The organism is Achromobacter sp. GW823-FHT04E03 (assembly GCF_058796095.1).
The window spans coordinates 335,679-391,663 of sequence record NZ_JBXAIJ010000001.1; the positions used below are offsets into that span (position 1 = coordinate 335,679).

General features: G+C 67.1%; 51 protein-coding genes (2 of these 51 cut by a window edge). 26 read left to right on the plus strand and 25 right to left on the minus strand.

Translation table 11 applies throughout. From position 1 onward, the window contains the following. The 7 genes from AC1RHV_RS01585 to AC1RHV_RS01615 form a co-directional block, all read left to right on the plus strand. Positions 1–282 carry the 3' portion of an IclR family transcriptional regulator gene (locus tag AC1RHV_RS01585; RefSeq protein WP_054456762.1) on the plus strand. The gene continues 465 nt to the left of window position 1, outside the view, so the window shows 282 of its 747 coding nt (coding positions 466–747); its start codon lies off the left edge, out of view; its stop codon occupies positions 280–282. Between the two features lie 74 nt (positions 283–356). Further along, entirely contained in the window at positions 357–1,100 is a 744-nt protein-coding gene (locus AC1RHV_RS01590) for a transporter substrate-binding domain-containing protein (protein WP_119451092.1), read from the plus strand. Continuing rightward, positions 1,097–1,765: an amino acid ABC transporter permease gene (locus AC1RHV_RS01595; RefSeq protein ID WP_013393489.1), complete on the plus strand. Its 669-nt coding sequence runs from the start codon at positions 1,097–1,099 to the stop codon at positions 1,763–1,765. The genes AC1RHV_RS01590 and AC1RHV_RS01595 overlap by 4 nt, the downstream gene beginning before the upstream one ends. Before the next feature lie 47 nt (positions 1,766–1,812). Further along, a complete protein-coding gene (locus AC1RHV_RS01600; protein ID WP_175162966.1) occupies positions 1,813–2,571 on the plus strand; it encodes an amino acid ABC transporter ATP-binding protein in 759 nt (252 codons plus the stop codon). Beyond that, positions 2,568–3,515 carry a formimidoylglutamase gene (gene hutG / locus AC1RHV_RS01605; protein ID WP_054456765.1) on the plus strand — a complete coding sequence of 316 codons (948 nt, stop codon included), beginning with the start codon at positions 2,568–2,570 and terminating at the stop codon, positions 3,513–3,515. Before AC1RHV_RS01600 ends, hutG begins: the two co-directional genes overlap by 4 nt. Positions 3,516–3,812: 297 nt before the next feature. Further along, complete coding sequence (locus tag AC1RHV_RS01610) at positions 3,813–5,102, plus strand: Glu/Leu/Phe/Val family dehydrogenase (RefSeq protein ID WP_054456766.1); 1,290 nt, start codon at positions 3,813–3,815, stop codon at positions 5,100–5,102. A 351-nt stretch (positions 5,103–5,453) separates the two neighbouring features. Further along, positions 5,454–6,563, plus strand: a complete 1,110-nt coding sequence (locus AC1RHV_RS01615; RefSeq protein ID WP_492299626.1) for a porin — start codon at positions 5,454–5,456, stop codon at positions 6,561–6,563. A gap of 197 nt (positions 6,564–6,760) precedes the next feature. On the opposite strand, the gene AC1RHV_RS01620 is transcribed toward AC1RHV_RS01615, so the two are convergent. The 6 genes from AC1RHV_RS01620 to AC1RHV_RS01645 form a co-directional block, all read right to left on the minus strand. Further along, positions 6,761–7,579 carry an RsiV family protein gene (locus AC1RHV_RS01620; RefSeq protein WP_054456768.1) on the minus strand — a complete coding sequence of 273 codons (819 nt, stop codon included), beginning with the start codon at positions 7,577–7,579 and terminating at the stop codon, positions 6,761–6,763. Positions 7,580–7,613: 34 nt separating this feature from the next. Continuing rightward, positions 7,614–8,390, minus strand: coding sequence for a lipoate--protein ligase family protein (locus AC1RHV_RS01625; protein ID WP_054456769.1), 777 nt, complete (start codon positions 8,388–8,390; stop codon positions 7,614–7,616). Beyond that, positions 8,387–8,662: a lipoate-protein ligase small subunit gene (gene lplB, locus AC1RHV_RS01630; RefSeq protein WP_013393496.1), complete on the minus strand. Its 276-nt coding sequence runs from the start codon at positions 8,660–8,662 to the stop codon at positions 8,387–8,389. Before lplB ends, AC1RHV_RS01625 begins: the two co-directional genes overlap by 4 nt. Before the next feature lie 30 nt (positions 8,663–8,692). Beyond that, positions 8,693–9,157 (minus strand): GNAT family N-acetyltransferase, encoded by a 465-nt coding sequence (locus AC1RHV_RS01635; RefSeq protein ID WP_054456770.1) that lies wholly within the window; start codon positions 9,155–9,157, stop codon positions 8,693–8,695. Positions 9,158–9,167: 10 nt separating this feature from the next. Further along, positions 9,168–9,869: a glutathione binding-like protein gene (locus AC1RHV_RS01640; protein ID WP_492299627.1), complete on the minus strand. Its 702-nt coding sequence runs from the start codon at positions 9,867–9,869 to the stop codon at positions 9,168–9,170. 138 nt (positions 9,870–10,007) lie between these two features. Continuing rightward, positions 10,008–10,913, minus strand: coding sequence for a DMT family transporter (locus tag AC1RHV_RS01645; RefSeq protein WP_054456772.1), 906 nt, complete (start codon positions 10,911–10,913; stop codon positions 10,008–10,010). A gap of 121 nt (positions 10,914–11,034) precedes the next feature. Between AC1RHV_RS01645 and AC1RHV_RS01650 the strand changes: the two genes are divergently transcribed. Further along, positions 11,035–11,502: an Lrp/AsnC family transcriptional regulator gene (locus tag AC1RHV_RS01650; RefSeq protein WP_054456773.1), complete on the plus strand. Its 468-nt coding sequence runs from the start codon at positions 11,035–11,037 to the stop codon at positions 11,500–11,502. An 8-nt stretch (positions 11,503–11,510) separates the two neighbouring features. On the opposite strand, the gene AC1RHV_RS01655 is transcribed toward AC1RHV_RS01650, so the two are convergent. Next, on the minus strand, positions 11,511–12,002 hold the full coding sequence (locus tag AC1RHV_RS01655) for a glutathione peroxidase (protein WP_059380299.1): 492 nt from the start codon (positions 12,000–12,002) through the stop codon (positions 11,511–11,513). A gap of 9 nt (positions 12,003–12,011) precedes the next feature. Continuing rightward, a complete protein-coding gene (locus tag AC1RHV_RS01660; protein ID WP_054456775.1) occupies positions 12,012–13,217 on the minus strand; it encodes an MFS transporter in 1,206 nt (401 codons plus the stop codon). 264 nt (positions 13,218–13,481) lie between these two features. Between AC1RHV_RS01660 and AC1RHV_RS01665 the strand changes: the two genes are divergently transcribed. Next, positions 13,482–13,817, plus strand: coding sequence for a tetratricopeptide repeat protein (locus tag AC1RHV_RS01665; protein ID WP_082401201.1), 336 nt, complete (start codon positions 13,482–13,484; stop codon positions 13,815–13,817). Here the strand turns inward: AC1RHV_RS01665 and AC1RHV_RS01670 are convergent. Together AC1RHV_RS01670 and phrB are read right to left on the minus strand one after the other, a co-directional pair. Next, positions 13,777–14,736, minus strand: coding sequence for a methyl-accepting chemotaxis protein (locus AC1RHV_RS01670; protein WP_119451096.1), 960 nt, complete (start codon positions 14,734–14,736; stop codon positions 13,777–13,779). The two genes, AC1RHV_RS01665 and AC1RHV_RS01670, sit on opposite strands and share 41 nt — an antisense overlap. Before the next feature lie 123 nt (positions 14,737–14,859). Next, positions 14,860–16,278, minus strand: coding sequence for a deoxyribodipyrimidine photo-lyase (gene phrB, locus AC1RHV_RS01675; protein WP_492299628.1), 1,419 nt, complete (start codon positions 16,276–16,278; stop codon positions 14,860–14,862). A 281-nt stretch (positions 16,279–16,559) separates the two neighbouring features. On the opposite strand from phrB, the gene AC1RHV_RS01680 reads away from it, so the two are divergent. Both AC1RHV_RS01680 and AC1RHV_RS01685 read left to right on the plus strand, forming a co-directional pair. Beyond that, positions 16,560–18,008 (plus strand): CoA transferase, encoded by a 1,449-nt coding sequence (locus AC1RHV_RS01680; RefSeq protein ID WP_175163773.1) that lies wholly within the window; start codon positions 16,560–16,562, stop codon positions 18,006–18,008. Positions 18,009–18,556: 548 nt separating this feature from the next. Beyond that, entirely contained in the window at positions 18,557–23,278 is a 4,722-nt protein-coding gene (locus AC1RHV_RS01685; protein ID WP_492299629.1) for an Ig-like domain-containing protein, read from the plus strand. Positions 23,279–23,364: 86 nt separating this feature from the next. Here the strand turns inward: AC1RHV_RS01685 and AC1RHV_RS01690 are convergent, their stop codons facing one another. The 6 genes from AC1RHV_RS01690 to AC1RHV_RS01715 form a co-directional block, all read right to left on the minus strand. Beyond that, the gene (locus AC1RHV_RS01690; RefSeq protein ID WP_119451100.1) at positions 23,365–23,901 is read right to left on the minus strand and encodes a peroxiredoxin; all 537 of its coding nucleotides are present in this window, start codon (positions 23,899–23,901) and stop codon (positions 23,365–23,367) included. 98 nt (positions 23,902–23,999) lie between these two features. Then, entirely contained in the window at positions 24,000–25,397 is a 1,398-nt protein-coding gene (locus AC1RHV_RS01695; RefSeq protein WP_492299630.1) for an adenylate cyclase, read from the minus strand. A gap of 30 nt (positions 25,398–25,427) precedes the next feature. Next, on the minus strand, positions 25,428–25,592 hold the full coding sequence (locus tag AC1RHV_RS01700) for a hypothetical protein (protein ID WP_175180823.1): 165 nt from the start codon (positions 25,590–25,592) through the stop codon (positions 25,428–25,430). Between the two features lie 231 nt (positions 25,593–25,823). Continuing rightward, complete coding sequence (locus AC1RHV_RS01705) at positions 25,824–26,231, minus strand: DoxX family protein (RefSeq protein ID WP_054456781.1); 408 nt, start codon at positions 26,229–26,231, stop codon at positions 25,824–25,826. Positions 26,232–26,398: 167 nt separating this feature from the next. Further along, on the minus strand, positions 26,399–27,787 hold the full coding sequence (gene dbpA / locus AC1RHV_RS01710; RefSeq protein WP_119451102.1) for an ATP-dependent RNA helicase DbpA: 1,389 nt from the start codon (positions 27,785–27,787) through the stop codon (positions 26,399–26,401). A 179-nt stretch (positions 27,788–27,966) separates the two neighbouring features. Next, positions 27,967–28,725, minus strand: a complete 759-nt coding sequence (locus AC1RHV_RS01715) for an IclR family transcriptional regulator (RefSeq protein ID WP_054456783.1) — start codon at positions 28,723–28,725, stop codon at positions 27,967–27,969. Between the two features lie 160 nt (positions 28,726–28,885). Between AC1RHV_RS01715 and xsc the strand changes: the two genes are divergently transcribed. The 12 genes from xsc (at position 28,886) to AC1RHV_RS01775 (ending at position 42,892) form a co-directional block, all read left to right on the plus strand. Further along, positions 28,886–30,697: a sulfoacetaldehyde acetyltransferase gene (gene xsc / locus AC1RHV_RS01720; protein WP_054456784.1), complete on the plus strand. Its 1,812-nt coding sequence runs from the start codon at positions 28,886–28,888 to the stop codon at positions 30,695–30,697. A gap of 87 nt (positions 30,698–30,784) precedes the next feature. Then, complete coding sequence (locus AC1RHV_RS01725) at positions 30,785–31,705, plus strand: bifunctional enoyl-CoA hydratase/phosphate acetyltransferase (RefSeq protein ID WP_175180824.1); 921 nt, start codon at positions 30,785–30,787, stop codon at positions 31,703–31,705. Between the two features lie 133 nt (positions 31,706–31,838). Continuing rightward, positions 31,839–33,416, plus strand: coding sequence for an ABC transporter substrate-binding protein (locus AC1RHV_RS01730; RefSeq protein WP_054456786.1), 1,578 nt, complete (start codon positions 31,839–31,841; stop codon positions 33,414–33,416). A 12-nt stretch (positions 33,417–33,428) separates the two neighbouring features. After that, positions 33,429–34,397 (plus strand): ABC transporter permease, encoded by a 969-nt coding sequence (locus AC1RHV_RS01735; RefSeq protein WP_054456787.1) that lies wholly within the window; start codon positions 33,429–33,431, stop codon positions 34,395–34,397. Then, positions 34,394–35,296, plus strand: a complete 903-nt coding sequence (locus AC1RHV_RS01740; protein WP_125470795.1) for an ABC transporter permease — start codon at positions 34,394–34,396, stop codon at positions 35,294–35,296. Before AC1RHV_RS01735 ends, AC1RHV_RS01740 begins: the two co-directional genes overlap by 4 nt. Beyond that, the gene (locus tag AC1RHV_RS01745) at positions 35,293–36,294 is read left to right on the plus strand and encodes an ABC transporter ATP-binding protein (RefSeq protein ID WP_492299631.1); all 1,002 of its coding nucleotides are present in this window, start codon (positions 35,293–35,295) and stop codon (positions 36,292–36,294) included. Before AC1RHV_RS01740 ends, AC1RHV_RS01745 begins: the two co-directional genes overlap by 4 nt. After that, positions 36,291–37,313 carry an ABC transporter ATP-binding protein gene (locus AC1RHV_RS01750; RefSeq protein WP_054456790.1) on the plus strand — a complete coding sequence of 341 codons (1,023 nt, stop codon included), beginning with the start codon at positions 36,291–36,293 and terminating at the stop codon, positions 37,311–37,313. The genes AC1RHV_RS01745 and AC1RHV_RS01750 overlap by 4 nt, the downstream gene beginning before the upstream one ends. Before the next feature lie 28 nt (positions 37,314–37,341). After that, entirely contained in the window at positions 37,342–38,997 is a 1,656-nt protein-coding gene (locus tag AC1RHV_RS01755; protein ID WP_192354208.1) for an amidohydrolase, read from the plus strand. A 1-nt stretch (position 38,998) separates the two neighbouring features. Continuing rightward, complete coding sequence (locus AC1RHV_RS01760; RefSeq protein ID WP_306651005.1) at positions 38,999–39,970, plus strand: CobW family GTP-binding protein; 972 nt, start codon at positions 38,999–39,001, stop codon at positions 39,968–39,970. A 150-nt stretch (positions 39,971–40,120) separates the two neighbouring features. Beyond that, positions 40,121–40,861 (plus strand): SDR family oxidoreductase, encoded by a 741-nt coding sequence (locus tag AC1RHV_RS01765; RefSeq protein ID WP_313388779.1) that lies wholly within the window; start codon positions 40,121–40,123, stop codon positions 40,859–40,861. Positions 40,862–41,050: 189 nt separating this feature from the next. Continuing rightward, the gene (locus AC1RHV_RS01770) at positions 41,051–41,443 is read left to right on the plus strand and encodes a nuclear transport factor 2 family protein (protein ID WP_119451107.1); all 393 of its coding nucleotides are present in this window, start codon (positions 41,051–41,053) and stop codon (positions 41,441–41,443) included. A gap of 45 nt (positions 41,444–41,488) precedes the next feature. Continuing rightward, positions 41,489–42,892 carry an NAD(P)/FAD-dependent oxidoreductase gene (locus AC1RHV_RS01775; protein ID WP_199728321.1) on the plus strand — a complete coding sequence of 468 codons (1,404 nt, stop codon included), beginning with the start codon at positions 41,489–41,491 and terminating at the stop codon, positions 42,890–42,892. Here the strand turns inward: AC1RHV_RS01775 and pdxR are convergent. The 7 genes from pdxR to AC1RHV_RS01810 form a co-directional block, all read right to left on the minus strand. Further along, the gene (pdxR, locus tag AC1RHV_RS01780; protein WP_054456795.1) at positions 42,872–44,449 is read right to left on the minus strand and encodes a MocR-like pyridoxine biosynthesis transcription factor PdxR; all 1,578 of its coding nucleotides are present in this window, start codon (positions 44,447–44,449) and stop codon (positions 42,872–42,874) included. The genes AC1RHV_RS01775 and pdxR overlap by 21 nt on opposite strands. Positions 44,450–44,556: 107 nt before the next feature. Beyond that, positions 44,557–45,384, minus strand: coding sequence for an ABC transporter permease subunit (locus AC1RHV_RS01785; RefSeq protein WP_054456796.1), 828 nt, complete (start codon positions 45,382–45,384; stop codon positions 44,557–44,559). Then, a complete protein-coding gene (locus tag AC1RHV_RS01790) occupies positions 45,377–46,210 on the minus strand; it encodes a taurine ABC transporter ATP-binding protein (protein ID WP_492299632.1) in 834 nt (277 codons plus the stop codon). The genes AC1RHV_RS01785 and AC1RHV_RS01790 overlap by 8 nt, the downstream gene beginning before the upstream one ends. A 91-nt stretch (positions 46,211–46,301) precedes the next feature. Further along, a complete protein-coding gene (gene tauA, locus AC1RHV_RS01795) occupies positions 46,302–47,330 on the minus strand; it encodes a taurine ABC transporter substrate-binding protein (RefSeq protein ID WP_119451109.1) in 1,029 nt (342 codons plus the stop codon). Positions 47,331–47,559: 229 nt separating this feature from the next. Beyond that, a complete protein-coding gene (folE, locus tag AC1RHV_RS01800; protein ID WP_119451110.1) occupies positions 47,560–48,105 on the minus strand; it encodes a GTP cyclohydrolase I FolE in 546 nt (181 codons plus the stop codon). Between the two features lie 123 nt (positions 48,106–48,228). Beyond that, a complete protein-coding gene (locus AC1RHV_RS01805; protein ID WP_054456800.1) occupies positions 48,229–48,885 on the minus strand; it encodes a response regulator in 657 nt (218 codons plus the stop codon). Next, positions 48,882–50,300 carry a cache domain-containing protein gene (locus AC1RHV_RS01810; protein ID WP_346547148.1) on the minus strand — a complete coding sequence of 473 codons (1,419 nt, stop codon included), beginning with the start codon at positions 50,298–50,300 and terminating at the stop codon, positions 48,882–48,884. Before AC1RHV_RS01810 ends, AC1RHV_RS01805 begins: the two co-directional genes overlap by 4 nt. Positions 50,301–50,615: 315 nt before the next feature. Between AC1RHV_RS01810 and AC1RHV_RS01815 the strand changes: the two genes are divergently transcribed. Continuing rightward, on the plus strand, positions 50,616–52,697 hold the full coding sequence (locus AC1RHV_RS01815) for a carbon starvation CstA family protein (RefSeq protein WP_054456802.1): 2,082 nt from the start codon (positions 50,616–50,618) through the stop codon (positions 52,695–52,697). Positions 52,698–52,717: 20 nt separating this feature from the next. Then, entirely contained in the window at positions 52,718–52,930 is a 213-nt protein-coding gene (locus AC1RHV_RS01820) for a YbdD/YjiX family protein (RefSeq protein ID WP_013393534.1), read from the plus strand. Between the two features lie 55 nt (positions 52,931–52,985). Here AC1RHV_RS01820 and AC1RHV_RS01825 read toward each other — a convergent pair whose 3' ends face one another. After that, a complete protein-coding gene (locus AC1RHV_RS01825) occupies positions 52,986–54,161 on the minus strand; it encodes an MFS transporter (RefSeq protein WP_492299633.1) in 1,176 nt (391 codons plus the stop codon). Positions 54,162–54,353: 192 nt separating this feature from the next. Here AC1RHV_RS01825 and AC1RHV_RS01830 point away from each other — a divergent pair, with 192 nt between their 5' ends. Continuing rightward, positions 54,354–54,905, plus strand: coding sequence for a Dps family protein (locus AC1RHV_RS01830; protein ID WP_013393536.1), 552 nt, complete (start codon positions 54,354–54,356; stop codon positions 54,903–54,905). A gap of 58 nt (positions 54,906–54,963) precedes the next feature. Here the strand turns inward: AC1RHV_RS01830 and AC1RHV_RS01835 are convergent, their stop codons facing one another. Further along, a protein-coding gene (locus AC1RHV_RS01835) for a TonB-dependent siderophore receptor (protein ID WP_492300776.1) crosses the window boundary here: on the minus strand, positions 54,964–55,985 show its end. 1,183 nt of this gene lie beyond the right edge of the window; only the last 1,022 of its 2,205 coding nucleotides appear in the window; its start codon lies beyond the right edge, outside the window; the stop codon is at positions 54,964–54,966.

Consider the following 55,985-nt stretch of genomic DNA (forward strand, 5'->3'; position numbering starts at 1 on the left):
CAGGCCGCGTTGGCGTATCTGGCGGCCGAGGCCGATGTGGACGCCGGCCGGCTGGGCCACGAACTGGAAGCCATCCGCACCCAGGGCTATGCCGTCACCGACAGCGAAGTCGATGCCGGCGTCTGGGGCGTCAGCGTCCCCATTTTTCAACGCGCCAACCAGGCCGTGGCTTCGATCACGCTGATGGCGCCGTCGACCCGGGCCGCCCAGCGGCCCGAGGCATTGACCGAAATGACCGTGGCCGCGGCCCGGCGCATCTCGGCGAAGCTGCAAGCTCATTAAGACCGCCTTCTTCCATTCCACGCCGTACCCGTAGACACCCGACTGCCGTATCCATATTCCATAGAGGACCCACCATGACCACTCGCCGCACACTGCTGACCGCCGCCCTGACGCTGGGCCTCGCCTGGAGCGCCGCCCCGGCGTTTGCCCAGGACACCATCCGCGCCGTCACCGACGCGACCTTCCCGCCGATGGAGTTCGTCAAGGACGGCAAGCGCACCGGCTTCGACATCGAACTGGTGGAAGCCCTGGCCGGCGCCATGGGCAAGAAGGTCGAATGGATCGACATCGACTTCAAGGGCCTGATTCCCGCGCTGCAGGCCGGCCGCGCCGACATTGCCGTGTCCGCCATCTACATCACGCCCGAACGCGCCAAGGTGGTGGACTTCACCGATCCGTACTACGCGGGCGGCCTGGTCGTGATGACCAAGAAGGACGGCCCGGTCAAGACCCTGAAGGACCTGGACGGCCGCAAGGTGTCGGTGCAGGTGGGCACCAAGTCGGTCAACTACCTGAAGGAACACTACCCGGCGGTGCAGCGCGTGGAAGTCGAGAAGAACCAGGAGATGTTCAACCTGGTGCAGATCGGACGCGCCGAAGCCGCCGTGACCGGCAAGCCTGCCGCCAAGCTGTTCGCCCAGAGCACGCCGGACCTGACGGTGCTGAACGACCAGATCACCACCGAGGACTACGGCATCGCCGTGCCCAAGAACAAGCCGGAGCTGACCCGTGAGCTGAACGCCGCGCTGCAGAAGCTCAAGGCCGACGGCAGCTACCAGGCCATCGTCAACAAGTGGTTCGAGGCCCCCGCGAAATGAACCTGGATTTTTCTCCCGTCTTTGCCGACTTCGGCGCGCTGATCAATGGCGCCGTGGTCACCGTCGAGGTGACCGCGGGCGCCTTGCTGCTGGCCTGCGTCATCGGCCTGCTGGTGGGCGTGGGACGCCTGAACCCCAAGCGCTACGTCATCTACAACCTGTGCAGCGTTTATTTGCTGCTGTTCCGCGGCACGCCCTTGCTGGTGCAGCTGTTCATCTGGTTCTTCGGCCTGCCGCATTTCGGCATCACCCTGCCGGCGTTCGCCTGCGGCGTGCTGGGCCTGGGCATGTACTCGGGCGCCTACGTGTCCGAAATCGTGCGCGGCGCGATCCAGTCGGTGGACCGCGGCCAGACCGAGGCGGCGCGCTCGCTGGGCATGTCGTCCGGCCAGGCCATGCGCATCATCGTGCTGCCGCAGGCCGTGGTGCGCATGATCCCGCCGCTGGGCAATGAATTCATCGCGCTGATCAAGAACTCGGCCCTGGTGTCGCTCTTGACGATCCATGACCTGATGCATGAAGGCCAGAAGATCATCAGCGTGTCCTATCGCTCGCTGGAAACCTATCTGGTGGTGGCGCTGATTTATCTGATCCTGACCACGGCCACCATGCTGGTGCTGCGCAAGGTTGAACACCGCCTGCGCGCGGGAGGGATGGTGCAATGAACTCCGCAATGAACTCCGCTACGACCCGGGCCGCGGACCCGCAAGAAATGATCCGCATCCGCGGCCTGCGCAAGTCCTACGGCGACCACGAGGTCTTGCGCGGCATCGACTTCGACGTGCTGCCGTCCCAGGTGGTGGTGGTGATCGGGCCCAGCGGCTCGGGCAAGAGCACCTTGCTGCGCTGCTGCAACGGCCTGGAAGTGGCGCAGACCGGCACCATCGACATCTGCGGCCAGACCCTGCTGGACCACGGCGAGCTGTTGCCCGAGGCCGAGCTGAACCAGCTGCGCATGCAGGTGGGCATGGTGTTCCAGGGCTTCAACCTGTTCCCGCACCTGTCGGTGCTGGACAACGTGACGGTCGGTCCGCGCAAGCTGCGCGGCATGGGCCGCGAAGAAGCCCACGCGCTGGCGGCGGACCTGCTGGACAAGGTCGGCCTGGGCCAGAAGATGTCGGCCATGCCGGCCAGCCTGTCCGGCGGGCAGAAGCAGCGCGTGGCCATCGCCCGCGCGTTGGCCATGCAGCCCAAGGTCATGCTGTTCGACGAGCCGACCTCGGCGCTGGATCCGGAGCTGGTGGGCGAAGTGCTGCAGGTCATGAAGCTGCTGGCCAAGGAAGGCATGACCATGATGGTGGTCACGCACGAAATGGGCTTCGCCCGTGACGTGGCCGACGTGGTGGCGGTGATGGACGGCGGCGTAATCCTGGAATCCGGTTCGCCCGACGTGATCTTCACGCAGCCGCGCGAGCCGCGCACCCGCGAGTTCCTGCAGGCGGTGCTGAACGCGGGGCAGGGGGCGGCATGAGCGTGGCGCAATTCGACCCAAGTCTCTGGAAGGCCCGCGACGACAGCGCCGAACAGGGCGACACGCGCCGCCTGGCGCATATCGTCGAAGCGGCCAGTGGCCAAGCCCGCAAGGGCGAGGCGGTGCTGCTGGGCTTTGCCTGCGATGCCGGCGTGGCCCGCAACCAGGGCCGCATCGGCGCGGCCGAAGGCCCGTCGGCCATCCGCAAGTTCCTGGCGGGCCTGCCGGCCCACGGCCTCACGCGTTTGCTGGACGCGGGCGACGTGGCCTGCGAGGGCGACCGGCTGGAGGACGCGCAGGAGCAACTCGGCCTGCGCGTGGCGGAACTGATGGAGCAGGGCGCACGCCCGCTGGTGCTGGGCGGCGGCCATGAGATCGCCTGGGGCAGCTTCCAGGGCCTGGCGCGCTGGCTGGACGCCCGCGGCGACACGGAACCCGTGCTGGTGCTGAACCTGGACGCGCACTTCGACCTGCGTACCGGGCGGCCCGGCAGTTCCGGCACGCCCTTCGACCAGATCTCGCGCTATTGCGAGGAACGCGGCCGGGCCCTGCAATACGCCTGCCTGGGCGTATCGCGGCTGGCCAATACGCCGGCGCTGTACGCACGCGCCGCCGAAGTCGGCGCGGTCTGGGTCGAGGACCGCGACATGCAGGAGCGCCATCTGGCCGCGCGCCTGGCCAACGTCGACGCCTTGCTGGCCCGGGCCCGGCACGTCTACCTGACCATAGACCTGGACGTGCTGCCCGCGGCGGTCATGCCCGGGGTGTCGGCGCCGGCGCCCTATGGGGTGCCGCTGGCGGTGATCGAGGAAATCGTGCTGCGGGTCAAGGCCAGCGGCAAGCTGCGCCTGGCCGACATGGCGGAGTTCAACCCGCGGTTTGACGTGGACGGCCACGGCGCGCGGGCGGCTGCCCGCCTGGCCTGGCAGTTGTTGAACGATTGAGCGGACCGGCGTCTCATCCTTCGGATGGGGGCAGGACCATACGGGGCGGTTTCCTGGGAGGAAACCGCCCCGTTTTTCGTCCTCCTTATGGCGGGCGGCAGGGCTTGCAGCTTATGGCTGGCAGGCTGGACGCTGCCGATTTGGCGGCTTAGGATAAGGGCAGCATCAGGCTTGGGTTTGCGGCCCGTTCAACCGCCGCAACAGTTATATGCCCCCAATTAAAATATTTTCGTTTTAAATGGGGACGCTATAGCTTTCGTGGATAAAATGGCGCAACTTTGTCAGGAGAGCCAGCTCATGTCTCAAACTCCCACCCACGCATTGCCGTCTTATCTGAACGCCGAGGACCTCGGCCCCTGGGGCAACTATCTGCAACAAGTCGACCGGGTCACCCCGTATCTTGGTTCGCTGGCGCGTTGGGTCGAGACCCTGAAGCGCCCGAAGCGTTCCCTGATCGTCGATGTGCCGATCGAACTCGACAACGGCAGCATTGCCCACTTCGAGGGCTACCGCGTCCAGCACAACACCTCGCGCGGCCCCGGCAAGGGCGGCGTGCGTTTCCACCAGGACGTCACGCTCTCCGAAGTGATGGCGCTGGCAGCCTGGATGTCGATCAAGAACGCTGCGGTGAACCTGCCCTACGGTGGCGCCAAGGGCGGCGTGCGCGTCGATCCGCGCAAGCTGTCGGCCTCCGAACTCGAGCGCATGACGCGCCGCTACACCTCGGAAATCGGCGTCATCATCGGACCGTCCAAGGACATCCCGGCGCCTGACGTGAACACCAACGCCCAGACCATGGCCTGGATGATGGACACGTACTCCATGAACGAAGGCGCCACCGCCACCGGCGTGGTCACCGGCAAGCCGATCGCGCTGGGCGGCAGCCTGGGCCGCGTGGAAGCCACCGGCCGCGGCGTGTTCGTGGTGGGCTGCGAAGCCGCGCGCGATCTCAACATCGACGTGTCCAAGGCGCGCGTGGTGGTGCAGGGCTTCGGCAACGTGGGCGGCACCGCCGCCCGCCTGTTCCATGAAGCCGGCGCCAAGGTCATCGCCGCGCAGGACCACACCGGCACCGTCCACAATCCCGCGGGCCTGGACGTGCACAAGCTGCTGTCCTACGTGTCGCAACATGGCGGCGTGGGCGGCTTCTCCGGCGGCCAGGCGATGGACAAGAACGAGTTCTGGACGCTGGAAACCGAATTCCTGATCCCGGCCGCGCTGGAAAGCCAGATCACCGTCGACAACGCGGCCAAGGTGCGCGCGAAGATCGTCGTGGAAGGCGCCAACGGCCCGACCACGCCGGAAGCCGACGACATCCTGGCCGAACATGGCGTCTACGTGGTGCCGGACGTGCTGGCCAATGCCGGCGGCGTGACGGTCAGCTACTTCGAATGGGTGCAGGACTTCTCCAGCTTCTTCTGGAGCGAGGACGAGATCAACCAGCGCCTGGAGCGCCTGATGCGCGAAGCCTACGCGTCGGTGTCGCAAGTGGCCAAGGAACACAAGGTCACCCTGCGCACGGCGGCGTTCATCGTCGCTTGCACGCGCATCCTGCAAGCGCGCCAGGTGCGCGGCCTGTACCCCTGATACCCGATACGGCGGGGCGTCTCCGGACGTCACGCCGAGGAGGGCAGGAGACAAAAACGGAAATCGCCCCGCAAGGGGCGATTTCCATTTGCGTGGCTGCAAGCGCATCACGTTGCGCGCATGGATAGCACACCGACATTGCAGGCCTGCGGGCGCCGCGCCCTACGTGGGGGCTGTCGGCAGGACGCCACATCCCCCTCACTTTTTTGCGGCCTAGGGAATTTCCCAGCTTGCGTTACAAGAACTGACACATTGCGTCCCTAGAATTCGTTCCTGCCATGCGCCGAGCGCGCCGCACGCGATGCGTGCCAGCCCGGATGCGCATGTCTGTTCAATCAATGGGAATTTGCAATGAAAAAGACTTTGTTCGTCACCGCCATGCTGGCCGCGTTCGGCGCAACGGCGCAAGCGGAAACCTCGGTGACGCTCTATGGCCTGATCGATACGGGTATCGGCTACCAGCGCATCAAGGGCGATGGTTACCATGAGTCCAAGGTTGGCATGGTCAATGGCGTGTCCAGCGGTTCGCGTTGGGGCCTGCGCGGCGCCGAGGACCTGGGCGACGGCCTGAGCGCCGTGTTCACGCTGGAAAGCGGCTTCAACTCGGCCAACGGCACGTCGGGCCAGAACAGCCGCCTGTTCGGCCGCCAAGCCACCATCGGCCTGAAGAGCACCTCGTGGGGCCTTCTGGAACTGGGTCGTCAGACCAACATCGCCTCGAAGTACTTCGCCGCGATCGATCCGTTCGGCGGCAGCTACGGCCAGGCCAACGTCGGCGTGGCCTTCAGCGCCGCCAACACGGTCCGCTACGACAACATGGTGCAGTACTCGACGCCGTCGTTCAGCGGCCTGCAGTTCGGCATCGGCTACTCGTTCAATGCCTCCGACACGACCACCGCGCAGACCGGCTTCAAGACCGCCGACAACACCCGCGCCATCACGACCGGCCTGCGCTATGTCAGCGGCCCGGTGAACGTGGCGCTGACGTATGACCAGCTGAACCCCGCGAACCAGTTGAACACCGACGCCACGCCTAAGTCGTGGATGATCGGCGGTTCGTACGACTTCGAAGTGCTGAAGCTGGCGCTGGCCTACGGCCAGACGCGTGACGGCTGGTTCACCGGCCAGGGCGCCAATGCCTTCGGCAGCGGCAGCCCCACGGCCAAGGGCTTTGGCACCAACGTTGCGGTGTCGGGCTTCAAGGCCAATTCCTACCTGGTGGGCCTGAGCGTGCCGATCGGCGGCGCCAGCAACATCCTGGCTTCGTGGCAACGCGCCTACACCGACAGCACCAAGCTGACCGGCGACGACGCCACCATGAACATCTACAGCCTGGGCTACACCTACAACCTGTCCAAGCGCACCAACCTGTACGCCTTGGGTTCGTATGCCACCAACTTCGCGTTCACCGACGGCGTGAAGAGCACCGTGGCCATGGTGGGCGTGCGTCACCGCTTCTAAGACGAGAGGCGCGCATGGGCGGCGCTTGGGCGCCGCCCTGCCGCCGCGGTTGCACTGAGCGGACTGGGCGTCTTACCCGGCCACAGACGCGAAAAAAGCGGCCACCTCCCTAGCTCCATCCTCAGTCCGCTCAACCGAACCCCGGCTTGCTGCCGCAGGGAGCGCCCGCGCAGGCCGCGGGCGTTTCCAGGGGCGGCTTATGAAGCCGGCAGCAGCTCAGGCTTCAGGATCCCGCGCAGTTCCGAATACGGAATGTTCAGCTCGGGTTCGCCATGCGAGTACGGCGCGATGGAATAGGCGTCGTACTTGACCACGATGCCCTCGCGCGTCAGCGCATAGTTATCGCTTTCCTGGAACGGCCACATCTTGTTGTAAGCCGTCGGATCGCGGCGCGCATCCGGATTGCCGGCCAGCCACTTGGCATGCGCCTGGCGCAGCGCCGCCACGTACTGCGGATGGCGGCCCGGTATCAAGGCTTCTTCCAGGCTCATCACGCGGCCGTGGCTGCGCTCCCAGTTCAGGTACTGGGTGGCCGGAATGCCGTGCGCCGCGCCAGTAAGGAATTGCTCGGTGTGCAGTTCGACGGCCACGATGTCGCCTACCGTGTCCTTCACGCTGGCCTTGAAATAGGTGGCGTCGCGCGCGCGAGCCACCGACCAGAAATACTGCGTGTATTCGGACAGCGTGTCATAGGGCCCGCGGCGGTTGGCATCGGTGCCGGTCATGTAGGCCAGCACGTGGTCTACCAGCGCGGTCAGCTTGGGGATGCCGGGAAACGCGACGCTGTCGATTTCGATGCGGGGGCAATCGCCCTCGCAGCCTGGCTTGCTGGACGCCCACTTGATGCGCTCGGTGGACAGGTCGCCGACTTTTTCCGGCGTGGACGCCGAGGCCGGAGCCTGCGTGGCCAGGGTGATGTCCGCGGGCGGCGTACTGCCGCAGCCCGCCAAAGCCAGCAGGGCCGCGCCCAGGATGAGACCGCTTATCGCGCCTTGCGGCGTGAATGTGCGACGCATTGAAACTACCTCCAGAAAATCGGGGCGCGGCCGTTCAGGGCACCACGCCGGTCCACTCGGGCGTGGCGAACTTCTCGGCCGCCTGCGCCTGCGCGCGAGCCAGCGTGTCGCTGCCTATCTGCCCGGGGGTGAGACGGTGCAGGCCGGCAAAAGTTTCCACCATGCGGTCGATGATCACTTCCCGCGCCAGCCCGGTCTGGGTGCGCAGGGGATCGACGCGCTTCTTGGCGCTGGTGGTGCCTTTGTCGGACAGTTTTTCGCGGCCGATGCGCAGGACCTCGACCATTTTATCCGCGTCGATGTCGTAGGACATGGTGACGTGGTGCAGCACTGCGCCGCCGCGGCGGGCCTGCGCCGCGCCGCCGATCTTGCCGATGTCCGAGGCGATGTCGTTGAGCGGCTGGTACCAGGCCTTGATGCCCAGGCCCTGCAGGGCGGTCAGCACCCAGGCGTCCAGGAAGGCGTAGGACTCCTGGAAGCTCATGCCATGCACCAGCGCCTGGGGGGCGCTGAGCGAATAGGTGATGGAGTTGCCGGGTTCCATGAACATCGCGCCGCCGCCGCTCACGCGCCGCACGACCTGGATGCCATGGCGGCGCGCGCCTTCGGGGTCGACTTCGTTCTTCAAGGATTGGAAGCGGCCGATCACGACCGCGGGCGCGGCCCATTCCCAGATGCGCAGCGTGGGCGGACGCAGGCCGGCGCCGACCTCGTCGGTGATGACGGCGTCCAGCGCCATGTGCAGCACCGGGTCCTGCGGCCCTTCATGGATCAGCTGCCAGTCGTAGTCGTTCCAGTCGGTGCGCGTCATGCCAGCGCCCTCCGCAGCACCACGGCAACGGCCTCGGCCGAGAAGCCGAACATTTCGGCATCGGCGGGCAGGGCCGATTGCACGGCCAGCGCCAGTTCCAGTTCGCCGGCGTCGGCCGGCAGGCCGTTCAGGCCGCTATTGATGGCGTCCAGCGCCTCGGGCGGCTCAAGAAAAAAGTCGCCGCTGATGCGCACGTCGGCCAGGCGGCCGTCGCGCACTTCCAGATCCGCGACGACCAGTTTGCCGCCGGGGACTTTGTATTCGCCATGCATGGGCGCTCCTTGCTGTATCAGTACCAAAAACTACAGGCTGAGCTTCATGCCGTCATGGCTGGCTTTGAAACCCAGGCTTTCATAGAACCTGCGCGCGTCGGGCCGGGCGCGGTCCGTGGTCAGCTGCACCAGGCTGCAGCCCTGGATGCGGCATTGCTCGATCGCCCATTCGAACATCTTGCGTCCGAGGCCCGCGCCGCGCGACGACGAGGCGATGCGCACGCTCTCGATCTGTCCGCGCCATTGGCCCAGCCGCGACAGGCCGGGTATGAACGATAACTGCAAACAGCCGACCAGGTTCGAGTCCTGCTCGACCACGGCCAGGAATTGATTGGGGTCCTGGCCGATTGCGGCAAAGGCGGCAGCATAGCGCGGGTCCAGCGGCAGCGCGGGATTCTCGCGCGTGGCGCCGAGTTCATCGTCGGCCAGCAGGGCGACGATGGCCGGCAGATCCCCCAGGCGCGCGCGGCGGAAAACCAGTTGCGGGTCGGGCATGGCGGCTCCTTCAGCGGGTGGTGTTCTGGGCGGTCTGGCCGAACAGGATGCGGCGCGATTCCTCGTCGCTGATGGACGGCGCCGTGTTGATGGTGTCGGCCAGGGCATAGGCGCGCTGCGTGGCGGGGCGGGCCGCGATGGCGTCGAACCAGCGCTTGAGGTGCGGGAACTCGTTCAGGTCCTGCCCCTGCTTGGCGTGCGGCACGATCCAGGGATAGGCCGCCATGTCGGCGATGGAATAGTCGCCGGCGACGAACTCGCGGTCCGCCAGGCGCTTGTTCAGCACGCCGTAGAGGCGGTTCGTTTCCTTGACGTAGCGGTCGATGGCGTAAGGGATGCGCTCTTGCGCGTAGCCGGAAAAGTGGTGGTTCTGGCCGGCCATGGGACCCAGGCCGCCCATCTGCCAGAAGAGCCACTGCGACACTTCAGCGCGGCCGCGCACGTCGGCGGGCAGGAATCGGCCGGTTTTCTCGGCCAGATACAGCAGGATGGCGCCCGACTCGAACAGCGAGATCGGCGCGCCGCCGCCGGCCGGGGCCTGGTCGACGATGGCGGGAATGCGGTTGTTCGGGGCAATGGCCAGGAACTCGGGCTTGAACTGATCGCCGCGGCTGATGTTCACCGGATAGATCTTGTAGGGCAGGCCGGTTTCTTCGAGGAACAGCGTGATCTTGTGGCCGTTGGGGGTGGTCCAGTAGTAGAGATCGATCATGGGATGTCCTGTGCGTCGCGCCGGCGGCGGCCGGCGCAGGGAAAGGCCATGATAGCGGGGCCGGCTTCGCGCCGGCCCCAATAACCGGGGGGCGGGTACGGGTTTGCCCCGGGGGCTTGCCCTGGCAGCGGCCCGCGTTCAGGCCGTGCCTGCGCGCGGCCGCCCCGGCAGGCGCCAGCTCCAGTTCAGGCTCACGCCCGCCGCCGCCAGGAAGATCATGGCCACGCCCGCGATCTGCGTGGCGTCCATGCGGTGGCCGTAGACCATGAAGTCCAGCAGGATCGCGACGGCAGGATAGATGAAGCTCAATGCCGCGGTGGACGTGGTAGGCAGCTTCTGGATGGCCGAATACATCAGGATGTACATCAGGCAGGTGTGGATCAGCCCCAGGGCCACCAGGTAGCCCCATTGCAGCGGCGCGGCGGGCAGGGCGTTGAAGTCCGCCATGGGCAGCAGCATCACCGCGCCCAGCGTCACCTGCACCAGCGCCAGCACCTGCGGCGGAATGTGCTTGAGCCGCTTGACGATGATGGCGGTGACGCCATAGAGCGCCGCCGCGCCCAGCCCCAGCATCAGCCCCGACAGATAGGCGCGGCCGTCCGCGCCGCCAGCTTCGGACAGGCGCAGCACCAGCATCAGGCCGGCGAAGGCCAGCACCGACCAGGCCAGCTTGCCGCGCGTGGGCCGCTCGCCCAGGAACAGCACGCCCAGGCCGATCAGGAAGAAGGGCTGCACGTTGTAGACCGCGGTGGCCAGCGAAATGGACGCCAGCCGATAGGCGGAAAACAGCAGCACCCAGTTCAGCACCAGCGCGGCGCCCGCGGCCAGGGCCAGCATCAGCGTGCGGGCGGTGAACAGGCCCGGCTTGAGCAGGCCGCGCGCCCAGCAATACACAAACAGGGAGAGGGCGCCGAACACGCAGCGGAAGAAGACCACGTTCCAGGCGCTTTGCCCCGACTCCAGCACAAACACGCCCAGGGTGCCGGACAGGGTCATCGCCGCGGCCATCTGGGCCAGGCCCACGCGTTCTGATGAGGGATTCATGAGGTTCTCCAGGGCCTTGCGGCCACGATATTCGATGGAGAAATTATCCCAGGCGGATCAAGCTGGTTATATGATGTTGATGTGGTGAATCGATTCCGAAACCTTTGTTTAGGTGGAATTTATGCAAAACGACCTAAAAAGTGAAAACCCGGTCCTGGACGGTATCGACCGCCGCCTGGTGGAGATGCTGACCACCAATGCGCGCACCACCACGGCCGACCTGGCGCGCCAGGTCGGGATGTCCGCGCCCAGCGTCGCGGACCGCCTGCGGCGGCTGGAAGAATCGGGCGTGATCCGGGCCTACACCCTGGACGTGGACCCGGTCGCGTTGGGCTACGCGCTGGAGGCCATCGTCCGCATCCGCCCCTTGCCCGGGCAACTGCGCCACGTGGAAGGCCTGATCCAGCAGATTCCGGAATTCGTGGAATGCGACAAGGTGACGGGCGACGATTGCTTCATCGCCCGCGTGGTGCTGCGCTCGATCTCGCATCTGGACGGCATCCTGGAGCGCGTGACCGAATTTGCGGAAACCAATACCGCCATCGTCAAGTCCCACACGGTGCGCCGCCGGCTGCCGCCGCTGCGCTGACGCGCGGCTCAGACCGGCGCGGACAGCGCCTTTTCGATGTCGTCCTTGATGCCGGCCGGGGTATCGGTGGGCGCGTAGCGCTTGATGACCTGGCCGTCGCGGCCCACCAGGAACTTGGTGAAGTTCCACTTGATGCCCTCGGTGCCGAAGACGCCGGGCTTCTCGCCCTTGAGCCAGCGGTAGAGCGGGTGGGCGTCCTCGCCGTTGACGTTGATCTTGGCGTAGAGCGGAAAGGTGATGTCGTACTGCGTGCTGCAGAAATTGCGGATTTCGGCTTCGTCGCCGGGTTCCTGGTGGCCGAACTGGTCGCAAGGAAAGCCCAGCACCGCGAAACCATCGTCGTGGAACGAGCGGTAGAGTTCTTCCAGGCCGGCGTACTGCGGCGTGAAGCCGCATTTGGAGGCCACGTTCACCACCAGCAGCACGCGGCCGCGGTACGTGTCCAGGGACTGTTCCGTGCCGTCGATGGCGCGGGCGGAAAAATCGTAGAGGGTGCTCATGCGGGCTCCTTAGGCGTCCGAACGCGAGGGCGTCAGCGCGCCGGCTTGTTGTCCAGCGAGTGTAGCCCCGGCATCGCGGCCGTAGTAGCGCGTACCCCACAAGGTCAGCAGCAGGACGGCGGCGGTGATGCCGGCCGACATCCAGGGCAGGTCTGTCAGCGGCAGGCCGTGGCCCAGCGCCACGCTGCCCAGCCAGGCGCCGCCCGCATTGCCCAGGTTGAAGGCGCCCTGATTGAGGGTCGACGCCAGGTTGGGCGCGTCGGCCGCCTGGTCCACGATCAGCGTCTGCAGCAAAGGCACGACGGCAAAGCCCAGCACGCCCCAGATGAAGGTCATGACCAGCATGGGCGCCAGCGCGTGGATGGCCTGGCTGAGCGCCAGGAAGACCAGCAGCAGGCCGATGAAAATGCGGCGCAGCGACACTTCCAGGTTGCGGTCGCCCAGCTTGCCGCCCAGGGTGCTGCCCACGGTCAGCGCCACGCCGAAGAGCAGCAGCACGCCGGTGACGCCGCGTTCGGACACGCCGGTCACTTCGCGCAAGAGCGGCGCGATGTACGTCAGCACACAGAACAGCGCCGCGGAGGCCAGCACGCTGGCGGCCAGCGGCCAGACCACGCGCACGTCGCGCAGCACCTTGAATTCGCGCAGGATGTTGCCGGGCTGCATGGGGATGCGGGCCGGCAGCCAGGCGGCCAGCGCGGCCACGGCCAGCAAACCGATGCCGCTGACCACCCAGAAAGTCGAGCGCCATCCGGCCACCTGGCCCAGCGCCGTGCCCAACGGCACGCCCAGCACGTTGGCCAGCGTCAGGCCGGTGAACATCAGCGCAATGGCGCTGGCGCGCTGGTTGCGCGGCACCAGGTCCGCGGCCACCACGGCGCCCAGGCCGAAGAAAGCGCCATGGCAGAAGGCGGTGAACACGCGCGCCGCCATCAGCAGCGCGTAGTTCGGCGCCAGCGCGCACAGCAGGTTGCCCACCACGAAGGTGCTGGCCAGGCCGATCAGCGTGGCCTTGCGCGGCAGCCTGGCGGTGAGGATGGCCATGATGGGCGCGCCGATCACCACGCCCATGGCGTAACCGGTGATCAGCAGGCCTGCGACGTCAATGCTGACTTGCAGATCGGCGGCGACGTTGGGCAGCAGGCCCATGATGACGAACTCGCTGGTGCCGATGCCGAAAGCGGCGGCGGCCAGCGCGATAAGGTGCAGGGGCATGGGACAGGGCCGGGACGAAAGGAAGGCCCCGGCGCAAAGAGAAGGCAAGGGCGGAATTCTAGGGCAGCGCCGCGCAAGCGTCGGGGGAAAGCCCTATTCTGAATAAGGGTATACCCTTAAATTGACGCGGCGCGGGCCTTTGTTCCGGACCGGCCGCGGCGCCGCCAAGGGCTTGCGCGGCGCGGGGCCATTGGGCGGGTTTCGCCACAGCCGTCCTATCATGTCCATCAGATCCAAATGCGCGCGCTGTAGGAGAAATCGGCAATGGAAGGAATGATTGAACGCCTGGAGGCGATGCTGGCCAAGGGCACGGACAACATGCTGCTGCGTTTTTCGCTGGGAAAGGCCTACGCGGAGCAGGATTGCTTCGCCGATGCCGAGCCCCATCTGCGCGCGGCGCTGGCGTTCGATCCCGCCTATTCGGTGGCCTGGAAATGGCTGGGCAAGGCTTGCCTGGGACAGGGCGACAAGAGCGGCGCGCGCGCCGCCTGGGAATCGGGCCTGCAGGCCGCGCAGGCGCGCGGCGATCAGCAGGTGGTGAAGGAGTTGCAGGTGTTCATCAAGCGCTTGGACAAGGAGGCTGCGGCTGGGCACGCGTGAGCCGGAATACCTCGATGGCGTGGCGCAGCTCCTCGGTTTCGGCCCGCTGCGCAACCGTCCCAGGCGCATCCGCTATGCCGGTGTGCACGTCGCGGGCCAGGCCGACCAGATTCCTGCGCGTGGCCTCCAGCGAAAATCTTAATGCGCCGATCTCATCGTCCGGATTGCCCGGCGCCAGCGGCGTGCCCAGATTGCCGGCCGCGATCTGCCGCGTGAAGTCGGTGGCCGTGGCCAACAGGCCGGACAGGGAGCGGCCATAGGCCCAACCCGATGCGAAGATCAGGCAGACGCCAGCGGCCAGCACTGCCGTGGCCAAGGCCAGTTGCTCGATATTCAGATTGGCCGCCATGCCATGCAGCGCGAAGCCGCCGGCGGCCAGGAACAGCGCGGACGAAAGTCCCGCCCAGGCCAGCATGCGCGCGCGTATGCCCGACGCCCGCCAGTCGCGCAGACGCGCCAGCGGGCCTCCCGGCAGGATCCGCCCCGCGCGCAACCGCAAGCCGCCGGTAATGCCGGTGCGCAGGCGCCGGTAGGCGCTGTCCGCGGTGTCGATCTGGGCGCGCGTTGGTTTGACGCGCACGCAGGCATAGCAGACGGTGACGCCTCGCTCCACCACCGGGGTGATGCTGGCCAGCGACCAATAGTGGCCGCCATGCTTGCGCCGGTTCTTGATCACGCCCGTCCATGACTGGCCCCGCTGTATCGTGCGCCACAAGTCGTCGTAGGCGGCCAGCGGCATGTCGGGATGCCGCATGGTGTCATGGCCCTTGCCCATCAGATCCGCCTGCGTGTAGCCGCTGACCTCCAGGAACGCCGGATTGGCGTAGATGATGCGGCCGCGCGCGTCGGTGCGGGTGATGAGGCACTGCTCGTCGTGCAGCGTGTATTCCTGGTCGTGGACCTGCGGATGGTCGCGCATGGCTGTGTCGTCCTGCGATCGGCGTTGGCGGAATGTCGTAGACCGATCATCCGGGACGCGGACGGAAGCGGCGTTGACCTAGGTCAAGCGGGGCCGACGTCGTTCCCGCCCGCGGCCAGCGTCTCAGGCCGGCGGCAGCCCGCTGAACGCCTCCAGCGCGCGCAACCGGCTCTGGGCCAGGTCGACAATGGGCAGCGGATAGCCGGCGGCGGCGCGCTCCATCGGGCTGGGATCATGGATGGCGCGGCCGTCCAGATGCGCCAGTTCCGGCAGCCATTCGCGCAGGAACACGCCGTCCGGATCGAACTTGCGCGACTGCGACAGCGGATTGAAGATGCGGAAGTAGGGCACGGCGTCCGCGCCCGTGGACGCGCTCCATTGCCAGCCGCCGTTATTGGCGGCGAGATCGCCGTCCACCAGCTGCGCCATGAACCAGGCTTCGCCCAGCCGCCAATCGATCAGCAGGTTCTTGGACAGGAACATGGCCGTCACCATGCGCAGGCGGTTGTGCATCCAGCCCAGCGCCAGCAACTGCCGCATGGCCGCGTCGACGATGGGAATGCCGGTCTGGCCCTGCTGCCAGGCATGCAGGTCCTCAGGCGCGTCGCGCCACGGCACCGCGGCGGTCTCCGGCTTCATGGGCTGGTGCATGGACAGCGCCGGGTAGGCGGCCAATAGATGCTGATAGAACTCGCGCCACAGCAATTCGTTGATCCAGGTGGCGGCGCCGCGCTTCCCGCCCTCTATTTCCCCGTGGTTTGCGGCCTGCGCCGCGCGCAAGGCCTGGCCCGGCGACAGCACCCCCGCCGCCAGATAGGGCGACAGGCAGCTGGTGGCGGGCAGCGAGGGAAAATCGCGTTCTTCCTGGTAGGCGTCGATGACGCCGTCGGCAAAGGCTTCGAGGCGTTCGCTGGCCGCGTCCTCGCCAGCGGGCCAGAGCGCGCGCACAGGCTCGGCGGGCGCATCGAAACCCTCGAAGGCCGCGGGCAGCGGATCCGCCGGCCAGGGCGGCGGGGTCTGCGCGCGCGGGGCGGGCAGGGCGCGCAGCGGCGCCGTGCGCAGCCGTTCGCGGCAGGCCCGCGCGTATGGGGTATAGACGCGGTAGCACTCGCCCTTGCCGGTCAGCACCGTGCCGGGCCGCAGCAGCGAAGCGCCATGATGCAGGGTCCAGTCCACGTCCAGGGCTCGCAGGCTGGCGGCGACCGCGGCATCGCGGCGGCGTTCGTTGACGGCCCATTCGGCGTTGGCGTGGACCTGGCCGATGGCGTGGTCGCGGCAGAAAGCGGCCAGCGCGTCCGGCGCCTCGCTCCAGTCATGCACCGTCAGCAGCCGCAACGGAATGCCCAGGCGGCCGAGTTCGCGAGACAGTTCGCGCAGATTGCGCAGCCAGAAATCCACCTTGGCCGGCGCGTCGCCGTGCTGCCGCCATTGGCCGGGCGCGGCCAGGAACAGGGCGGTGACCGTGCCGGCTTCGGCGGCCGCGGCCAGGGCAGGGTTGTCATGCGCGCGCAGGTCGGTGCGCAGCCAAAGCAGCGTGTTCATGGGTGGTCCAGGGCAGGGGCGGCGAGGCTGGCATTCTATATTGCGCCCGCCGCGCGGACGCGCCGGCAGACCGGCCTTGGAAGACGATGTAAAAACTACGAGTAGATGTGTCCTGGCTTGCGCCGGCTGGCGCCGCGGGCCTCGCGGGGGAAAGCGGCCGGCGCGGCCGGATTGCGCCGCTTTGCGGTCAAACCATGAAACACGCTGGCGCGCCGCGGATATTGACGCCGCCTGGTCCCCGCCCTGTAATTCAAATAAACGACTAGAGCAAGATGAACGCTATGGGAAATCTGATGGACCTACGCCCGTCTTTTCTGAGGGGCCGCACACCCGCAGGCAACGCGTCCCGCGACGTCTTGCAAAAACTCTGGCGCTCGGTGGATCTGCCCGGCGAATCGCTGGACCATGTGGTGTTGACTGGCGCCGATCCGGTACTCCCATCGTCCTTCGCTGTCGGCATGGCGGCGCAGACCAGCATGGCCGCGGCCGCGCTGGCCGCCGCGGAGATCTGGAATCTGCGCGGCGGCGCCAGGCAGCAGGTCGGCGTCGACATGCTGCACGCCGCGCAGGAATGCCGCAGCCACTACACCATCAACGGCATCACGCCCAATCCCTGGGACCCCATCACCGGGCTGTACCGCTGCGGCGACGGCGGCTGGGTCCGAATCCATGCCAATTTCGCTCATCACCGCGATGGCGCGCTGGCGCTGCTGGGCTGTCCGGCCGGCGAAGACACTACCCGCGCGATGGTCGAGCGCGCCTTGAGCCGCTGGAAGGCCCTGGACTTCGAACAGGTGGCCGCCGACGCGGGCCTGCCCGTGGCCGCCATGCGCAGCTTCGACGAATGGGACCGCCACCCCCAAGCCCTGGCGGTGGCCGCGCAGCCCCTGCTGACCATCGAGCGCATCGGCGAAGCCGATCCGCGTCCCTTGCCCAAGTACGGCAATGGCGCCCGGCCGCTCAAGGACATCCGCGTGCTGGACCTGACCCGCATCATCGCCGGCCCGGTCTGCGGACGGGCGCTGGCGGCGTACGGCGCCGATGTGATGCTGCTCAATTCCCCGCATCTGCCCAACATCGACAACATCATCGATACCAGCCGCGGCAAGCTGTCGGTGCTGGCCGATCTGGATACGGCCGACGGCCGCATCGCGCTGGGCAACCTGCTGCGCAGCGCGCACGTGTTCGTGCAGGGCTACCGCCCCGGCGGCCTGGCCGCGCTGGGCTTCGGCCCGCAGGACGCGGCGCGCATCCGTCCGGGCATTGTCTACGTGTCCTTGACCGCCTATGGCGACAAAGGTCCCTGGGCCGGCCGCCGCGGCTTCGATTCCCTGGTGCAGACCGCTACGGGCTTCAACCACGCCGAGGCGCAGGCCGCGGGCCAGGACACGCCCAAGCCCATGCCCATGCAGATCCTGGACCATGCCTCGGGCTACCTGATGGCGTTTGGCGCGCAAGCCGCGCTGGCGCGCCAAATGACCGAAGGCGGCAGCTGGCATGTGCGCGTGTCGCTGGCGCAGACCGCGCATTGGCTGCGCGGCCTGGGCCGTGTCGAGGGCGGCCTGGCCTGTCCGATGCCGGGTTTCGACGGCCTGCTGGAAACCGAGCCCTCCGGCTTTGGCGAACTGGTGGCTCTGCGCCACGCCGCGCAGTTCTCCGATACGCCGGCCCGCTGGACGCGTCCGTCCAGCCCGCCCGGCACGCATCCGCCGGTCTGGCCATTCAACTAGGAACACCCGCTCAAGCCTGCGCGCCGCCGGCGTCTGGCTGGAAGCAGCGCGTCTCCAAGCAAGGGCCGCGGTTTCATCTGCGGTTCTGTCTGATTTTCATGTAAGCGCCTCAGCACGGCCCCGGAGCCTGTGGCCGGCGCTCTGCCTGCACTTCTTGCGTCCAGCCATGGCTGAGGCGCTTCCATCTCTTCCCACGCAAGCCCGCCCGATACCGCCATGCGCAGCTATCGGGTTTTCTGTTATGGAATCAATAAATTACATATTGATATCAACAGTCATATAAATAGCATGTCGTCATATTTTGTCATTGTTAAGTAACAACCAGAATCCCCGGGTGTAGTCGCTGGGAGTGCGCGCAGGACTTCGTCCTGGATGTGGCTCAGAACGGATCCGCCGACGCCGCAGTTCAGTAGCTTGGCGACTTTGCCTGGCCGGCGCATCTCCCGCCCGCGGGATTCCTTTCAGACAAGGTCATGACGATGCTGAAGCCATCCAAGGCACACGCTTGGTGCATAGCGGCTGCGCGCCAAGTCAGAAAGGCGCTGTGCGTGGCGCTTTCCAGTTTGCTCCTGTTCCAGGGCTGCGCCGCGCCGCTAGCCGGCGAACACCGCAAGCCGCTCCCCGACGCCGAAGGCCGAGCCGCATCCGCCAGCATTGCCGTTCAGGACCGGGCGCGGGCGATGGATCCAAGCGCGGCCGCGGCCAGCGCGCCTATCCCCGGCGGCATGGATCCCGCGCCCGATCTGGAGGGACGCCCCTTGCCCGCCAATCCCAACCAAATGGCGAGCGCGGACGCCAGGTCGACGGCCAGCGGCAAGGCCATCGGTGCAGCCCAGCAAGCGGCGGAAAGCTGGCTGCGCCAGTTCGGCACGGCCAGGCTGGACCTGCTGGGCAGCTTCCATGGCGGCGCTCTGGATATGTTGTTCCCGCTGCGCGATTCCGGGACGAGTCTGATTTTTTCCCAATTCGGCGCGCGCCGGACCAATCTGCTGCAAGAGTCATATCGGACCACGGTCAACCTCGGGCTGGGCTACCGCCATTTCGGCGATGGCTACATGGCTGGCGTCAACGCATTCCTGGACCAGGACGTGTCGCGCGGCCATCGGCGCCTGGGTCTGGGCGGCGAATGGTGGGCGGATTATCTGAAGCTCAGCATGAACGGCTATTTCCGGCTGAGCGACTGGAAGCGTTCGCCCGATGCGCGGGACTATCAGGAACGTCCGGCCAGCGGCTGGGACATCCGGACCGAAGGCTATCTGCCGCAGTATCCGCAGCTGGGCGGCAAGCTGATGTTCGAGAAGTACTACGGCGACGAGGTCGGGCTGTTCGGCGCCAGCAACCGGCAAAGAAATCCCAGCGCCTGGACCCTGGGCGTTTCCTATACGCCGGCGCCGCTGGTCACGCTGGGCCTGGACCATCGCATGGGGCAGGGCGGGCAGTCCGACACCAGCTTCAAGCTGGCCCTGAAGTACGCGCTTGGCGTGCCTTTGGCCAAGCAGTTGCAGCCGGGTGAAGTCGCGCGCAGCCGCAAGCTGGCCGGCATGCGCATGGATCTGGTCGAACGCAACAACGAAATCGTCCTGGAATACAAGAAGAACGATCCCATGACGATACAGCTGCCGGCGGCTGCTTCCGGATATCCTCGGACGGCCCTCAGCTTTCCGGTAACGCTGACGGGCGCGGATGCCGCGCCCCGGATCGAATGGTCCGGTTCCGCGGCGCCGTTTGCGATGCCATACAGCGGCGGCGCGTCCGCATCGCTGATGCTGCCCGACTACCGCAGCGGCGGCATCAACAGCTATCAGCTGATGGCGTCCGCTACGGATGTGCACGGCCGCAAGATCAGGTCCAACGTCATGACCGTGAGCGTCAACCCGCTCAGCGTCAGCGTCGCGCGTTCCAAGGCCGCCGCCATGGCGGACGGCGTGGACAGCGTCCGATTCACGGCCCAGGTTCGCGGCGTCCAGGCCGAACCCATGGGGGGGCGCACCGTTACATGGGTGCTGCAGGGGGCCGGCACGATCCGGGAGTCTTCGGACCGCACCGATGCCGATGGCGTGGCGTACGCCCTGGTCAGCAGCACTGTCTCGGGCACGATCGGGGTCGAGGCAATGGAGGCGCAAGGGTTCAAGGGCAGGAGCGAGGCAGAGTTCCTTGACGCGCCGGGCACGGCCAGCGTGGCGCTGCTCGTTGCGCAGCCCGCGTCCATTCTTGCAAACGGCAGGGACAAGACCGTATTGAAGGCGACAGTCAAGGACGGCAAGGGCAACGCAGTGGGCGCGGGCGTCGCGGTGAACTGGACCGCCACCGGCGGGCGGCTTTCCAGTAACAGCAGCAATACCGACGCGAGCGGCATTGCCGTGGCGGAACTGCTGTCCGCCACTGTTCCAGGCCTTGCGGCCATCACCGCCAGGGCCGGAGCCGAGGATCCGGGCAAGACGGGATCCGTCGCATTCCTGCTCGATGCATCCGATGCCCAGGTGCTGCGGCTCACGCCAAGCAAGACCACCGCCCTGGCCGATGGCCTGGACACGGTGACCTTCACCGCCACCGTCGCGGATGGCCGAGGCAATCCGGTGGGAGCGGGCGTCGCCGTCAACTGGGGCGCCAGCCTGGGCACGCTGGGCGCCGCTTCCAGCAACACGGACGCGAGCAGCCAGGCCACGGTCGTACTGACCGCGCCGACCGCGGCTGGCGCGGCGACCGTCACCGCCAGGGCCGCAAGCGGCGACCCGGGCAAGACCGCCGCGGTCGCGTTCGTCGCGGATGTCGCTAACGCGCGCGTCGTCCAGCTCACGCCCAGCCAGGCCAGGGGCACGGCCAATGGCGCGGATGCCGTGGTTTTCACCGCCATGGTTGAAGACGGCCGCGGCAATCCGGTGGGGGCGGGCGTCACCGTCAACTGGAGCGCCAGTCTTGGGACGCTCGCCGCTACCAGCGTCACCAACGCCAGCGGCCAGGCTTCCGCCTTGCTGACCGCGCCGATCGTTCCCGGCACGGCAACCGTCACGGCCCGGGCGGCGGATGGCGATGCCGGCAAGACCGCGTCAGCCGTCTTCGCGGCAGACGAACTGAGGGCCCGCGTGGCCGCGCTAAGCCCAAGCAAGACCACCGGCCTGGCCAACGGCACTGACACCGTCACACTCACGGCCACGATCGATGATGGCAGAGGCAATCCGTTGGGGGCGGGCATCGTCGTCAACTGGAGCGCCGATCGGGGCTCGATAGGCGCTTCCAGTATCACCAATGCCAGCAGCCAGGCCACCGTCGTCCTGACCGCGCCTACCGCGACCGGAGCGGCGACTGTTACCGCCAAGTGCGCGCCGGCCCGCCAGGCGAAGAGCGCCGGCGGAGATCCCGGCAAGACCGCCGCCGTCGATTTCATCGCTGACGCCTCCAGCGCCCACGTCATCGAGCTGGCCGCGAGCAAGACCGACGCGGTGGCTAACGGCGCCGATACCGTGACCCTCCGGGCCGTCGTCGTCGACAAGCAAGGCAATCGGGTGGGCGCAGGTGTTACCGTCAACTGGAGTACAAGTCTGGGCCAGCTCCCGGCGGCCACCACGACCGATAGCAAGAGCGAAACCTCGGCCGTCCTGATCGCGCCGACTTCCACGGGCGTCGCGACGGTTACCGCCAAGGCTGCGGGCGGCGATGCGGGGCAGGTGGTGTCTATCACCTTCATGGCCGACGCGTCGACCGCCCGTGTGGCGACAGTCGCGGCGAGCAAGACGAGCGGCTTGGCCGATGGAACGGATACCGTGACCTTCACGGCCACGGTTGCGGACGCCAAGGGCAATCCGGTGGGCGCGGGCGTCCCGGTCAACTGGGGCGCCAGTCTGGGCACGCTGGCTGCGACGGTCAGCAAGACCGACGCCAACGGCCAGGCCTCGGCTGTATTGACCGCGCCGACTGCGGCGGGCACGTCGACCATCAACGCCCGGGCCGCGGGCGGCGACGCGGGCCAGACTGCCACGATAGCCTTTACGGCCGACGCTTCCAGCGCCCGAGTGGTTAGTTGGGCGTTCAGTAGCAATAGCTCGCCGGTACGGGCCAATGGCGTAGACGCCATTATCCTCAGGGCCCACGTGAAAGACGCCATGGGCAATCGCGTGGCCGGGGCGACGGTCGACTGGACCACCAGCCTGGGCAGCCTTGCTAGCGCGACAAGCGTTAGCGACGTCACTGGCGAGGCTCTTGTCAAGCTGGTGTCGACCACCGCCGGTGAAGTTGTCGCCACGGCCAAGGCAGGGGCGGCGGATCCGGGCAAGATCTTGCGCGTGGGTCCCTTCGTGGCCGATCCCGCCACCGCCCGCGTGGTCGTGCTTACGCAAAACAAGACCAATGGCGTCGCCGATGGCGCAGATACGGTGAGATTTACGGCCACGGTACAGGACGCACACGGCAATGCGATGATAAGGTGGGACGTCAACGGCACGCCGAGGCCGCTCGACATTCCCGTCAATTGGACCACTTCCGGCGGCAGGCTGGCCGCAACTGCCAGTAGCACCGATGAGACCGGCAAGGCCACAATGGTATTGACCGCGCCGAAGGTTGCCGGCAGCGTGAATGTCACCGCCATGGCCCCTGGGCGGGATGCGGGCCGGACAGCCAGCGTGACCTTTGCGGCCGCCACGCCCAGCACCCGCGTCGGCAGCGCTTCGGCCAGCAGGACCAGCATCGTGGCCAATGCCCGGGATACCGTGATCTTCACGGCGGTAGTGCTGGACGGCAACGGCAATTCAGGAGGCGCAGGCCACGTGGTCAACTGGAGCACCGATCTTGGCACGCTGGAGGCGTCATCCTCCAGGACCAACGCCAAGGGCGAGGCCACGGTTGTGCTGACGGCGGGAAAGCTCGCGGGGCAGGCCACGGTGACTGCCAAGACGGGCGCAGACGATTCGGGCCGTGCCTTCCGCGTGGCATTGACCGCTGATCCGATAACCGCCCGCGTCGCTTCCCTGGCCAGCAGCAAGACCTCTGCCCGGGCTGACGGTCAGGAAAAGCTGATCCTTAAGGCGACGGTGAAGGATGCCAACGGCAATCTGGAGGTCGCGGGCGTCACGGTCAACTGGCGGACCAACCTCGGCACGCTGGCCTCGGCAACCAGCAGTACGGATAGCAATGGCGTTGCCACGATGGAACTGCGCGCGCCAGGCGCTCCAGGTATCGCCGTGCTTACCGCGAGGGCAATCGCGGCGGACGGGGGCAAGACCGTGCGCGTGGAGTTCATATCGTCGAGTACGATCCCGCCGCGGCCATGGCAATGAGCAGGCATGTGCGCGGATACATGCGGGACTGCCGTCATGAACGGACTTGCGGCCGAACAGTAGCGGCGCATGCCCGCCAGCGCCGCCTACTGCTTGGCCTTCCAGTCGCGCAGTGCGCGCATGGTGTTGGCCACGTGGGAGTCCGGATTCATGTCGGTGTATTCATACAGGATCTTGCCTTGCGGCGAGATCACGTAGGAGATGCGCTGCGCGTACTCGGGACGCTTGTCGTGGACCGCGTCGTAGGCCTTCATGATCTTGCCATCGCCGTCGGCCGCTACCGCGAACTTGCCGCGGCATTCGCTGACCGAGAACTTGTTCAAGGTGTCGATATTGTCGGTCGACACACCGATGACGGTAGCGCCCAGGGACTTGTAATCATCGGTGGCTTCGGCGAAGTTGTGCGCCTCTATCGTGCAGCCCTGGGTGAACGCGGCGGGGAAGAAATACAAGACCACCGGACCTTGCTTGAGCGCCTCGCTCAGCGAGAACGTGTAGACCTTGCCGCCCAGCGATGCCTGGGTGCTGAAGTCCGGGGCGGGCGCGCCCACGTCCAGCGCGGCCTGGGCCGAGGGACCGGCCAGCAGGCCGCAGAGGAGTAACCAGGGGGCAATGCGCTTCATCGGAATCTCCAGGAATTTCAGGGGCCGCGCGGCAACGGGTCTACTGTAGCCGTGCAGGAGGCGAGGGTCCAGTAAGCGGCGCGGCGGCGTCGCCCGTCCTAGTCGCGTCCGGAGCCGCCGCGGCCATTCCCGTTGCCATTGCCGTCTCCGCGCGGTTGGTCGCGCTGCTGTTGTTGACGCGCCTGCTGCTGGGCTTGCTGGTCGCGCTGCTGTTGTTGACGCGCCTGCTGCTGGGCCTGCTGGTCGCGCTGCTGTTGTTGACGCGCCTGCTGCTGGGCCTGCTGGTCGCGCTGCTGTTGTTGACGCGCCTGCTGCTGGGCCTGCTGGTCGCGCTGCTGTTGCTGACGCGCCTGTTGCTGGGCCTGCTGGTCGCGTTGCTGTTGCTGGCGTTCCTGCTGCTGGGCCTGTTGGTCACGTTGCTGTTGCTGACGCGCCTGCTGCTGGGCCTGCTGGTCGCGTTGCTGTTGCTGGCGTTCCTGCTGCTGGGCCTGTTGGTCACGTTGCTGTTGCTGCTGCGCCTGCTGATCGCGCTGCTGTTGCTCTCGCGCCTGTTGCCCCTGCGGCTGCTGGGGGCGGCCTGTCTGCCCGGCAGACATATCGCGTCCGCGTTGCATGTCGCCGTGGTCCGCGTTGTTCCGGTCAGCGCCGCCGCGGTTATCGCGCCCGTTGTTGTCCTGGCCGCGGTCGCGTCCGTCGCGTCCATTGTCCGGACGCTGGCCTTCATGCGGCCGGCCATTGGATTGATGGTCCACGTAGGCCTGGGGCGGCCGGCCCTTGTTGTGGTCGTAGAACTGAGCCCGCTTATTGCCGGCGTCGCGCGCGTAGCCGCGCTGGATGTCGGTCTGCGGAGAATGGCGGTCCTTGCGCGCGGCAAGTTCGCGCGGGTCCGCGTTGCGCCGGATGCCGGATGGGCCGCCGTGGTAGCTGACGCGGCGGTTGTCCACGTTGTTCACGACCACGGTGTGGTTATAGACATTGGTCACGCGCGTGACGTTCACGTTCGTGACGGAACGGTTGTAGTAGAAGCGGTCGCGCTTCCAGTAACCGCCCACATAGCCCAGGCCGTTGTAGCCAAAGCCGTAGTTGATTCCGCCATAGAAGCCCACGTGTGGACCCCAATAGCCGGGGGTCCAGAGGTAGATGCCATTGCTGAAGCCCCAATAACCGGGTGTCCAGAGCGCGCCGGCATAGGGCGCGAGCACCCATGCGCCGGGTACCCAGAAAAACCCGTAGCGGTTCAGGCTCCAGTAGCCCGGCACCCACATATAGCCGTCGGCGGGCGCTGGCGGCTGGACATAGACGGGTAAGGGTGGCGGCGGCTGGGGGCTGCGGTCCACCAGCGCCAGGTTGGCGTTGGCGGGATCGCCGTCGTCATAGACGGGCGCGGCGGGCGCCGGCGGCGGCTCATAGGTCTGCGCCGCCACGCTGGCACAGGCAGCCATCAGGACAGCCGCGGCCAAAGGGCGCGGGCGCAGGATCCGGGAACAGGTATTCATGGTTTTTCCTTGGCGCAACGGGCGCGCGGATCAATAGCCACGATAGTAGTAATGGGGGGCTGGATACGCCGGGTAGTAATAATGCGGCGTGTAGTAGACCGGCGCGGGACGATAGTGCGCGGGCCTGGCGGGTACGACCACGCAACCGGTCAAGGCGCTGGTCACGGCCAGCATCAGCAATAGGCTTTTCTTCATTTTGCGACTCCTGCCGAGCGCCTGGCGTGGTTCACGCCTTTTTTGCGCTCGTCAGGATTAGGCCACAGGCCGGTCTCCACGGTTCTGCACTGTAATCGTTCCGAAACAGCTTTCCGGTGACGGATATTTGCGCCTGCGTGACCGTCGATGTCGTTCGTATCAATGTCCGCGCAAAAGAAAAGGGGCCGCCTCGGCGACCCCCTCATAGCGCGTAGCGCCGTGTTACGGCTGTCAGTTCCAGCGGCCGCCGTTACCGGCGAGGCTGAAGCGGCCCGCGCCCATGAAGGCGATGGCCAGGCCGGTGAACAGGAACATGCCTTGCAGTTCCAGCGCCCAGCCACCGTTGTTGGTCATGCTGCTGATCTGGCCGGAGTGGGCCAGCAGGATGGCGACGACCATGTTGATGGCGATCAGCAAACCGCCCAGGCGGGTGTAGATGCCGACGATGAGCAGCACGGGGGCGAGGATTTCGCCGACGTAGGCGCCATAGGCGAGGAAGCCGGGCAGGCCGTGCGAGGACAGCATGCCGCTGATGCCGCCGACGCCGCCGCCGGTCAGTTTGAACAGGCCATGCAGCAGAATCAGAATACCGAGGGTCAGGCGCAGGATCAGCTTGCCGGTGTCGTCGGATTTGATCATGGTGAGTTTCTCATCTATTGGTTGAAAGGGGACCGCGGCCGTTGGAACAGGGCGCGAGCCTTTGGTTCCGCGCCCCGGTGATCGCGGGCAGGGCGGCCGCCGGGGCAGGCCGCGCCATTATTGCAAAACCCGAGCAAAACCATCAAGTTTTTGTCGCCCGCCGACACTCAGAACTCTTCCAGATAGCGCATGCGGAAGCGCCGGCCCTTGATATTGCTGTTGGACAGACGCGAGAACGCCTGCTTGGCGATCTGCCGGTCCAGCGCCACGTAGGAGTTGAATTCGGTGATGTTGATCTTGCCAACCTGCTCGAACGTCAGGCCGCCGTCGCCGGTCAGCGCGCCCAGCAGGTCGCCCGGGCGCAGCTTGTCCTTCTTGCCGCCCTGGATGCACAGCGTGATCATGGGCGCGCGCAAGGGACGATCCGCCTTGGGCCGCAAGGCCTTGATGTCGCCCCACACCAGCGGCGCGCCCTGATACTGCTCGATCAGGTTGGCCCAGCGCATCTCCTCGGGCGAGCACAAGCTCAGCGCCAGGCCCTTTTGTTCGCCGCGGCCGCTGCGGCCGATGCGGTGCACGTGGACCTCGGTGTCCTTGGTCACGTCGACGTTGATCACGGCGCCCAGGTTCTGGATGTCCAGGCCGCGCGCCGCCACGTCGGTGGCCACCAGCACGGCGCAGCTGCGGTTGGCGAACTGGATCAGGATTTCATCGCGCTCGCGCTGTTCCAGGTCGCCGTTCAGGGCCTGGGCGCTGATGCCTTCGGCCTGCAGCCGTTCCACCAGGTCGTGGCTGCGGATCTTGGTGTTGCAGAAGGCCAGCGTGGATTCGGGGCGGAAGTGCGCCAGCAGGCGCGTCACTGCGTCGAGCCGGTCCTTTTCGTCGATTTCGTAGAAGATCTGCTCGATGCGGCTGGCGTCATGCTGCGCCTCGACCTTGACCTCGGCGGGATTGCGCAGGAAGCGGGCGCTGAGCTTGCGGATGTTGTCGGGATATGTTGCCGAGAACAGCAGCGTCTGGCGCTTGGTCGGGCAATGCGAGGCGATGGCCACGATATCGTCATAAAAGCCCATGTCGACCATGCGGTCGGCCTCGTCCAGCACCAGGGTGTTCAGGCCCGACAGGTCCAGGCTGCCGCGCTCCAGGTGATCCTGGATCCGGCCGGGCGTACCCACCACCAGGTGCGCGCCGCGCGCCAGCGATTCGGCTTGGGGACGGGCGGCGGCGCCGCCGCACAGGGTCAGGATCTTGACGTTGGCGATCTGGCGGGCCAGCCGGCGCAACTCCTGTGCGACCTGGTCCGCCAGCTCGCGCGTGGGGCAGACCAGCAGTGCCTGTGGCGTCAAGCGCGCGGGATCGAGCTTCTGCAGCACGCCCAGGCCGAAGGCCGCGGTCTTGCCGCTGCCGGTCTTGGCTTGCGCAATGAGGTCGCGGCCTTCCAGGATGAGCGGCAGGCTCTGGGCCTGGATGGGTGTCATCTGCTCGAAGCCCAGGCTCTTCAGGTTGTCGAGCAGGGCGGGCAGCAGGGGCAGGGAGGTAAAGGAAGTGTCGGTCACGATAGAAGAGTGTCGCTTTCTGCCCGGCATCGGCCTGGCGGCAAAAGGAAGGGGCGGCTGCGTCATGAGGCAGGCGCGCGTACGCCCAAGAGTGTAATGCCTGCGGCCGATGGCCCTTGCAACAAAGGCGGAACATAGCGTTCCAGACGCGCCCCTGGGCGGGCGGGAGCCGCCGGCCGCTAGGCGTCAGGCCCGTAGGTGCCGGCCAGCGCCCGGGCGGCCTCTTGCATGCGCGGCAACCAGGCGCGCGCGCCTTCGATGGACAGCCGGGCCACCGGTGCGTGCAAGGCGACCGCGGCGATGGCGCGCGTGCCATGCAGAATGGGCACCGCCATGCAGACGATGCCCAGCAGGAATTCCTCGCGGTCGAAGCTCGCGCCTTCCTTCTTGATGGTGCGCAGTTCCTGTTCCAGCGCGGCCACGTCGCACAGCGTGTTGGGCGTGTAGCGCGGCAAGGGCGCCGCGGCCAGCAGCCGCTGGCGCGCCTCGCGCCGCATGTGGGCCAGGAACAGTTTGCCGCTGGCCGAGCAATGCAGCGGCACGCGCGAGCCCGATTGCAGGTTCACCCGCAGCGGCCAGGCGGTTTCGACGCGGTCCAGGTAGATGACCTCGTCGCCGTCCAGCATGGTGCAGTTGCAGGTTTCGCCGATTTCGTCGACCAGGCTGTCCAGGATGCGGTGGCGTTCGCCGCGCAAGGGTGAATTCAGCAGGGTTTCACGTGCCAGCGCGCTCAGGCGCGGGCCGCTGACGTAACTTTTGCCGGCGGGCTCGCGCAGCAGCATGCCGGCGTCGACCAGCCGCGACAGGATGCGCAGCACGGAGGGCTTGGGCAGGCCGGTGGCGTCCGTCAGCGCAGCCAGCGATACCGGCTGCCCCGAGCGGGCGACCTGTTCCAGCAGGGTCAGCGCGCGCAGCGCTGCGGAGGATTCGTCTTTCATCTTTCAATAATTGAAGATTCGGCGGCTTGCTGCGCATCGTCGCACAGATTTTGCAGAAAATGAAACGCCATGGGCTGGGAACGGGCAGGTTTCTGCTGCAGTATCGGATCATGCCGGCCCAGATGCAATCCGACACCGCCGGCCTGCCAGGAGAGAGACCATGAGCAGCAAGCAACACATGACCCCCAGCGAAGCGTTTGTGGAAACGCTGGTCGCGCAGGGCGTCAAGGACGTATTCGGCATCGTCGGCTCGGCCTTCATGGACGCGCTGGACCTGTTCCCGGCGGCCGGCATCCGCTTCGTGCCGACGGTGCACGAGCAGGGCGCCGCGCACATGGCCGACGGCTACTCGCGCGTGACGGGGCGCCACGGCGTCTGCATCGCGCAAAACGGCCCCGGCATCACCAATTTCGTGACCGGCGTGGCGGCGGCGTACTGGGCGCATAGCCCGGTCGTGGCCATCACGCCCGAGACCGGCACCGCGGGCATGGGGCTGGGCGGTTTCCAGGAAACCGAGCAGTTGCCGATCTTCTCGCGCATCACCAAGTACCAGGCCCATGTGAACCGGCCCGACCGCATGGCGGAATTCACCGCCAAGGCCTTCGACAATGCGCTGGCCGAGCGCGGTCCGACGCAGTTGAACATCCCGCGCGACTATTTCTACGGCGAGATCGACGTGGCCATTCCGGAACCGCGCCGCATCCGCCGCGGTCCGGGCTCGGAAGAGGACCTGGAGGCGGCTGCGCAAATGCTGGCGCAGGCCAAGTTCCCCGTCATCGTGGCGGGTGGCGGCGTGCTGTTCTCGGAAGGGCAGGCGGAATGCGTGGCTCTGGCCGAACTGCTGGGCGCGCCGGTGGTCACCAGCTACCTGCACAACGACGCATTCCCCGCCAGCCACCCGCTGTGGTGCGGCCCCTTGGGCTACCAGGGCGCCAAGGCCGGCATGAAGCTGCTGTCGCAGGCCGACGTGGTGCTGGCGCTGGGCACGCGCCTGGGACCCTTCGGCACCTTGCCGCAGCACGGGCTGGACTACTGGCCGCAGGGCGCGCGCATCATCCAGGTGGACGCCGACCACCGCATGCTGGGCCTGGTGCGTCCGGTGTCGGTGGGCATCTGCGGCGATGCCAAGCCGGCGGCTGCGGCGCTGGCGGGCAAATTGCGGGGACGCGAGATCGCTTGCGCCGCCACCAAAGGTGGCCGCGCCGAACAGATCGCGGCGCAGAAGGCCGAATGGGAAAAGGAACTGGACAGCTGGTCGCACGAACGAGACGACTGGAGCCTGGACATCATCGAGCACGGCGGCGGCCGCATGCATCCGCGCCGCATGCTGCGCGAGCTGGAACGCGCCATGCCCAAGCATGTCATGGTGTCCACCGACATCGGCAACATCTGCTCGGTGTCCAACAGCTATCTGCGCTTCGACGAGCCGAACTCCATGCTGGCCGCCATGAGCTTCGGCAATTGCGGCTACGCCTTGCCGGCGCTGATCGGCGCGAAGCTCGGCCGGCCCGACCGTCCGGCCGTGGCCTACGTGGGCGACGGCGCCTGGTGCATGAGCTTCCAGGAATTGCTGACCTGCGTGCGCGAGAAGATACCGGTGACGGCCGTGGTGTTCCACAACGGCCAATGGGGCGCGGAAAAGAAGAACCAGGTGGACTTCTACGGCCGCCGCTTCGTCGGCAGCAACCTGAAGAACCCGAACTTTTCGGAGTTGGCGCGGGCCATGGGCGCGGAAGGCATCAGGGTGGAGCATGCCGACCAGGTGGGCGCCGCCCTGCAGGCCGCATGCAAGGCGCAGTCCGAAGGCAAGACCACCGTGCTGGAGATGATGGTCAGCCAGGAACTGGGCGACCCGTTCCGCCGCGACGCGCTCAAGCAGCCGGTACGCTTCCTGGACAAGTACAAGCAGTACGTGAACCAGCCTTTCCATCCGGGCGAGGTGCCGCTGTCGATCGATCCGGCCAAGCGCTGATCGCGCAGCGTGCGTCCGGCGCGGCGGCGGCCGCGCCGGATTTCTTCCGCCAGGCGCCGCGGATCTCCGCGGCAGGAGCAGACAGAAATGGAAAGCGATCGCTTGTTCGAGCCGCTGCGCAATGCCGCGCTGTCGGCCGGCCGCTTGCGCACCGCGGTAGCGTATCCGCTGTGCCCGACCAGCCTGGGCGCGGCCGTGCAGGCGCGCGACGCCGGCTACATCGAGCCGGTGCTGGTCGGCCCGGCCGCCAGGCTGCGCGTCCTGATGGCGGAACTGGGGCTGCGCGACAACGAAGTGGAAGTGGTCGACACGCCGGATGACGAGTGCCAGGCCGCGCGCGCGGCGGCGGCGCTGGCCCGGGACGGCGCGGTGCGCATGCTGATGAAGGGCAGCCTGCACACGGACCACTTCATGTCGGCCGTGGTGGCGCGCGACGCCGGCCTGCGCACCGATCGGCGCATCAGCCACGCCTTCGTGATGGCGGTGGCGGCGTACCCCAAGCTTTTCATCCTGACCGACGCGGCCGTCAACATTGCGCCCACATTGCAGGAGAAAGCCGACATCGCGCAGAACGCCATCGACCTGGCGCGCGCGCTGGGCGTGGACCGCCCCAAGCTCGCGGTGCTGTGCGCCACGGAGTCCGTCAATCCTTCCATGCCCGCCACGCTGGACGCGGCGGCCCTGTCGAAGATGGCGGACCGCCAGCAGATCCGCGGCGGCGAGATCGACGGCCCCTTGGCCTTCGACAACGCCATCTCGCGCGAGGCAGCCGATCAGAAGGGCATCGTCTCGCGCGTGGCGGGCGATGCCGACATCCTGCTGGTGCCCGATATCGAGGCCGGCAACATGCTCTACAAAGAGCTGACCTGGCTGGCCGGCGCAGGTACCGCCGGACTGGTGCTGGGTACGCGCGTGCCTGTGCTGCTGACCAGCCGCTCCGATTCCATGCAGGCCCGCGTCAACAGTTGCGCAGTCGCTTCGCTGTACGCGCGGGCGCTGGCAGCCTGAATCCAGACCGTCCGCGGGGCTGGCTCCAAAAAGTCCGGCGGTTTGGTACTAAGCCTGGACCAGCAGGCTGGATACGCTAGCCCCAAGGCCATCCGATGAATGGCTCGTGACACTGGACATCAAGGGGTAGAACATGCGCAGCGCAAAAAAATGCCTGACCACGATACTGACGGCGTTGGCCCTTGCGGGCGGGGCCATGGCTGCGGACGCGCCCAAGTCCGGCGGTACGTTGGTGATAGGGTCGACGCAGGTGCCGCGGCACCTGAACGGCGCGGTGCAGTCGGGCATCGCAACCGCCTTGCCCAGCACGCAGCTGTTCGCCAGCCTGCTGCGCTACGACGCCGAATGGAAGCCGCATCCCTATCTGGCGCAGTCCTGGGAACTGGCGCCGGACGGCAAGTCGCTGACCCTGCATCTGCGCAAAGATGCGGTATTCCATGACGGCAAGCCAGTGACTTCGGCCGACGTGGCGTTCTCGGTCATGGCGGTCAAGAAGAACCATCCGTTCCAGACCATGTTCGCGCCCGTCGAGGCCGTGGACACGCCGGATCCCTACACCGTGGTGCTGCGCATGAGCAAGCCCCATCCGGCCATCCTGCTGGCGCTGTCGCCGGCCCTGATGCCGGTGCTGCCCAAGCACATCTACGACGATGGACAGGACCTCAAGAGCCATCCGCGCAACTCGGCCGACGTGGTCGGATCGGGTCCGTTCAAGTTCAAGGAATTCAAGCCGGGCCAGGAAATCGTGCTGGAGAAGTTCGACAAGTTCTTCCTGCCCGGCAAGCCCTACCTGGACCGGATCGTGGTGAAGATCAATCCCGACGCCACCAATCTGCTGATCGGGTTGGAGCGCGGCGACATCGGCGTGTTGCCCTTCATGACCGAGCCCACCATCCTGCGGCGCGCCAAGGAAAATTCCGCCATCGTCATGACCAGCAAGGGCTATGAGGGCATAGGCGCCCTGAGCTGGCTGGCTTTCAATACGGCGCGCAAGCCCTTGAACGACGTGCGGGTGCGGCAGGCCATCGCCTATGCCACCGACAAGGGCTTCATCACCAAGGCGCTGAACGCGGGCTTCGCCAAGCCCGCCGACGGGCCTATCATCGGCACCAGCCCGTTTGCCACGCAGGACGTGGCGAAGTATCCGCTGGACCTGAAGAAATCCGAGCAACTGCTGGAAGAGGCAGGCTACAAGAAGGACGCCAAGGGCGAACGCCTGTCGCTGACGGTGGACTACATGCCGGGTTCCGACGTGCAGGGCAAGAACGTGGCGGAATACCTGCGCAGCCAGTTGAAGAAGGTCGGCATCGCGGTGCAGGTCCGCGCCTCGCCTGATTTCCCGACCTGGGCCAAGCGCATCGCCGGCAAGGATTTCGACATGACCACGGACATCGTCTTCAACTGGGGCGATCCGGTGATCGGCGTGCACCGCACCTACCTGTCCAGCAATATCCGCGACATCATCTGGACCAACACGCAGTCCTATTCCAACCCCAAGGTGGACGAACTGCTGGAACAGGCCGGCACCGAAACCGACGCGGACAAGCGCCGCGCGCTGTACGCCGAATTCCAGCGCCTGGTCACGGCCGACGTGCCCATCGACTTCCTCACGGTCATTCCGTACCACACCCTGTCGCTGAAGAAGGTGCACGGCCTGCCGGACGGCATCTGGGGCGTCATATCGCCCATGGACGACACCTACCTGCAGTAGGGTGGAGCCGCCATGACGCGCTATCTCTTGCGCCGCCTTGCCTATGCGCTGGTGCTGCTGCTGGCCGTGGTGACGCTGAATTTCCTGCTGATCCACATCTCGCCGGGCGATCCGGTCGAGACCATCGCGGGCTCCATGGGCGGCATCAGCGAAGAACTGCGTGCGCAGCTGCGTGCGCAGTACGGGCTGGATAAGCCCTTCCTGACGCAACTGGGCATCTACCTGATGCAGGTGCTGCGGGGCGACCTGGGCTATTCCTATTTCTTCAACGTGCCGGTGGCGCAGCTGATCTGGGACCGCGTGCCTGCCACGCTGCTGCTGGTGGTGACCTCGGTGCTGAGCGCGTTCCTGGCCGGCACGCTGCTTGGCACGCTGGCCGCGCGCAAGCCCAATGGGCCGCTGTCGCAAGGCATCACGCTGTTGTCGGTGGTGGGCTACTCCGCGCCGGTGTTCTGGACGGGCATCATCCTTATCATCCTGTTCGCCTCGGCGCTGCCGATCTTCCCGGTGTCGGACATGCGTTCCGCCGGCGGGCCGCAGGACGGCTGGGCGGGTGTGCTGGACGTGCTGCATCACCTGGTGCTGCCGGCCTTCACCCTGGCCTTCGTCTACCTCGCGCAGTACAGCCGGCTGGCGCGCGCCAGCGTCATGGAGGCGCTGTCGGCCGACTACATCCGCACCGCGCGCGCCAAGGGCTTGCCGGAACGCTCCGTGCTCTACAAGCACGCGCTGCGCAACGGCGTGCTGCCGGTGGTGACCATGCTGGGCCTGCAGTTCGGCAACGTGCTGGCCGGCGCGATCCTGGTCGAGACGGTCTTCAACTGGCCCGGGCTGGGCCGGCTGGCGTTCGACTCCGTGCTCAGGCGCGACTATCCCACGCTGCTGGGCATCCTGCTGTTCGCCTCGCTGCTGGTGGTCGTGATGAATCAGCTTACCGATCTGGCCTATCGCCTGATCGATCCCAGGATCAAGACCTCATGAGCCAGACTCCTCCCGCCGTATCCATTGCCGCCATGCAAGGCCAGGCGGCGCGGCCGCCGGCCCGTCCGTCGTACGAGGCCTTGCGGGTATTCGCGCGCAATCCCGCGGCGCTGGCAGGCGTGCTGCTGCTGGCCGCCATTCTGGCCGTGACGCTCTTTGGGCCCATGATCATGGAGGCGGATCCCTTCGAGATCGCCGGCGCTCCCATGACGCCGCCGGGCGCGGACGCGCTGCTGGGCACCGACTACCTTGGACGGGACGTATTGACCGGCATGGTCTATGGAGGCCGAGCCACCTTGCTGGTCGGCGTGGTGGCGGCCGTGCTGTCCATGGCCATCGGGCTGACGGTCGGCGCGCTGGCGGGCTATTACGGCGGCTGGATCGACGAAACCCTGATGCGCATCACTGAATTCTTCCAGGTGCTGCCGACCCTGCTGTTCGCCATGGTGCTGGTGACGCTGTTTTCGCCGTCGCTGGCGACCATCGCCATCGCCATCGGCGTGGTCAGCTGGCCGGGCACGGCGCGGCTGGCGCGCGGCGAGTTCCTGCGCCTCAAGCGCCGCGAGTACGTGCTGGCCGAGAGGGTGATAGGCGCGGGCGACGCGCGCATCATCTGGCGCGTGATCCTGCCCAACGCGCTGGCGCCGCTGATCGTGTCGGCGACGCTGGCAATAGGCACGGCGATCCTGTTCGAGGCCGGCCTGTCGTTCCTGGGGCTGGGCGACCCCAACATCATGAGCTGGGGCTTGATGATAGGCAGCAATCGCCCCTACATCCTGACCGCGTGGTGGGCGGTGACCCTGCCGGGCGCCGCCATCTTCCTGACCGTGCTGGCCGTCAGCCTGATCGGCGACGGGTTGAACGACGCGCTCAACCCGAACTCGCGGGGGCGGGCATGAACGCCGCGCTGCAGGCGCCCGTGCTGGAGGTCGACAGCCTGAGCCTCGAGTTCCAGTCGCGCGGCCGTGTCGCCGAGGTGCTGAGCGCGGTGAGCTTCGACTTGAACCCCGGCGCAACCCTGTGCCTGGTGGGCGAGTCGGGCTGCGGCAAGAGCATGACGGCGCTGGCCATCATGCGGCTGATACCAGCGCCGGGGCGCATCGGCGGGGGCTGCGTGCGCCTGCGCGGCGACGACCTGGCCGGCCGCGACGAGGAGGCCATGCGCCAGGTGCGCGGCAACAAGATCTCCATGATCTTCCAGGAGCCCATGACGGCGCTGAATCCCGTGTATACGGTCGGCGACCAGATCGCGGAGCCCCTGCGGCTGCATCAGGGCCTGAGCAAGAGCCAGGCGCGCGAGCGTGCCATCGAAATGCTGAAGTCGGTGGGCATCCCCTTGCCGGAGCGGCGCGTGGACGATTATCCGCACCAGATGTCCGGCGGCATGCGGCAGCGCGTGATGATCGCCATCGCGCTGGCCTGCGATCCGGATGTGCTGATCGCCGACGAGCCGACCACGGCGCTGGACGTGACGGTTCAGGCGCAGATCTTCGACCTGCTGCGCGAACAGCAGGCGCGGCGCGGCACCGCGGTGCTGCTGATCACGCATGACATGGGCGCGGTGTCGGAGATGGCCGACCGGGTCGTGGTCATGTACGGCGGACGGGTGGTGGAGCAGGGCGGCGTGCGCGAGATCCTGGCGCAGCCCCGCCATCCCTACACCCAGGGGCTGATCGCCTGTCTGCCGGAGCTGGACCGCGAGCCCGACGACGTGCGCCCGGACCTGCCGGAGATTCCCGGCGTGGTGCCCTCGATCTGGGAGCGCGGCGCGGGCTGCCCCTTCATGGAACGTTGCGGGCAGGCCATGGCGCGCTGCCGCGACGCGTTTCCGCCCCTGACCCGTGTAGGCGAGGGGCAGGAAGTCGCCTGTTGGCTGTATCCGGAGACCGCGCAATGACGTCACCGCAATCTTCCGCCTTGCTGTCCGTGCGCGATCTTGCCGTGCATTTTCCCATCGGCGGGCGTGGCCGCGACGGCAAGCCGGTGGTCGTGAAGGCCGTGGACGGCGTGTCCTTCGAGCTGCAGCGCGGCCGCACGCTGGCGATCGTGGGCGAGTCCGGTTCGGGCAAGACCACCACGGCCTTGTCCGTGCTGCGGCTGGCGGACCCGACCGCGGGCTCCATCCACTTCGACGGTACGGACATGACGGCGCTGAACGGCTCCGCCCTGCGCCGCATGCGCCGCCGCGTGCAGCTGGTGTTCCAGGATCCGTATTCCTCGCTCAATCCGCGCCAGCGGGCGGGCGACATCGTGCGTGCGCCGCTGGACCTGATGGGCATCGATCCGCCCGGCGGACGCGAGGCGCGCGTGGCCCGCATGTTCGAACTGGTGGGCCTGCGCCCGGAGCAGCGGCAACTGTTTCCGCACCAGTTTTCCGGCGGCCAGCGGCAGCGGCTGAACGTGGCGCGGGCGCTGGCCAGTGCGCCGGACCTGATCGTCTGCGACGAACCGGTGTCCGCGCTGGATATCGCCATCCGCGCGCAGATCCTGAACCTGCTGCGCCGCATTCAACGCGAGCAGGGCCAGTCGTTCCTGTTCATCTCGCACGACATGGCGGTGGTGGAGCACATCTGCGACGACATCGCTGTCATGTACCTGGGCAAGATCATCGAGCAGGCCACCCGCAACGCCTTCTTCACGCGGCCGCTGCATCCCTACAGCGTCGCCTTGATGTCGGCGGTGCCGACCGTGAAGGGAGGGCGCGAGCTGGCCGCGCGCCGCGTGCGGCTGGCGGGCGATCCGCCCAGTCCGGTCGATCCGCCGCCGGGCTGCCGTTTTGCCGGACGCTGCCCGGCCGCGCAGCCGCTCTGTACCACGCGCGAACCCGGCTTGCGGGAAGTCGCGCCGGGCCACCGCGTGGCCTGCCATTTCGTCGAATCCCGCGATGGCGTCCTGGCGTCGCCGCTGCAGGGATGAGCCCACCCTCCGATAGAAGGACAGACAGATGACCGACACCCGCGCCCGAACCACGATCTATGCCGCGCGCAGCATCCTGACCATGAACCCGATGCAGCCCCGCGCCACGCACGTGGCGGTGCGCGAGGGCCGCATCCTGGGCGTGGGCAGCCGCGAGGAACTGGCGGGCTGGGGGCCGGCCGACCTCGACGAGCGCTATGCGGACAGGGTGCTCATGCCAGGCCTGGTCGAAGGGCATTGCCATCTGCCGGAAGGCGGCATGTGGAAGTTCGTGTACGTGGGCTTCTACGACCGGCGCGGACCCGATGGCAGGCTGTGGGAAGGCTTGAAGAGTTTCGATGCGGTGGCCGCGCGGCTGCGCGAGGCCGAACGCGTCCTGGCGGCCGGCGAGACGCTGATAGGCTGGGGCTTCGACCCGATCTTCTTCGAAGGCGCGCGCATGCGCGTGCAGGACCTGGACGCGGTGTCCGCCGAGCGGCCCGTGGTGGTCATGCATGCCAGCATGCACCTGATGAACGTGAACACGCCCATGCTGGCGCGCGCCGGCATAGACCGCGATACCGACATCGAGGGCGTGACGCGCATGGAAGACGGACGGCCCAGCGGCGAACTCTGCGAATTCGCCGCGATGTTCCCCGTCATGCGCCTGATCGGCAGTCCATTCCGCACCGTGGGCGTATCGGAAGAGGGCCTGCGCATGTTCGGCAAGGTGGCGCAGTGGGCGGGCGTCACCACGGCCACGGACCTGGTCAATGAACTGGGCGACGAGGGCCTGGCGACGCTGGCCCGCATCACCGCCGAACCGGACTATCCCGTGCGCATCGTGCCGGCCGCGTCCGCGCTGACCTACGCGGGCGATCCGCAGCGCTGCCTGGCCAAGCTGGCCGAGGCCCGGCGCCTGAACAACGACAAGCTGCATCTGGGCATGGTCAAGCTGGTGGTGGACGGTTCGATCCAGGGCTTTACCGCCCGGTTGCGCTGGCCCGGCTACTACAACGGCGCGCCCAACGGCATCTGGGTGATCGCGCCGGCCGAGCTGGACGCAATGGTCCAGACCTACCACGACGCCGGCGTGCAACTGCACATACATACCAATGGCGACGAAGCCACCGAGCTTGCGATCGACGCGGTGGATCGCGCCTTGCGCCGCAGCCCGCGGCGCGATCACCGCCATACCTTGCAGCATTGCCAGATGGCCGACGCGGCCCAGTTCCGGCGCATGGCCAGCCTGGGCATGTGCGCCAATCTCTTTGCCAACCACATCTTCTACTGGGGCGACGCCCATCACGCCCTGACCATGGGGCCGGACCGCGCCAGGCGCATGGACGCCTGCGCCTCGGCGGCGCGCGCCGGCGTGCCGTTCTCCATCCATTCGGATGCGCCCATCACGCCGCTGGGACCGCTGTTCACGGCCTGGTGCGCCGTGAACCGCCAGACTTCGTCGGGCAAGGTGCTGGGGGAGTCTGAACGCATCGGTGTGGAGCAGGCCTTGCATGCGGTCACGCTGGGCGCGGCCTACACCTTGCACCTGGACCATCTCGTCGGCTCCATCGAGGTCGGCAAGCATGCGGACTTCTGCGTGCTGCAGGACGATCCGCTGGAGGTGGCGCCCGAGAAACTGAAGGACGTGCGCGTACTGGGCACCGTGATCGGCGGCAGGCCCTTGCCACTGCGGGAAGCCTGAGATGGCGGCCCATGGCGCACCGCGAATTGCGCTGACCGTGGTGGGCGGATTCCTGGGCGCGGGCAAGACCAGCTTGCTCAATCATGTGTTGTCCCGCAGCCAGCGCCGCGCGGCGGTCCTGGTCAATGACTTCGGCCCGGTCGATATCGATGCCGGGCTGATCGCGCAGCGCAGCGACCAGGTGATCAGGCTGGCCAACGGCTGCGTCTGCTGTTCCGTGGCGGGCGGCCTGGACGATGCCCTGGCGCGCGTGCTGGCGCTGGACCCCTTGCCGGAATGGATCGTGATCGAGGCCAGCGGCGTGTCGGATCCGGGCCGCATCGCGCAGGTCGGCATGTCGGATCCCATGCTGCAGCTTGAGGGCGTGGTGGTGCTGGTAGATGCCGCGAACGTGCGCACGCTGGCGGCGGATCCCTTGCTGGCCGATACCGTGGAACGCCAGCTCAAGGCTGCGGATCTGCTGGTGTTGAACAAGACCGATCTGGCGTCCGCCGCCGAACTGGCGTCGTTGCGTTCATGGCTGCAAGCGGCGACACGCGGGGCCGCGATGGTCGAGACGCGCGAAGGGCGCGTGGACCTGCGCCATCTGCTGGGCGAAGGCGGGTCTTGCGGCCTTGCGCAGGCATGCGCCAGCGGCGCTTGCAACCATGCGGGACACGTCCACGCCGCGATGCCCGACGACCCCGACCATCCATTCCAGAGCTGGCTGTGGCGCGCGCCCGCGCTGCTGGACGCCGACCGGCTCGCCAGCCGGTTGCGCGACGCGCCCAGGCAGCTGCTGCGGGCAAAGGGCTGGGTGCGCACCGATCGCCACGGCCTGGTGCTGGTGCAACTGGCGGGCCGGCGCGTGCGCTACGACACGCAGGCCAGGCCGCCCGAGGATCTGGACGAGCCGTCGCTGGTGCTGATCGGCATGCGCGGCGCCGTTGATCCCGCGGGCGTCGACGCCTGGCTGGCGCCGGCGGCGGCGTGAGGGGCGGGCGTAGATAGGTATAGATTTATTGGATTGCTTGTCAATTTTTTCCTTGTTGACCGATTCGAGGCAAACGGGAGAATTCGCCGGTTCGATAGCCGGCCCTTCTCCCGGCTGCTTACTGACCTATCGGCTTACAAGGAGCGAATCATGACAGGCATTTCCGGGGGCTTGCGCAAGGCCGCAATCGTATTCGGCGGCTCGCGCGGCATCGGCGCCGCCATTGTCCGGCGGCTGGCGGCCGACGGCGCGGACGTGGCGTTCACCTATGTTTCCGCGCCCGAGCGCGCGCGCGAGACCGCGGCCGCGATCGAAGCGGGCGGGGCGAGGGCGCTGGCCATTCATGCCGACAGCGCGAACTCGGAGGCGATTCGCCTGGCCGCCGCGCGCGCGGCCGAGCATTTCGGACGGCTCGACATCGTGGTGGTCAACGCCGGCATCCTGAAGTTGGGCGGGGTGGCCGACGTGAGCGTGGCGGATCTCGACCAGATGCTGGCCGTCAATGTGCGCGGCGTGTTCCTGGCGATCCAGGCCGGCGCTGCGCACCTTGCGCGCGGCGGCCGCATCGTTACCATCGGCAGCAATTTGGCCGCGCGCATCGGCGGGCCGGCCGTGAGCGTCTATGCGATGACGAAGGCGGCGGTGGCGACGATGGTCAAAGGCATCGCGATCGACCTTGCACCCCGCGGCATCACCATCAACAACGTGCAGCCCGGGCCGATCCAGACCGATATGACGGTCAACCATCTTGATGCGGTCGTTCCGCTGATCCCGTTGCAGCGCGTCGGCAGCGCCGATGAAATCGCGTCGCTGGTGGCATGGCTTGCCGGCCCCGAATCGGGATACATGACGGGGGCCAGTTTGACTGCCGATGGCGGGATGACGCTGTAGCCGGCGCCGTCCGCAACACGGCGGGACGCCCAACCGGGCGGCCGGTTGCGCATTGCGCGGCCTGCCACCCGATGTCGCTTCTGGTGCAAGCGATTTCCCGTTTCTGGTTCTAGACCCTGCCTGGGGGCTCACTTACCTTTGGTCCTGAATGCTGGCGCGTGTTGCGCCCGCGTCTACCGGAGGTATGCAATGCAGAAGACCGTCACCGCGGACATGCTGGCCGAATTCGCGGCGGCCTGGAACCGCCACGATATCGACGCCTTGATGTCCTTCATGAGCGACGACTGCGTGTTCGAGACCGTGGCCGGCCCCGAGCGATGGGGCGCGCGGCACGAAGGCCGCGAGGCGGTGCGGGCGGCCTTCGCGGCGGCCTGGGCGAATTTCCCCGATGCGCAGTGGCAGAACGGCACGCATTGGGTCGCAGGCGACCGCGGCGTGTCCCAATCGACCTTTACCGGCACCGCCGCCGACGGCTCCCGCGTGGAGGCGGACATGGTGGACGTCTTCACCTTCCGGGACGGCAAGATCCGCGTGAAGAACGCCTACCGCAAGCAGCGCCCGGTATTGCCGGCCCGCGGTTGAACACGCACCCGCATCCAGCAACCGGAACGCAGCATGGATACTCAAATGTCCTTCCAACCTGTAGGTCCGGCCCCCGCTGGCCGGACGGCGATCAGCGCCTACAACCCGGCCTACGATCCGCTGGTGTCCCCGCCCGGCCGCGGGCAGGACTACGCGCCCACCTACTGGGTCGCGACCGCCGGCGAACCGCCCGAGGATGACGGCCCCGTCAACGGCGATATCGACGCCGACGTGGTGATCGTGGGCTCGGGCTTTACCGGGCTGTCGGCGGCGTTGACGCTGGCGCGCGACTTCGGCGTGAAGGCCGTGGTGCTCGAGGCCAATCGCGCGGTGTGGGGCTGCACCAGCCGCAACGGCGGACAGGGACAGAATGCGTCCGGACGCCTGTACCGTTCGCAATGGATAGCGCGCTGGGGCCTGGCGACCGCCAAGCGCCTGGACGCCGAGATCCGCGAAGGATTCGAATATTGGAAGAGCCTGGTGGCCCAGGTGGATTGCGACGCGCAACCTGGCGGCCATCTGTACACGGCGCACCGCCAGAAGAAGATGGCGTTCCTGGAAAACGAAGCCCGCGTGATGCGCGAGGTGTTCGGCTATGACGCCCGGATGTTGAGCCGGGAGGAATTGCGCGAACGCTACGTGTACGACCGCGAGGCGGTGGGCGCGATGCACGAGCCGGATGGCGTGGGCGTGCATCCGTTGAAGCTCGCCTATGGCTATATGCGGCAGGCGCGGGCCCTGGGCGTGCGCATCCATCCGGGCAGCCCGGTGCTGGGCTGGCGCGCCGAGAATGGCGGTGTGCGGCTGCAGACTCCCAACGGCTACGTGCGCGCGCGGCGCGTGGCGTTCGCCACTGGCGGCTATACCGCGCAGGGCGTCAACCGTTTGCTGGACAACCGCATCATGCCGGTGCTGTCGAACTCGCTGGTGACGCGGGTGCTGACGCCGGCGGAACGCGATGCAGCGGGCCTCAAAAGCACGGTGTTCATCACCGACACGCGAACCCTGCGCTTCTATTACCGCCTGCTGCCCGACGGCCGCATGCAGATCGGCAGCCGCAGCGCGCTGCGCGGCGCCGACGCGCAGCATCCGCGCCATCTGGCTCTGCTGCGCGAAGGGCTGGCGCGCAAGTTCCCCACGCTGGCGGGCGTGGACGTGGACTATTCCTGGTGGGGCTGGGTGGACGTGAGCCACGACATGATGCCGCGCGTGACCCAGCCCGACCCGGCGCAGCCGGTCTATTACGCCTTCGGCTACGGGGGCAATGGCGTGGCGTTCTCGGCCCACGCGGGCAAGCGCCTGGCGCAACGCATGATGGGCAAGGACGGCGTGGCCTGGGACCTGCCGATCTACGACTCGCCCTTGCCGGGGCATATGTTCGCGCCGTTCCGCAGGCTGGGCCAGGGCCTGCTGTACCGCTGGTACTACCTAAGAGACGAAGTGCTCTAGCGCGTGCAAGTCCGGGCCCTGCGGGGCCTGCTTGCCGTCCGCGGCGCGGCCGCGGTAGCGGTCGACCACCTTGGCCAGCCGGGCAATCCCCGGCTCGATGTGTTCCGGCCGGATCGATGTGAAGCCGACCCGCAGGAAGTTGCGCGGCGCGTCGGCTCCGTTCATGAAGAAGACGTCGCCGGGTTCCACCACCACGCCCTCGGCCAGCGCGGCCTCGGATAGCTCGCAGGCGTTGAGCCAGGGCGGGCCTTGCAGCCAGCAGGACGAGGATCCGGTAATGGGTATGACCTTGAAATCGGGCAGGTGCCGCGCCAGCGCGCGGGCCAGTTCGGTGCCGCGCTCCTGGTAGGCCTGCGATTGCCTGCGCAGCAGCGAATGGTGGTGCCCCAGCGAAATGAACAGCGAAAACGCCCGCTGGATGTAGGCCGAAGGGTGGCGCAGCATGAGCCGGCGCAGGGCGCGCAGTTCCGCGGTGAGTTCGCGTGGCGCCACGATGTAGCCGATGCGCAGGCCGGGCGCGAAGGACTTGGCCAGGCTGCCCACGTAGATCACGCGGCCGTCGCGGTCCAGGCTCTTCAAGGCGGGAATCGCGCCTTCGCCCCAGCGGCTTTCGCTTTCGAAGTCGTCCTCGATGATCAGGCTGTCGGCCTGGCGCGCCAGCGTCAGCAGGTTCTGGCGGCGCTCCGGAGATAGCGTGACCGTGGTGGGGCACTGGTGGCCCGGCGTGACGAAGAGGTAGTCGCAGCCCAGCAGATGGGTGCCGGTGCATAGCCCTTGTTCGTCCACCGGCAGCGGCAGCAGGTTGCGCGTGTGGCTGGCGAAGATGTTGCGGGCGTCGGGGTAGCCGGGATCTTCCATGCCGACCACCGTGTCCTCGTTGACCAGCAGGTCGGCCAGCAGGTAAAGCGCATGCTGCGCACCCACGGTGATGACGATTTCCTCGGCGTCGGCCCAGACGCCGCGGCGGGGCAGCACCTGGGTGCGGATCTGCTCGATCAGTGCGGGGTCGTCGTGGGTGATCAGGTCCGGCGCCCAGCTGCGGATGTCCAGCACCGACAGCGCCTTGATGCAGCATTCGCGCCATTCCGCGGTGGGGAACAGGTCCTGGTCGAACTGGGCGTAGACAAAGGGATAGGGCTGCTTCTGCCAGTCGCGCGGCTTGGTGATGTTGCGTTGCCGGGACGGGCGGAAGCGCAGCCTTTCGTCCCAGCGCACGTCCGGCTCGCCGCCGTCGGCGGGCGGGGCGTCGGAAGCGGGCCCGGAATGGCCGCGCATGACCGTGTCGCTGACGAAGTGGCCGCTGCGTTCGCGCGACACCAGATAACCCTCGCTCACCAGTTGCTGGTAGGCGAACACGACGGTGTTACGCGCGATGCGCAGCTGGTCGGCCAGATGCCGGCTGGACGGCACCGGCGTGCCGGGCGGCAGGTGGCCGCTGAGGATGGCGGACACCAGCATCTGGCGCACGCAGCCCTGCAGGCTGAGGTTGGGCGCGCTTTCGCGTTCGAACAGGCGCTCCCACAACACAGGCTTGAGCATCGAGGCCTGGCTGGACATGACGGCTCCTTGTCTAGGCCGCGCAGCCGGTAGCCGCTGCGCAGGCGCCGCTCTTGAGGATAGAGGAGCCGGATGGGGGACGAAATGAGGGATTGCCCGGGCGCGTTTCAGACCCGTCCCTTCCACGGAATGGCGAACTTCTCCAGATAACGGACCAGCAGGTCGAAGGCGAAGGCGAACACGCCGATCACGATGATGCCCATGATGACGGTGTCGCTGGCCAGGAACTGGGCGGCGTTCAGCACCATGAAGCCCAGGCCGCGGTCGGCGGCCACCATTTCGGCGGCCACCAGCGTGGTCCAGCCCACGCCGATGCCGATGCGCATGCCCGTGAAGATCTCCGGCATGGCGGCCTTCAGGATCACGTGCCAGACCACCTGCGCAGGCGTGCCGCCCATGGCGTAGGCCGCGTGGATCTGTTCGATCGACACCGAGCGCACGCCGGCGCGCGCCGCGATTGCCATGGGCGCGAAGATCGCCAGGTAGATCAGCAGGACCTTGGGGAATTCGCCGATGCCGAACCAGATGATGATGAGCGGCAGGTAGGCCAGCGGCGGCAGCGGGCGGTAGAACTCGATGGGCGGATCGAAGATGCCGCGCGCGTAGCGGTTCACGCCCATCAGGATGCCGACGGGAATGGCGGTCACGCAAGCCAGGAAAAAGGCCCCGAACACCCGCGACAGGCTGGCCAGCGCATGTTCGGTCAGCGTGGAGTTGGCCACGCCGTCGGTCATGGCCGAGACGAACTTGTCGTACACCGCCAGGGGCGAGGGCAGGAACAGCGGCCGCACCCAGCCGGCGCTGGTCACCAGGAACCACAGCCCGATGAGCGCCAGGCTGGTGATCAGGCTGATGTGGCCGCTGTAGCCCGCGCCCGGCGCGCCATAGACCTTGCCCGGCGCGGCGGGCTTGTGTCCCGGGCGGCTGCTAGCCATGGAAGCCTTGGGGGGAGGAGGCTCGCTCGTCGCCATAGATGATGCCGAGGACTTGTTCGCGCATGGCGATGAAGTCGGGACTGGATTTGATGCTGCGGCCATCGCGGGTCTCCAGGTAGCGCCGGTTGAAGTCCGGCGTGAAGGTATGCGTGATGCGGCCCGGGCGGGGCGACATGACGATCAGCCGCGAACCCAGAAACAGCGCTTCTTCGACGCTGTGCGTGATGAAGAAGAACATCTTGTTGGTCTGCCGCCAGATGTCCAGCAGCAGCTCCTGGATGGTCTCGCGCGTCAGCGCGTCCAGCGCCGCCATGGGTTCGTCCATCAGCAGCATGGCGGGGTTGCAGGTCAGCGCGCGCGCGATGCCCACGCGCTGCTGCATGCCGCCGGACAGCTGGTAGATCATGTGGCGGTGGAAGTCCTGCAGGCCCACCAGCTCCAGATTGCGGCGCGCGCGGGCGCGGCGGGTTTCCTTGTCCACGCCTTGCAGCTTCAGGCCGAACTCGGTGTTCTCCAGCACGTTCAACCAGGGCAGCAGGGCATGCTTCTGGAACACCACGCCGCGGTCGGCGCCGGGACCCACGATAGGCCGGCCGCCCAGCGTGATCTCGCCCTCGGTGGGCGACAGGAAGCCGGCCAGCAGGCTGAGCAAGGTGGTCTTGCCGCAGCCCGAGGCGCCCAGCGCCACGACGAACTCGCCAGGCTGGATGGTCAGGTTGACGTTCTGCAACGCGATGACCGGACCGCTTTCGTGCAGGCCGGAGTAGGTGACGCTTACTTTTTCCGCGCACAGGCTATGCGTGGCGGACGAGGACTGCATGGTCATGCCGGCTCCCCTGGTTGCGACGGGCTGCGCGCAGCCCTGCGTGGCGCTGGGCAGGCGGCGCCGGACGGGCCGCCTTGGCCGCAAGCGCTCCTTACTTCTCGGCCGCCTTGGCGTACTTGTCGGTGACGTGCGGGCTGTAGTCGGCCAGGGCGCGGTCGATCTGCTTCTGGTCCTTCAGGAATTGGGCGCTGGCCGCGAAGGCGCGCGCGGCGCCCGATTCCTTGCCGCCGCCCAGCCAGACATTGGAGGCCTGTTCCTGCACGGTCGGGAAGACCAGCAGCTGGAGCGCTTCGACCATGTCCTCGGGCTTGCCGCCGATCAGCTTGACGATGCTCTTGACCTGCGGGGAATCGGCGGTCCACTTGGCGCTGTTGGCGCGGTAGTCCGCATAGGACTTGGCCAAAACGCTGGTGAAGGCGGCCATGAACTTCGGATTCTTGGCGGCCCAGGCGCGATCGACCACGATGCCGTCGAAGGTTGGCACGCTGGCTTTGCCGATCTGTTCCGAGTCGGCAATGATCTTGCCGCTCTTGGCGATCTCGGTCAGGGCGGGCGGCCAGACGTAGGCCGCGTCGATGTCGCCGCGCTGCCAGGCGGCCACGATCTGCGGCGGCTGCATGTTCAGGATGCGCACGTCGCGCGGATTGATCTTCCAGACCTGTTCCAGCCCGACCAGCAGATGGAAGTGCGAGGTGGACACGAAGGGCGTGGCGACGCGCTTGCCCTTCAGGTCCGCCGTGCTGTTGATGCCGGAACCGTTGCGCGCCACCAGCGCCTCGGATTTGCCGATGTTGTCCAGGATCCAGAACAGCTCCATGTCGACGCCGCGGGTGGCGGCCGCGGTGATGCCGGTGGAGCCCAGCACACCGACCGGCACATTGCCGGAGGCCAGCGCGGTGGAGATGTCGCCGCCGGAGGTGAACTGGCGCCAGTCCACCTGGTAGCCGGCGTCCTTCAAGGCCTTGTCGAAACTGCCGTCGGCGATGGCCGTCAGGAATGGCCCCACGATCAACTGGTAGCCGACCACCAGCTTGGTCTGGGCATAGGCGGGAGCGGCCAACAGCGCGGCGGCCAGGCCGGCCAGGGTGCAGCGGCGGATGAGGCGGAATATCGCGTTCATGGAGATCTCCGGGAGGGAACGGCCGCGCTCCGGCGCGACCGGCATGCTGGAGCCAGTTTGCCCGGATGGAGCCAGAACGCTAGGGCCAGATGCCCTAATCAGTAGGAGCCAAAAAGGCCCGGGCCCGCCCGCCGCGCCGGCAACGCCAGTCCTGGCGCGGCCGGCGCGGCGGGGTGCGGCCGGCGAGGCGGCCCGCGATATGCGCCAAAAGGGGGAGAGGGGGATCGGCCTAGCGGATGAGGCTCAGGAACTCGGCCCGGGTCGACGGATTGTCGTGGAATTCGCCCAGCATGACCGAGGTGACCATGGACGAGTTCTGCTTTTCCACGCCGCGCATCATCATGCACATGTGCTGGGCCTCGATCACCACGGCCACGCCGGCCGCGCCGGTCACCGACTGCACGGCCTCGGCCACCTGGCGGCTGAGGTTTTCCTGGATCTGCAGGCGGCGCGCGTACATTTCGACGATGCGGGCGACCTTGGACAGACCCAGCACCTTGCCGTTGGGCAGGTAGGCCACGTGCGCCTTGCCGATGAAGGGCAGCATGTGGTGTTCGCAGAGCGAGTACAGCTCGATGTTCTTGACCAGCACGATCTCGCGCGTGTCGGAGGTGAACAGCGCGCCATTGACGATTTCGTCCAGGTTCTGGCCGTAGCCGCGGCACAGGTGGCGCATGGCCTTGGCGGCGCGGGCGGGCGTATCGGCCAGCCCTTCGCGGGACGGATCTTCCCCTAGTTCTTGAAGAATGGCGGTGTAGTTCTTTTCCAATGACATCGGGGACTCCTGGGGGCGGCGCTGGTTGCGGCGCTTTACTGTGTAGCGTAGTGCTGCAAGTCTACCGCAGCGCGGGAAAACGATCAGGCCGGGCTCAGGCCCAGGCCCAGGCCCAGGCCCGGGTCAGACCCCGCGGTTCTCGACCGCGTACTTGATCAGCTCGGCCTGGCCGTCTATGCCCAGCTTGCGCTTGATGTTCAGGCGATGGGTCTCCACCGTGCGCACCGACAGTCCCAGCGCCTGCGCGATCTGCTTGTTGGCCTCGCCGCTGGCGATGTGGCGCAGCACGTCGCGTTCGCGCTGCGTCAGCATGGTGGCTGGCGCCGTGGCCTGCGACAGGCGCACCGCGACCGCAGCGCTGAAATAGCTGCGGCCTGCCATGACCGCGTCGATGGCGGTGACGATCTCATGCGCCGGTTCGTCCTTCAGCAGATAGCCGCGCGCACCGGCCTTGACCGCCTGCACCATGTATTCGGGGTTGTCGTGCATGGACAGCACCAGCACCGCGATCTGCGGGTAGCGCTCGTGCAGCAGGGCGGTCAGTTCCAGCCCGCCCACGCCGGGCATGTTCAGGTCCATCAGCGCCAAGTGCGGCAAGGTGCCTCCTTGCGGGTCCTCGGCCAGGCAGGCGGCCAGGAAGGCCTGGGCGGCGGCGGCGTTGCCGGCTTCGCCCACCACCCGCAGTTGCGGCACGGTTTCCAGGCGCAGCCGCAGCCCGTCCCGCACCAGCGGGTGGTCGTCGATCAGCAGCAGCCGGATGGCGTCGGGCTTGTGGTTCATGCGTCGGAACTCGCGGGGAGAGGGGCGGCGGGCAGCGGCAGCCAGGCCTGCAGCACCGTGCCGTGGGAAGTGGAGCGGAAAGTCAGCGTGCCGGACAGCGCGTTCATGCGTTCGCGCATATTGCGCAGGCCGATGCCGCGGCGCGGATCCTGTTGCACCTCGGCATAGTCGAAGCCGCGGCCGTCGTCGGCGATGGTCAGGCGCAGGTCGCGTGGCGAATAAGCCAGCGTCATGTCGGCGCGGGTGGCGCCGGCGTGGCGGATGACGTTGGTCAGGGCTTCCTGGGTGACCCGGAACAGGGCGGTGGCATAGGCCTCGGGCAGCTTCACCGGCTGCCCGGCGGTGTGCAGGCGCACGGCCAGAGGCGGGGCGCCATCCTGGCTGGGAATGGCGAATTCCCGGCCCAGATGTTCGAGTGCGGCCGGCAGGCCCAGGTCGTCCAGCAGCGTCGGCCGCAGGTTGTGCGAAATGCGGCGGACTTCGCCCACGGCGGTATTCAATCGGTCCAGCGCGCCGCCCAAGGGGGTGTCGATATGAGCGAGGACGCGTGGCTCGTCCGGCAGCGTCTGCCGCAGCCGTTCCCGCGCCGCTTCCAGCGACAGCTTGATCGACACCAGCACCTGGCTGATGCCGTCATGCAGCTCGCGCGAGAGCCGTGCGCGCTCGTCTTCCTGCGAACGCACCAGCTGGCGCGCCATCAGCCGCAGCTTGGCGTCGGACTGGCGGTGGTCGCTGATGTTCAAGGCCAGGCCGCAGGCCGCCACGCCCAGGATGGACACGGCGGCAATCCCGGCCACCCAGGCGAACATGCTGCGGATATTGGCCTGGGCGGCGGCGTCGATGCGCTCGAGCGCCTGCTGCACGTCGTCCAGGTAGATGCCGGTGCCCAGCATCCAGCCCCAGCGCTCCAGCACCACCACGTAGCCCAGCTTTTCCTCGGTCTGGTGGGTGGACGGCTTTTCCCAAAGGTAGTGCACCGCTTCGCCGTCCTGGCCGCCGCGCCGGGCGGCGGTCAGCAGATTCTGGATGACGGGCTGGCCCTTGTTGTCGCGCAGTTCCCAAAGGTCCTGCCCAACCAGCTCCGGCTGGCGCGGGTGCATCAGGTTCCTGCCCTTCAGGTCGTAGACGAAAAAGTAGCCGTCGTGGCCGAATTCCATTTGCGCCAGCAGGTCCAGCGCGCGCTGGCGGGTGGCGTCATCGTCGGCCGCCGCCTGCAGGGGGGCGATGGCGCTGTAGGCCAGGTTGACGTAGTGGCGCAGCTCGCCTTCCTTGCTGGCCAGCCAGGCGTTTTCCACGACCTGCTTTTCGCGCTGCGCCAGCTGCAGGCCCTGCACGTAGACGGCCACCGTGATGGCGGCGACGGCCACCAGCAAGGGCACCGCGGCGAGCAGCAGGATTTTCAGGCGCAGCTTCATGAAGGATTTGTATCAGCGCGAACGCGAATATTGCGGCGCAGCATTTTGCTTGCCGCAGTCAGGATCGGGAAATTTCAGCCGTGATTTTACGATTTTCGCCAAATCATGCTGCGGCGCATTGCGTAGTAACACGTAGCGGAATTGCGTAGTTTCGCGCTTGTTGCTGCGTAGTCAAAACGAAATACTAGCGTCCGCGTCGACACGGCGCTGCGTGGACGCGCGCGCGTCCGCCACCCCACAACAATGAGTCTGCCTTCCGCGGGACGATAAAAGCGTTTCACGCCAAAAGCATGGCGGGAGGCTAGAGGAGCACTTATGCAAACCAGCAGTAAGGGACTGGGTCAGCACCTGGTCTGGCTGGCGGTTGCGGTACTGGGCGCGTTCGCGCTGGGCACCGTGGCGCTGGCCAGAGGGGAGACCATCAATGCGCTATGGGTGGTGATCGCCGCCGTATGCGTGTATCTGATCGCATACCGTTATTACAGCCGCTTCATCGCCAAGAACGTGTTCCAGCTGGATCCGACGCGCATGACGCCGGCCTGGAAGCACAACGACGGCCTGGACTACGTGCCCACCAACAAGCACGTGCTGTTCGGCCACCACTTCGCCGCCATCGCTGGCGCTGGCCCCCTGGTGGGCCCGGTGCTGGCCGCGCAGATGGGCTATCTGCCGGGCATGCTGTGGATCCTGGCCGGCGTGGTGTTCGCCGGCGCCGTGCAGGACTTCACGATCCTCTTCATCTCGACCCGCCGCGACGGCCGTTCGCTGGGTGACCTGGTCAAGTCCGAGCTGGGCAAGATCCCGGGCGTGATCGCGCTGTTCGGCGCCTTCATGATCATGGTCATCATCCTGGCCGTGCTGGCGCTGATCGTGGTCAAGGCGCTGACGCATTCGCCCTGGGGCACCTTCACGGTGGCCGCGACCATTCCCATCGCGCTGTTCATGGGCGTGTACCTGCGCTATATCCGCCCGGGCAAGATCGGCGAAGTGTCCATCATCGGCTTCGTCGGCCTGATGGCCGCCATCACCTTCGGCCAGGACGTGGCCGCGCACCCGGTGATCGGCCCCATGTTCGACTTCGACGGCAAGGGCCTGACCTGGATCCTGATCATCTACGGCTTCATCGCTTCGGTGCTGCCGGTGTGGCTGCTGCTGGCCCCGCGCGACTACCTGTCGACCTTCCTGAAGATCGGCACCATCGTCGGCCTGGCCATCGGCATCGTCGTGGTCGCGCCCGAGCTGAAGATGCCCGCGCTGACCCAGTTCGTCGACGGCACCGGTCCGGTGTGGTCGGGCAACCTGTTCCCGTTCCTCTTCATCACCATCGCCTGCGGCGCGGTGTCGGGCTTCCACGCCCTGATCTCCTCGGGCACCACGCCCAAGCTGATCGAGAACGAAACCCAGGCCCGCTACATCGGTTACGGCGGCATGCTGATGGAATCCTTCGTGGCCATCATGGCGCTGGTGGCGGCTTGCGTGATCGAGCCGGGCATCTACTACGCCATGAACAGCCCGGCGGCCGTGATCGGCACCACGCCCGACCAGGTGGCCCAGGTGGTCTCCAGCTGGGGCTTCGTGGTGACGCCCGCGGACCTGATCCAGACCGCCAAGGACGTGGGCGAAAGCACCATCATCTCGCGCGCCGGCGGCGCTCCGACGCTGGCCGTGGGCATGGCGCACATCCTGCACCAGGCCATCGGCGGCCCGGGCATGATGGCCTTCTGGTACCACTTCGCCATCCTGTTCGAAGCGCTCTTCATCCTGACTGCTGTCGACGCCGGCACCCGTGCGGGCCGTTTCATGCTGCAAGACCTGCTGGGCACCTTCGCCCCGTCGCTCAAGCGCACCGACTCGCTGCCTGCCAACCTGATTGCCACCGGCCTGTGCGTGGCGGCCTGGGGCTACTTCCTGTATCAGGGCGTGGTCGATCCGCTGGGTGGCATCAACACGCTGTGGCCGCTGTTCGGCATCGCCAACCAGATGCTGGCCGCGATTGCGCTGACGCTGGGCACCGTGGTGCTGTTCAAGATGAAGCGTGACCGCTACGCCTGGGTCACGGTGCTGCCGACCCTGTGGCTGCTGGCATGCACGCTGACCGCCGGCTGGCAGAAGCTGTTCCACGCCGACCCGCGCGTGAGCTTCCTGGCCCATGCCGACAAGTACAACGCGGCCATCGCCGAAGGCAAGGTCCTGGCTCCGGCCAAGTCCCTGGGCGAAATGTCGCGCGTGGTCTTCAACGACTACATCAACGCCGGCCTGTGCGCGATCTTCATCTTCGTGGTGGTGAGCATCGTGGTGTTCGGCCTGCGTTCGGTGCAGCGTGCGCGCAACGAGAACAAGCCCACCGCCCGCGAAATGCCGTACGAAACGCTGCCGGCCGCCGCCGGCGCGGACTGAGCGCAACAGGGAGACGACGCATGCTGTTCACCAACATGAGTTCCGCGGCCGGCGCCGCCGGCCGCTACCTGGGGCAGACGCTCCGGCTGATGGTCGGCGTGCCGGACTACGAAACGTATGTGGCGCACATGCGGCGCACGCACCCTGACCAGGAGCCGATGACTTACGAAGCATTCTTCCGCGAGCGCCAGGACGCGCGTTATGGCGGGAAGAAGCGGATCGGTTGCTGCTGACAGGAAAGGCCTCGCTTGCGAGGCCTTTTTTTCGTTGGGGGCAGGCGGCGACGGGTTATACCGACTTTCTGCGTACCCTTTCGGCGTAGACCACCAAAGGCACCGCCCCGATCGCGCACAGCGACATCACCAGAAATCCCCCCGGCGCATAGCTGCGGTACAACGCGCCGCCCAACTGGATGCTGGCGAACATGAAGACCCCTCCCGACAGCAGCGCGTAGAGCGCGATGGCCGACGTCTTGATGGCGGCGGGCACATGGCGTGTGATGTACCACATGATGGCTGCGTTATTGCCTGCCAGCGTGAAGCACTGCAGCAGTTGCAGGCCCGCGATCAGCGCCGGATCGGTGGTGGCGGACAGACCGGCCCAGCGGATCGCGGTCATGACGGCGGACGCCAGGATCAGCCATTGCGCGCCCGTGCGGGCCAGGATGCGGGGCGCCAGGAAAAAGAACAGGACCTCGCTGGCCACGCCTACCACCCACAGCATGGAAATCAACGCGGTCGACAGGCCGCTGGCGGTCCAGTACAGCGTGGAATAGGAATAGAGGAAGCCGTTGCTGGCCTGGACCAGCGAGGCCGCAGCGATGCACATCAGCAGCGGGCGGTCGCGCAGGACTTCGAGCATGGGCAGGCGGACCGCCGGCGCGGGCGCTTCGCCCGCAGCGGGGCGCGCCGCCCGAGGCAGCAGCCGCACGCAGGCCAGGCAGGCGATGATGAGGACGATGGACAGCCACATCACCCAGTCGGCGTCGAACGTCTTGATCAGGTAGCCGCCCGCCAGGGTGACCACGGCAAAACCCAGCGAGCCGCAGGCGCGCATGACGGTGTAGGAACTCCCCTGGCCCCGGCCGCTGGCGATGGCCATGCGGTCCATCAGCGGCAGGACCGCCGGGAACACGGCATTGAGCAGCAGCGTGATGGCCAACAGCCAGCCGGGCGCGCTGCTGAACGGATAGCAGACGAACAGCGCCAGCGATGCCGCCAGCGCCGCCGCAATCAGCGCATGGGCGCGGCCGGTCTGGTCGGCGACGTGGGCGACCACGGGCGTGGACAGGATCTTGGGCAGGAAGGACGTGGCGACGATCAGGCCGATGACGGCGGGATCCAGTCCGCGGCTGGCGAACCACAGGGGCAGAAAGGGGATGCTGACTCCCTGCAGGCCGTAATACAGGAAGTAAAACCCGTGCAGGGCGATGGCGCCTTGCCTGGGGTCGGGGTTGCCGCGCATAGCGATGGAGGGATCCGGCTGAATTGACGCGCCGTAGCATACTCCTAGCCGGATCGGATTTCAGAAGGGAGGGCGCCTTGATCCCGGACATTGGCAAAAGAACGCGTACGGATTTACGCTAGCGAAGTCGCGGCGCAAGCAAGCCTCGCGCCGCGCGTGTGTTTTCACCATCATTCCTAGGAGTTGCGACCCATGGCCAAGAAACTGGATGAGAAGACCACCAAAGCCCTGAAAGAGCGGCGCAAGCGCCCGCTGGCGACGCCGACCGACCTGGCGTCGGCGGCCACCAGGGATATTTCCGCCGCGCTGAACCAGATACTCGCCGACGTGTTCGCGCTGTATCTCAAGACCAAGAACTTTCATTGGCACGTCAGCGGCCCCCATTTCCGCGACTACCACCTGCTGCTGGACGAGCAGGGCGACCAGCTGTTCGCCATGACGGATCCCATCGCCGAACGCATCCGCAAGATCGGCGGCACGACGCTGCGTTCCATTGGCCACATTGCGCGTTCGCAGCGCATCTCGGATAACGACGCGGACTACGTGCAGCCGCTGGATATGCTGGCCGAGCTGCGCGAGGACAACAAGGTCCTGGCCGCGGCGCTGCGCGAAGCGCACAACATCACCGACGAGCACCGCGACATCGCCAGCTCCAGCCTGATCGAGAACTGGATCGACGAGACCGAACGGCGCACCTGGTTCCTTTTCGAAGCCAGCCGGGAAGGGGATTCGACCGGCCATTGAGGCCGCAGGCGAGCCCCGCGCGCCCTGTCCACCGGGCCGCGCGGCTGGCTTGCCCGCCTTAGAACGACGCGGTGACCGTCGCGTAGTAGGCGCGGCCCGGTTCGTTGTAGGTGGCGGCGCCCGCTTCGCCCGCGTTGCCTTCGCGGTAGAGCTTCTTGTCCAGCAGGTTGCTGACGCCGACGCGCAAGCGCAGGTTCTTGTTGAGCTCGTAGCCCGTGCTCAACCCGACCAGGGCGTAGGGGCTGACGCTTTGCAACCCCTGGCCCGTGATGGTTTCGCCGCGGCGTGGGTTCAAGGTCGGGGCTTCCTGCTTGCCGTAGTAGGTCAGGTTGGCCTGGAACGACAGCTTTTCGGTGGCGAACCAGTCCAGCGTGGAATTGATCGTGTACTTCGGGATGATGCTCAGCGGCTGGCCATTGTCCTTGCTTTCGCTCTGGATCATGTAGGTGAAGTTGGTGTTCCAGTCCAGGCTGGGCGCCAGCGGAATGAAGAGATTGCCTTCCAGCCCCTCGACCACGGCCTTGCCCGAGTTGCTCCATTGCAGCACGCGCGCGCCGTTGGCCAGGCGATAGGCGATGTCCGTGCCGGCCACGATCTTGTTCTTGTAGTCGTTGCGGAAGTAGGCCGCGCTCATGCGCCAGCCGCCGGGGTCGTACTCGAAGCCGATTTCCTTGTTGACGCTGGTTTCGGGCGACAGGTTTTCATTGCCCACCAGGTAGCAGCCGTTCTGATTGGCCTGCGAGGCCAGGCAGCCGAAGCCGCGGCTGTACATCAGGTAGTTCGGATTCGACTGGTACAGGTTTGGTGCCTTGTACGCCCGCGCGATGCCGCCCTTGAGCCTGAAGGCCTCTGTGACCTTGTAGGCGGCATTCAGGCTGGGGCTCCAGTTGTTGCCGAACTTCTCGTTGTGGTCCAGGCGTACGCCCGGCGTCAGGGTGGTGCGTTCCCCGGCCTCGATATTGTCCTCGACGAACAGCGCGTAGCTGTTCTGCGTGGTCTTGGGATCGCGGTTGCCAGGCGCCACGCCGCCGATGACGCCGCCCGTGTAGGTCTGGCGCAGGCTGGCGGGATCGTCCAGGG

What these genes read in the sequence shown, in the direction of transcription:
- AC1RHV_RS01785 (WP_054456796.1), bottom strand. Translation starts at nt 45,384, where the DNA reads ATGGCTAGCAGCCGCCCGGGACACAAGCCCGCCGCGCCGGGCAAGGTC.
- AC1RHV_RS01715 (WP_054456783.1), bottom strand. Translation starts at nt 28,725, where the DNA reads ATGAAAGACGAATCCTCCGCAGCGCTGCGCGCGCTGACCCTGCTGGAA.
- AC1RHV_RS01830 (WP_013393536.1), top strand. Translation starts at nt 54,354, where the DNA reads ATGGCCAAGAAACTGGATGAGAAGACCACCAAAGCCCTGAAAGAGCGG.
- AC1RHV_RS01750 (WP_054456790.1), top strand. Translation starts at nt 36,291, where the DNA reads ATGACGTCACCGCAATCTTCCGCCTTGCTGTCCGTGCGCGATCTTGCC.
- AC1RHV_RS01615 (WP_492299626.1), top strand. Translation starts at nt 5,454, where the DNA reads ATGAAAAAGACTTTGTTCGTCACCGCCATGCTGGCCGCGTTCGGCGCA.
- AC1RHV_RS01740 (WP_125470795.1), top strand. Translation starts at nt 34,394, where the DNA reads ATGAGCCAGACTCCTCCCGCCGTATCCATTGCCGCCATGCAAGGCCAG.
- AC1RHV_RS01650 (WP_054456773.1), top strand. Translation starts at nt 11,035, where the DNA reads ATGCAAAACGACCTAAAAAGTGAAAACCCGGTCCTGGACGGTATCGAC.
- AC1RHV_RS01700 (WP_175180823.1), bottom strand. Translation starts at nt 25,592, where the DNA reads ATGAAGAAAAGCCTATTGCTGATGCTGGCCGTGACCAGCGCCTTGACC.
- AC1RHV_RS01770 (WP_119451107.1), top strand. Translation starts at nt 41,051, where the DNA reads ATGCAGAAGACCGTCACCGCGGACATGCTGGCCGAATTCGCGGCGGCC.
- AC1RHV_RS01735 (WP_054456787.1), top strand. Translation starts at nt 33,429, where the DNA reads ATGACGCGCTATCTCTTGCGCCGCCTTGCCTATGCGCTGGTGCTGCTG.
- AC1RHV_RS01695 (WP_492299630.1), bottom strand. Translation starts at nt 25,397, where the DNA reads ATGAATACCTGTTCCCGGATCCTGCGCCCGCGCCCTTTGGCCGCGGCT.
- phrB (WP_492299628.1), bottom strand. Translation starts at nt 16,278, where the DNA reads ATGAACACGCTGCTTTGGCTGCGCACCGACCTGCGCGCGCATGACAAC.
- AC1RHV_RS01725 (WP_175180824.1), top strand. Translation starts at nt 30,785, where the DNA reads ATGGAAAGCGATCGCTTGTTCGAGCCGCTGCGCAATGCCGCGCTGTCG.
- AC1RHV_RS01730 (WP_054456786.1), top strand. Translation starts at nt 31,839, where the DNA reads ATGCGCAGCGCAAAAAAATGCCTGACCACGATACTGACGGCGTTGGCC.
- AC1RHV_RS01690 (WP_119451100.1), bottom strand. Translation starts at nt 23,901, where the DNA reads ATGAAGCGCATTGCCCCCTGGTTACTCCTCTGCGGCCTGCTGGCCGGT.
- AC1RHV_RS01810 (WP_346547148.1), bottom strand. Translation starts at nt 50,300, where the DNA reads ATGAAGCTGCGCCTGAAAATCCTGCTGCTCGCCGCGGTGCCCTTGCTG.
- AC1RHV_RS01645 (WP_054456772.1), bottom strand. Translation starts at nt 10,913, where the DNA reads ATGAATCCCTCATCAGAACGCGTGGGCCTGGCCCAGATGGCCGCGGCG.
- AC1RHV_RS01640 (WP_492299627.1), bottom strand. Translation starts at nt 9,869, where the DNA reads ATGATCGATCTCTACTACTGGACCACCCCCAACGGCCACAAGATCACG.
- AC1RHV_RS01765 (WP_313388779.1), top strand. Translation starts at nt 40,121, where the DNA reads ATGACAGGCATTTCCGGGGGCTTGCGCAAGGCCGCAATCGTATTCGGC.
- tauA (WP_119451109.1), bottom strand. Translation starts at nt 47,330, where the DNA reads ATGAACGCGATATTCCGCCTCATCCGCCGCTGCACCCTGGCCGGCCTG.
- AC1RHV_RS01760 (WP_306651005.1), top strand. Translation starts at nt 38,999, where the DNA reads ATGGCGGCCCATGGCGCACCGCGAATTGCGCTGACCGTGGTGGGCGGA.
- AC1RHV_RS01660 (WP_054456775.1), bottom strand. Translation starts at nt 13,217, where the DNA reads ATGCCCCTGCACCTTATCGCGCTGGCCGCCGCCGCTTTCGGCATCGGC.
- AC1RHV_RS01665 (WP_082401201.1), top strand. Translation starts at nt 13,482, where the DNA reads ATGGAAGGAATGATTGAACGCCTGGAGGCGATGCTGGCCAAGGGCACG.
- AC1RHV_RS01790 (WP_492299632.1), bottom strand. Translation starts at nt 46,210, where the DNA reads ATGACCATGCAGTCCTCGTCCGCCACGCATAGCCTGTGCGCGGAAAAA.
- hutG (WP_054456765.1), top strand. Translation starts at nt 2,568, where the DNA reads ATGAGCGTGGCGCAATTCGACCCAAGTCTCTGGAAGGCCCGCGACGAC.
- AC1RHV_RS01635 (WP_054456770.1), bottom strand. Translation starts at nt 9,157, where the DNA reads ATGCCCGACCCGCAACTGGTTTTCCGCCGCGCGCGCCTGGGGGATCTG.
- AC1RHV_RS01670 (WP_119451096.1), bottom strand. Translation starts at nt 14,736, where the DNA reads ATGCGCGACCATCCGCAGGTCCACGACCAGGAATACACGCTGCACGAC.
- AC1RHV_RS01680 (WP_175163773.1), top strand. Translation starts at nt 16,560, where the DNA reads ATGGGAAATCTGATGGACCTACGCCCGTCTTTTCTGAGGGGCCGCACA.
- AC1RHV_RS01590 (WP_119451092.1), top strand. Translation starts at nt 357, where the DNA reads ATGACCACTCGCCGCACACTGCTGACCGCCGCCCTGACGCTGGGCCTC.
- AC1RHV_RS01655 (WP_059380299.1), bottom strand. Translation starts at nt 12,002, where the DNA reads ATGAGCACCCTCTACGATTTTTCCGCCCGCGCCATCGACGGCACGGAA.
- AC1RHV_RS01805 (WP_054456800.1), bottom strand. Translation starts at nt 48,885, where the DNA reads ATGAACCACAAGCCCGACGCCATCCGGCTGCTGCTGATCGACGACCAC.
- pdxR (WP_054456795.1), bottom strand. Translation starts at nt 44,449, where the DNA reads ATGTCCAGCCAGGCCTCGATGCTCAAGCCTGTGTTGTGGGAGCGCCTG.
- folE (WP_119451110.1), bottom strand. Translation starts at nt 48,105, where the DNA reads ATGTCATTGGAAAAGAACTACACCGCCATTCTTCAAGAACTAGGGGAA.
- xsc (WP_054456784.1), top strand. Translation starts at nt 28,886, where the DNA reads ATGAGCAGCAAGCAACACATGACCCCCAGCGAAGCGTTTGTGGAAACG.
- AC1RHV_RS01625 (WP_054456769.1), bottom strand. Translation starts at nt 8,390, where the DNA reads ATGACGCGCACCGACTGGAACGACTACGACTGGCAGCTGATCCATGAA.
- AC1RHV_RS01815 (WP_054456802.1), top strand. Translation starts at nt 50,616, where the DNA reads ATGCAAACCAGCAGTAAGGGACTGGGTCAGCACCTGGTCTGGCTGGCG.
- AC1RHV_RS01600 (WP_175162966.1), top strand. Translation starts at nt 1,813, where the DNA reads ATGATCCGCATCCGCGGCCTGCGCAAGTCCTACGGCGACCACGAGGTC.
- AC1RHV_RS01820 (WP_013393534.1), top strand. Translation starts at nt 52,718, where the DNA reads ATGCTGTTCACCAACATGAGTTCCGCGGCCGGCGCCGCCGGCCGCTAC.
- AC1RHV_RS01595 (WP_013393489.1), top strand. Translation starts at nt 1,097, where the DNA reads ATGAACCTGGATTTTTCTCCCGTCTTTGCCGACTTCGGCGCGCTGATC.
- AC1RHV_RS01745 (WP_492299631.1), top strand. Translation starts at nt 35,293, where the DNA reads ATGAACGCCGCGCTGCAGGCGCCCGTGCTGGAGGTCGACAGCCTGAGC.
- AC1RHV_RS01705 (WP_054456781.1), bottom strand. Translation starts at nt 26,231, where the DNA reads ATGATCAAATCCGACGACACCGGCAAGCTGATCCTGCGCCTGACCCTC.
- AC1RHV_RS01610 (WP_054456766.1), top strand. Translation starts at nt 3,813, where the DNA reads ATGTCTCAAACTCCCACCCACGCATTGCCGTCTTATCTGAACGCCGAG.
- lplB (WP_013393496.1), bottom strand. Translation starts at nt 8,662, where the DNA reads ATGCATGGCGAATACAAAGTCCCCGGCGGCAAACTGGTCGTCGCGGAT.
- AC1RHV_RS01755 (WP_192354208.1), top strand. Translation starts at nt 37,342, where the DNA reads ATGACCGACACCCGCGCCCGAACCACGATCTATGCCGCGCGCAGCATC.
- AC1RHV_RS01825 (WP_492299633.1), bottom strand. Translation starts at nt 54,161, where the DNA reads ATGCGCGGCAACCCCGACCCCAGGCAAGGCGCCATCGCCCTGCACGGG.
- AC1RHV_RS01775 (WP_199728321.1), top strand. Translation starts at nt 41,489, where the DNA reads ATGTCCTTCCAACCTGTAGGTCCGGCCCCCGCTGGCCGGACGGCGATC.
- AC1RHV_RS01620 (WP_054456768.1), bottom strand. Translation starts at nt 7,579, where the DNA reads ATGCGTCGCACATTCACGCCGCAAGGCGCGATAAGCGGTCTCATCCTG.